The 46253-nt window shown below is 64.9% G+C and carries 40 protein-coding genes and 1 riboswitch; of the genes, 29 read left to right on the top strand and 11 right to left on the bottom strand.

Annotated elements, in window-relative coordinates; all coding sequences use genetic code 11:
* On the bottom strand, positions 1 to 194 hold a 194-nt coding region (locus DW178_RS11510; protein ID WP_286168514.1), incomplete at its 3' end, for a hypothetical protein.
* 198 nt (positions 195 to 392) lie between these two features.
* Between DW178_RS11510 and glmS the strand changes: the two genes are divergently transcribed.
* Together glmS and acpS are read left to right on the top strand one after the other, a co-directional pair.
* On the top strand, positions 393 to 2231 hold the full coding sequence (glmS, locus tag DW178_RS04435) for a glutamine--fructose-6-phosphate transaminase (isomerizing) (protein ID WP_118349871.1): 1839 nt from the start codon (positions 393 to 395) through the stop codon (positions 2229 to 2231).
* A gap of 73 nt (positions 2232 to 2304) precedes the next feature.
* Positions 2305 to 2946: a holo-ACP synthase gene (gene acpS / locus DW178_RS04430; RefSeq protein ID WP_286168512.1), complete on the top strand. Its 642-nt coding sequence runs from the start codon at positions 2305 to 2307 to the stop codon at positions 2944 to 2946.
* Between the two features lie 831 nt (positions 2947 to 3777).
* On the opposite strand, the gene DW178_RS04425 is transcribed toward acpS, so the two are convergent.
* On the bottom strand, positions 3778 to 4752 hold the full coding sequence (locus DW178_RS04425) for a putative endonuclease domain-containing protein (protein ID WP_158574052.1): 975 nt from the start codon (positions 4750 to 4752) through the stop codon (positions 3778 to 3780).
* Positions 4753 to 5951: 1199 nt separating this feature from the next.
* On the opposite strand from DW178_RS04425, the gene DW178_RS04420 reads away from it, so the two are divergent.
* Positions 5952 to 6965 carry an ADP-dependent NAD(P)H-hydrate dehydratase gene (locus tag DW178_RS04420; RefSeq protein ID WP_286168511.1) on the top strand — a complete coding sequence of 338 codons (1014 nt, stop codon included), beginning with the start codon at positions 5952 to 5954 and terminating at the stop codon, positions 6963 to 6965.
* Positions 6966 to 7000: 35 nt separating this feature from the next.
* Here the strand turns inward: DW178_RS04420 and DW178_RS11140 are convergent, their stop codons facing one another.
* Positions 7001 to 7435 carry a hypothetical protein gene (locus tag DW178_RS11140; RefSeq protein WP_147363807.1) on the bottom strand — a complete coding sequence of 145 codons (435 nt, stop codon included), beginning with the start codon at positions 7433 to 7435 and terminating at the stop codon, positions 7001 to 7003.
* Between DW178_RS11140 and DW178_RS04415 the strand changes: the two genes are divergently transcribed.
* The 12 genes from DW178_RS04415 (at position 7428) to DW178_RS04360 (ending at position 20280) form a co-directional block, all read left to right on the top strand.
* Positions 7428 to 8012 carry a hypothetical protein gene (locus tag DW178_RS04415; protein ID WP_147363806.1) on the top strand — a complete coding sequence of 195 codons (585 nt, stop codon included), beginning with the start codon at positions 7428 to 7430 and terminating at the stop codon, positions 8010 to 8012. The genes DW178_RS11140 and DW178_RS04415 overlap by 8 nt on opposite strands.
* Before the next feature lie 24 nt (positions 8013 to 8036).
* A complete protein-coding gene (locus tag DW178_RS04410; RefSeq protein ID WP_147363805.1) occupies positions 8037 to 9641 on the top strand; it encodes an ATP-binding SpoIIE family protein phosphatase in 1605 nt (534 codons plus the stop codon).
* Positions 9642 to 9671: 30 nt separating this feature from the next.
* Positions 9672 to 9974 carry an STAS domain-containing protein gene (locus tag DW178_RS04405; protein WP_114620192.1) on the top strand — a complete coding sequence of 101 codons (303 nt, stop codon included), beginning with the start codon at positions 9672 to 9674 and terminating at the stop codon, positions 9972 to 9974.
* A 9-nt stretch (positions 9975 to 9983) separates the two neighbouring features.
* Positions 9984 to 11012 (top strand): GH3 family acyl-acid amido synthetase, encoded by a 1029-nt coding sequence (locus DW178_RS04400; RefSeq protein ID WP_118349867.1) that lies wholly within the window; start codon positions 9984 to 9986, stop codon positions 11010 to 11012.
* Between the two features lie 27 nt (positions 11013 to 11039).
* Positions 11040 to 11954 (top strand): GH3 domain-containing protein, encoded by a 915-nt coding sequence (locus DW178_RS11705; protein WP_118349866.1) that lies wholly within the window; start codon positions 11040 to 11042, stop codon positions 11952 to 11954.
* Positions 11842 to 13641: an MATE family efflux transporter gene (locus DW178_RS04390; protein ID WP_502695382.1), complete on the top strand. Its 1800-nt coding sequence runs from the start codon at positions 11842 to 11844 to the stop codon at positions 13639 to 13641. Before DW178_RS11705 ends, DW178_RS04390 begins: the two co-directional genes overlap by 113 nt.
* 280 nt (positions 13642 to 13921) lie before the next feature.
* The gene (locus DW178_RS04385; RefSeq protein WP_118349864.1) at positions 13922 to 14839 is read left to right on the top strand and encodes a molybdate ABC transporter substrate-binding protein; all 918 of its coding nucleotides are present in this window, start codon (positions 13922 to 13924) and stop codon (positions 14837 to 14839) included.
* Between the two features lie 97 nt (positions 14840 to 14936).
* Entirely contained in the window at positions 14937 to 16379 is a 1443-nt protein-coding gene (modB, locus tag DW178_RS04380; RefSeq protein ID WP_118349863.1) for a molybdate ABC transporter permease subunit, read from the top strand.
* A gap of 3 nt (positions 16380 to 16382) precedes the next feature.
* Entirely contained in the window at positions 16383 to 17507 is a 1125-nt protein-coding gene (locus DW178_RS04375) for a sulfate/molybdate ABC transporter ATP-binding protein (protein WP_118349862.1), read from the top strand.
* A 221-nt stretch (positions 17508 to 17728) separates the two neighbouring features.
* Positions 17729 to 18745: a GTP 3',8-cyclase MoaA gene (moaA, locus tag DW178_RS04370; RefSeq protein ID WP_118349861.1), complete on the top strand. Its 1017-nt coding sequence runs from the start codon at positions 17729 to 17731 to the stop codon at positions 18743 to 18745.
* A gap of 115 nt (positions 18746 to 18860) precedes the next feature.
* A complete protein-coding gene (moaC, locus tag DW178_RS04365) occupies positions 18861 to 19376 on the top strand; it encodes a cyclic pyranopterin monophosphate synthase MoaC (protein WP_042432773.1) in 516 nt (171 codons plus the stop codon).
* Positions 19369 to 20280 carry a diacylglycerol/lipid kinase family protein gene (locus DW178_RS04360; protein ID WP_118349860.1) on the top strand — a complete coding sequence of 304 codons (912 nt, stop codon included), beginning with the start codon at positions 19369 to 19371 and terminating at the stop codon, positions 20278 to 20280. Before moaC ends, DW178_RS04360 begins: the two co-directional genes overlap by 8 nt.
* A gap of 194 nt (positions 20281 to 20474) precedes the next feature.
* Here DW178_RS04360 and DW178_RS04355 read toward each other — a convergent pair whose 3' ends face one another.
* The 6 genes from DW178_RS04355 to DW178_RS04330 all read right to left on the bottom strand — a co-directional run bounded on the left by DW178_RS04355 (position 20475) and on the right by DW178_RS04330 (position 26984).
* Positions 20475 to 21041: a VanZ family protein gene (locus DW178_RS04355; protein ID WP_118349859.1), complete on the bottom strand. Its 567-nt coding sequence runs from the start codon at positions 21039 to 21041 to the stop codon at positions 20475 to 20477.
* 243 nt (positions 21042 to 21284) lie between these two features.
* A complete protein-coding gene (gene ribH, locus DW178_RS04350; RefSeq protein ID WP_118349858.1) occupies positions 21285 to 21752 on the bottom strand; it encodes a 6,7-dimethyl-8-ribityllumazine synthase in 468 nt (155 codons plus the stop codon).
* Between the two features lie 57 nt (positions 21753 to 21809).
* Complete coding sequence (locus DW178_RS04345; RefSeq protein ID WP_118349857.1) at positions 21810 to 23015, bottom strand: bifunctional 3,4-dihydroxy-2-butanone-4-phosphate synthase/GTP cyclohydrolase II; 1206 nt, start codon at positions 23013 to 23015, stop codon at positions 21810 to 21812.
* Positions 23016 to 23070: 55 nt separating this feature from the next.
* Positions 23071 to 23751, bottom strand: coding sequence for a riboflavin synthase (locus DW178_RS04340; RefSeq protein ID WP_118349856.1), 681 nt, complete (start codon positions 23749 to 23751; stop codon positions 23071 to 23073).
* The gene (gene ribD / locus DW178_RS04335) at positions 23733 to 25100 is read right to left on the bottom strand and encodes a bifunctional diaminohydroxyphosphoribosylaminopyrimidine deaminase/5-amino-6-(5-phosphoribosylamino)uracil reductase RibD (RefSeq protein WP_118349855.1); all 1368 of its coding nucleotides are present in this window, start codon (positions 25098 to 25100) and stop codon (positions 23733 to 23735) included. The genes DW178_RS04340 and ribD overlap by 19 nt, the downstream gene beginning before the upstream one ends.
* A 180-nt stretch (positions 25101 to 25280) precedes the next feature.
* A riboswitch (FMN riboswitch) is annotated at positions 25281 to 25471 on the bottom strand.
* A 172-nt stretch (positions 25472 to 25643) separates the two neighbouring features.
* Entirely contained in the window at positions 25644 to 26984 is a 1341-nt protein-coding gene (locus DW178_RS04330) for a coproporphyrinogen III oxidase family protein (protein ID WP_118349854.1), read from the bottom strand.
* Positions 26985 to 27226: 242 nt separating this feature from the next.
* On the opposite strand from DW178_RS04330, the gene DW178_RS04325 reads away from it, so the two are divergent.
* Positions 27227 to 28738: an alanine/glycine:cation symporter family protein gene (locus tag DW178_RS04325; protein WP_118349853.1), complete on the top strand. Its 1512-nt coding sequence runs from the start codon at positions 27227 to 27229 to the stop codon at positions 28736 to 28738.
* Between the two features lie 159 nt (positions 28739 to 28897).
* On the opposite strand, the gene DW178_RS04320 is transcribed toward DW178_RS04325, so the two are convergent.
* Complete coding sequence (locus DW178_RS04320; RefSeq protein ID WP_118349852.1) at positions 28898 to 29821, bottom strand: DUF2797 domain-containing protein; 924 nt, start codon at positions 29819 to 29821, stop codon at positions 28898 to 28900.
* Between the two features lie 287 nt (positions 29822 to 30108).
* Here DW178_RS04320 and hisZ point away from each other — a divergent pair, with 287 nt between their 5' ends.
* The 13 genes from hisZ (at position 30109) to DW178_RS04255 (ending at position 45231) form a co-directional block, all read left to right on the top strand.
* Positions 30109 to 31818: an ATP phosphoribosyltransferase regulatory subunit gene (hisZ, locus tag DW178_RS04315; RefSeq protein WP_286168508.1), complete on the top strand. Its 1710-nt coding sequence runs from the start codon at positions 30109 to 30111 to the stop codon at positions 31816 to 31818.
* Between the two features lie 108 nt (positions 31819 to 31926).
* Positions 31927 to 33300: a histidinol dehydrogenase gene (gene hisD, locus DW178_RS04310; protein WP_286168507.1), complete on the top strand. Its 1374-nt coding sequence runs from the start codon at positions 31927 to 31929 to the stop codon at positions 33298 to 33300.
* Positions 33293 to 34357 (top strand): histidinol-phosphate transaminase, encoded by a 1065-nt coding sequence (gene hisC, locus DW178_RS04305; protein WP_118349905.1) that lies wholly within the window; start codon positions 33293 to 33295, stop codon positions 34355 to 34357. Before hisD ends, hisC begins: the two co-directional genes overlap by 8 nt.
* Before the next feature lie 74 nt (positions 34358 to 34431).
* Complete coding sequence (gene hisB, locus DW178_RS04300; protein WP_118349849.1) at positions 34432 to 35025, top strand: imidazoleglycerol-phosphate dehydratase HisB; 594 nt, start codon at positions 34432 to 34434, stop codon at positions 35023 to 35025.
* A 135-nt stretch (positions 35026 to 35160) separates the two neighbouring features.
* Complete coding sequence (gene hisH, locus DW178_RS04295) at positions 35161 to 35823, top strand: imidazole glycerol phosphate synthase subunit HisH (protein ID WP_118349848.1); 663 nt, start codon at positions 35161 to 35163, stop codon at positions 35821 to 35823.
* Between the two features lie 9 nt (positions 35824 to 35832).
* A complete protein-coding gene (gene hisA, locus DW178_RS04290; protein ID WP_118349847.1) occupies positions 35833 to 36576 on the top strand; it encodes a 1-(5-phosphoribosyl)-5-[(5-phosphoribosylamino)methylideneamino]imidazole-4-carboxamide isomerase in 744 nt (247 codons plus the stop codon).
* A 142-nt stretch (positions 36577 to 36718) separates the two neighbouring features.
* Entirely contained in the window at positions 36719 to 37483 is a 765-nt protein-coding gene (hisF, locus tag DW178_RS04285; protein ID WP_118349846.1) for an imidazole glycerol phosphate synthase subunit HisF, read from the top strand.
* A 12-nt stretch (positions 37484 to 37495) separates the two neighbouring features.
* Complete coding sequence (gene hisI / locus DW178_RS04280) at positions 37496 to 37828, top strand: phosphoribosyl-AMP cyclohydrolase (RefSeq protein ID WP_114620213.1); 333 nt, start codon at positions 37496 to 37498, stop codon at positions 37826 to 37828.
* 486 nt (positions 37829 to 38314) lie between these two features.
* A complete protein-coding gene (gene fsa / locus DW178_RS04275) occupies positions 38315 to 39001 on the top strand; it encodes a fructose-6-phosphate aldolase (RefSeq protein WP_118349845.1) in 687 nt (228 codons plus the stop codon).
* Complete coding sequence (gene rho / locus DW178_RS04270) at positions 38998 to 41184, top strand: transcription termination factor Rho (RefSeq protein WP_475619072.1); 2187 nt, start codon at positions 38998 to 39000, stop codon at positions 41182 to 41184. The genes fsa and rho overlap by 4 nt, the downstream gene beginning before the upstream one ends.
* 24 nt (positions 41185 to 41208) lie before the next feature.
* Positions 41209 to 43227 (top strand): methionine--tRNA ligase, encoded by a 2019-nt coding sequence (locus DW178_RS04265; RefSeq protein WP_502695381.1) that lies wholly within the window; start codon positions 41209 to 41211, stop codon positions 43225 to 43227.
* A gap of 90 nt (positions 43228 to 43317) precedes the next feature.
* A complete protein-coding gene (gene rnhA / locus DW178_RS04260) occupies positions 43318 to 43797 on the top strand; it encodes a ribonuclease HI (RefSeq protein WP_042432824.1) in 480 nt (159 codons plus the stop codon).
* 201 nt (positions 43798 to 43998) lie between these two features.
* Positions 43999 to 45231, top strand: coding sequence for a coiled-coil domain-containing protein (locus tag DW178_RS04255; protein ID WP_281624707.1), 1233 nt, complete (start codon positions 43999 to 44001; stop codon positions 45229 to 45231).
* Positions 45232 to 45491: 260 nt separating this feature from the next.
* On the opposite strand, the gene yihA is transcribed toward DW178_RS04255, so the two are convergent.
* On the bottom strand, positions 45492 to 46076 hold the full coding sequence (yihA, locus tag DW178_RS04250; protein WP_118349843.1) for a ribosome biogenesis GTP-binding protein YihA/YsxC: 585 nt from the start codon (positions 46074 to 46076) through the stop codon (positions 45492 to 45494).
* Positions 46077 to 46253: the final 177 nt, after the last annotated feature.

Below are 46253 nucleotides of genomic sequence, written 5' to 3'. Positions count from 1 at the left end.
CCCCCCCCGACGTTGCGGGCCGCTGCGGCACCCCGTTTTCGCACGAGCCTGAAGGCTTGCGTGCCAAGGCACGCGGCGCCTTTGCGCTCCCGAGGATTCGGGGCGCCGCAGCGGCTCTCGTTGACTTTGCCGCTACCCGCGAGCGAGGCGAAGCTGGCGCTTTCGGGGAGGGGTGACGCTGCGTTGCCGTGCATGTGCTTGCTTGCTGCGAGCGGCACCGTGCGCGGGGCGAACGGCGTGCGCGCTAGAGATTGTCTGCAGCCTTGGCGCGCGCGCCGGACGCTGCCCTACCATGTACGCGATGAAAAGCCCGATCAGGCAGCTCGGCTTTGAGCGTTCGCGCCCGCCGTGCGGTGTCCTCGGGCCGCAACCTACCTGTGAGGAGCAATCGCATGTGCGGAATCGTCGGTTTCACGGGCACGCGCCCGGCGCAGGGCGTCCTAATCGAGGGCCTGTCGCGCCTTGAGTATCGCGGCTACGATAGCGCCGGAGTGGCCATCTACCAGGATGGCAAGCTTGAGGTGGTGCACCGCAAGGGCAAGGTTTCCAGCTTGGCCCATACGCTGGGGCACTTCGACTTCGAGGGCACGTGCGGCATCGGCCACACGCGTTGGGCCACGCACGGCCGCCCGAGCGAGGCCAACGCCCATCCGCACACCAGCTGCGACGGCCGCGTCGCCGTGGTGCACAACGGCATCATCGAGAACTTCGCCGACCTGCGCGAGGAGCTGCAAGCCGCGGGGCATTCCTTCACCAGCGACACCGACACCGAAGTGGTGCCGCATCTGATCGAGCAGGCGTTGCGCGACGGCGCGCCCGACCTGCTGTCCGCCGTTCGTGCCGCATGCGAGCGTTTGGTGGGCGCCTATGCGCTGGCCGTCGTGTCCGCCGACGAGCCGGGCACCATCGTGGCCACGCGCAAGGACTCCCCGCTGGTGGTGGGCCAGGGCGTGGAAGGCGCCTATGTTGCCAGCGACATCATCGCCATGATCGACGCCACGCGCGACGTGGTGGTCATGAACGATGGCGAGCTGGCCAAGCTCACGCCCGAGGGCGTGACGTACTACACCGCCGCCGGCCAGGTCATCGAAGATCCCCGGGTCACGCACGTTGACTGGAACCTCGACGTGGCCGAGAAGGGCGGATACCCCGACTTCATGCTCAAGGAGATCCACGAGCAGCCGCGCGTCATCCGCGACACGCTGGCGGGCCGTCTGGTGGGCGGTGCTCTTTCCATCGATGAGCTGGACCTTTCCGTTGAAGAGCTCAACCTCATCGACCGTGTTTACATCATCGCGTGCGGCACCAGCTACCATGCCGGCCTTATCGCGAAGAACCTCATCGAGGGCTGGGCGCGCATCCCCTGCGAGTGCGAGGTCGCAAGCGAGTTCCGCTATCGCAACCCCATCATCACGCCCACCACGCTCGTGGTGGCGGTGTCCCAGTCCGGCGAAACGGCCGACACGCTGGCGGCCATCCGCGACGCCCGCGTGAAGGGCGCGCGCGTGTTCGGCATCACCAACGTGGTCGGAAGCCCCGTGGCGCGGGAGTCCGACGGCGTCATCTACACGAAGGCCAACAAGGAGATCGCCGTGGCCTCCACGAAGTCGTTCCTGGGCCAAGTGGTCTCGCTCACGTTGCTTGCCATGCTGTTGGCGCAGGTCAAGGGCAAGTTGAAGATGAACCAGATCCGTCTGCTGTTCCGCGAGCTCGCCGACACCGCCGAGCAGGTCGAGCGCATCCTGGCCGAGTGCGGCCCGGCGGTCGAGGAGGCGGCGCAGGCGTGCAAGGATGCCCGCAGCGCGCTGTTCGTGGGCCGCGGCATGGGCGCGGCGGTCAGCCGCGAAGGCGCCCTCAAGCTCAAGGAGATCAGCTACCTGCACGCCGAGTCCTACCCGGCCGGCGAGATGAAGCACGGCCCCATCGCGCTGATCGACGAGGGCTTCCCCGTCATCGCCGTGGCGACGAAGAGCCCCGTCTACGACAAGCTGGTGTCCAACCTGCAGGAGAGCAAGGCGCGCGGCGCCATGGTGGTGGCCATCGCCACCGAGGGCGATGAGGAGATCCGCAAGCATGCCGATCACGTCATCTACATCCCGAAGGTGCGCGACGCGTTCTCGGCCATCACGGCCAGCGTGCCGCTGCAGCTGCTCGCACGCGCCATCGCCGTGGCCCGTGGCTGCGATGTCGATCAGCCGCGCAATCTGGCGAAAAGCGTGACGGTGGAGTAGGTTCGCGTACAATAAGGGCAACGTTGGTGCGGGCGCCGTTCGGGCGCCCGCCTGCTTTACAGGGAGGTCGCTTGTGGTCGAGGACGCGAAAGTAGCGGGCGAGGGCCGGCAGGACAGCGCATCGTCGCAGGTGGAAGCTGCGTTCGGTGCCGTCGAGGGGGCCGTGGGCCTGGGCGTTGACATCGTGGAGATCGAGCGTATGCGCAAGATCCTCAAGCGGTCCCCCGCGTTCGCGCGCAAGGTGTTCAGCGCCGAGGAGTGCCGCTATTGCGACGCCACCGCGCAGCCGGCCGTCCATTACGCCACGCGCTTCGCGGCGAAGGAGGCGGTGCTCAAGGCGTTGGGCACGGGCTTCTCCCAGGGCATCGGCGTGCGCGATGTGGAGGTTCGCCGAACGTCGAAGGGCCGACCGTACGCTGTGCTCACCGGGCGCGCCAAGCAGGTGGCGCAGGCGCTCGGCGTGCGGGAGCTGCCGCTTTCGCTGTCGTACACGCATACCGATGCGGTGGCGTGCGCCATGGCCATCACCGAGGGGTCGGTGCGCGCGCAGCAGGAGCGGCGAGACCCCATGGAGGAGCTGGCGCGCCAGTTCAAGGAGGCGCGCACCATGCTCGACGACCTGGATGCGGCAGAGCCCGCGCCCGCGCAGCCCCAGGTGCCCGATGCGCAATCGGCCATGGGCATGGTGCGCGATGCGCAGGGGGAGGCCGATTAGCGGCCACTCGACCCCATGGAGGAGCTGGCGCATCAGGCTCGATGACCGCTTCGCACAAGTTGAACGCTGGCGCGAAGCGGGGCGTATGCTGGTCGCGGGGTATGATTTGCGAAGAATCGCTCGTTTTGGTCCCAGCGGGACATAACGAGCGATTCTTCGCGTTTTCCGAGGCGCGGGATGGACAATTTGGACGGTGTTTCGTGCGAATGGGGGGTGCGGCGCGAATAATCGTTTCTTTTGGCCTACTCAATGGCGAAGAACCGTTCATTTTGGCTGCCGAGGGACAAAATGAACGGTTCTTGTCTGGGCGAATCTGCGAATCCGTCGCCCCGGCGTGTTCGTTCGCTTGTTGAGCAGGGATCGCTTGCTGCGGCAGTTTCGTTTTCGCGCTTGTGACGTTACTGTCTGGCAAGGTTAGATGGCGCACAATCTAGGCGCTCGTTTACCTGGGGAAAGTACGTGCGCTTGATGGTCGCAGCACATGGATGCCCGTTGGGTACGGCAGCGTCCTTGCCTGTCGGCTATGGCAGTGTCCTCGCCCGCTGGGTACGGCGGCGCCCTTGGCTGATGGGTGCGGCAGAGCCCTCGCCTGTCGGATTCGCTGCATCGACAAACTAGTTTGTCGAAAAGCTCGCTGTAGGCGACCTACGCTGTGCCGCGCGCGTCGAATGCGAAAGCGGCGTATGCACTTCGGCGGAAAGCGGAAAACCTCTTATAGTTTGCTTGCCTGGACTTGCGCGGAACCTCGTTCATGTGGGTTCTTCAAATCGGCGCTGGCTCGGCGTCCTCGCCCGCGATGGCGCTGGCGCGGCGATCTTGCCCGCAGCGGCGCTACTCGCTATAACGGGCGCTTTCCCAAATCGGTTGGCTGCTCAGACGCTTGCGAAGCTCGATTTGCCGACGGTCGTAGTGTTCGCTCCTCGGCCTGATGCGCGTTCCGAGAAGCCGCGCGACAGTTGCGCCGACCCTTTTGAATTCCGACCTGTCGCGAAACGTTTGGTTTCCCACGGTGATGACCGTGATTCCCAGGCTGAGCAGCGCATTTCTTCGTGCGGCATCCGAGGCGATGCGCTCGGATCCGGAGTGTTCGGCATCGCTGTCGTACTCAATGGCGAGCTTTGCTTGCTCCCAATAGAGGTCGCAAAGGAAATAGCTTCTATTGAGCGCCTTTTGCTCTGCTGCGTTGAGCGGGATGAAGCGGTTTAGCGAAGGCTGAGGGAGTCCCATTCCGCCGATTTTGCAGGGGAGCGTAAGGGCGAGCGCAACTTTCGTCTCGGCAGGTGACGCTGATCGGTCGAGCACGTGATCGAGCGCCCATCGTGCGGTTTTGATTCCGTTTGCCCCCTGGTTTTCGCAAACGATCGCGCCGAGCTTTTCGCGCGTGGTGATGGCATTGCGCTGAAAGAACCCTCCGCGTGCCTGGCGGTCGATGGAATACGTTGCGCACAATTCGCACCCTAAACGCACGGTATCGATCTTGTCGAGCGCAGCCGCCGATTGGACGAAGGCGAGTTCGGGAGAGCAAACGTAAATGTCATCTGCGATTCTATAGAGCGCCCGTGCTACGGGCGGGGACCAAACGTGGCAGCGGAAGCGCGTGCTGTTATGGAGCGGTTTCGTGGCAGCGATATGCAACGGGATGCTGGCGCACTGTTTTAGAAGCTGCTCAGCGCGGCGGCGGTCGTCGATGGTGGGGCCCGCGGACGGGAGTTCGGTTGCTGCATGGGCAGACGTGGCCTTGGGCTTGAGCGATTCGTGCGCAAGCCAGTACTCGATTGCTGAAATATGTGAGATCACAATGGTCATGCAATCTAAGGTATCAGAGTATTTCCCCAGGTAGATTGAGAATTTTGTGGTGTAAGGAATGGGGAAGGTTTTGGTAGGGATCAGGGAAGGAATCGGCAAGGCTTGCGTAAGGAATCGGCAAGGTTTGCGCAAGATAGTTGTGATATGGGTATGCGGACGTTTCTTCGGACCGGTTATGCAGCCAGCCCCAAGCTCCTGCGGTGTCGCGTTGGGCTCGGCCGGCCCCAGGCTCCTGCGGTGCGGCATCGGGCTCGGTCAGCCCAGCTTCCCCTTCGGCCTCCGCTCATTGTAATGCCTGAGGTAGGCGTTGAGAATGCGGCAGTACTCGGGAATCGTCACGCCGGACCAGTCCGATGGTGGTAGAACCCGATTCCCATTATCGGCGTTCTTGAGCCTGGCGAAAAAGCCCTCCATCGCCGAGATTGGTGACGGGAGCGTTGCTTGTTGAGAATGGGGTTGGCTGTCGGTGGGGTGCGGGATGCGAAAAAACGTCTGTTTTGGTCGCTGGCGGTCAAAACAGACGGTTTTTCGCGGTCTCGGAAGTGAGAAATGGACGATTTTGCCGGTTGTTCGCGTATGGGCTTTCCGGTAGCGCAAATAATCGCGTGTTTTGGCCCTGAGTCTGCGAAGAATCGTTTCTTTTGACCACGGCTGGACAAAATTGGCGATTCTTCGCAGCGGGAGCTCGCTGCTTGGCCCGGCTAATGCTCTGGGAACTCGCTGCTCGACTCGATTAGCACCCCGAAGTCCGCTGCTTGGCCCGGCTAATGCTCCGGAGTCCGGTTTTCGTCCCGGTGCGCGCGGGGGCCTGGCGTGCGATAGGGGGGGTCGACTCACCAGAACATGGTCGGCAGCGAACCCACCAGGTTTTCGTCCCGGTGCGCGCTGGCGGTCCTGGCGCGCGCGGGGGTCCCGGCGCGCGCCGGGGGTTCTGGCATGCGCTGCGGAGGTCCTGGCGTGTGTTGGGGGCCCGGCGCGCGCTGGCGGGCTCTGGCGCGCTGGGGGCTCTGGCTTTCCCTGGCGATTGACGCGGTCGCGCTTGTGCTTGGGGCGGTGTTGCGGTTTGCGCGTTGTCGCCGGGCTTCCTGTTTGCGGGGCTGTTCGCGGTGGCGAACGCCATGCTTTACTTCGCTCTTACGTGGTTGGAGTACACTAGGTGCGAACATATGCGTGCGTAGCGCTTGGCGAATGGAGGACGGATGCAGCGAGCGAAGAAGTATACGTTGGAGCAGGTGGCGGCATTGCTTCCGTGGCCTGACGACCTGGCGAATAAGTATTCGCGCGGCAAGTTGACGTTGATCGCCGGTTGCGCCGATTATCCAGGCGCCGCATGTCTTGCGGCGGTTGCCTCGCAGCGCATGGGCGCGGGGTATACCGAAGTTGCCTGCTCGCCCGAATCCGTTGCGGCGGTGCGCGCGGCAAGCCCGTCGCTTGTGGTGCGCGCGTGGGACGAGCTGGCGGCGTACGCGCAGCTTGATCCTGATGAACGGGGGAGCATCGCTGGCAGCCCTGCCGCGGTTCAGGCTGCGCCCGCAAGCTCGGACGGGCGGGCGGGCGCGTATCGCGCATGCCGATCGGGCCGTCCGGTGCATGCGGCGCCGCGCCCGAAAGCGCTTGGTCCCGTGGCGCCCCGTCATCCGCTGGCGTTCCTCGTCGGCAGCGGCTTCGATGCCGCAGATCCTCTTTCTGCCCAGCTGACCTGCACCGTTCTCGAGGGCGCGGCCGCTGCGGTGCTTGTCGACGGCGGCGGTCTTGACGCGCTGACCTCTCCCGAAGGCCGCCTGCTGCTGCGCCGCCGCTTCATCGACGGCTTGCCCACGGTCATCACGCCGCACGCGGGAGAGGCTGCGCGCCTTGCCGCTCCGCTGGCCCTGCCTACCGACGACCCGGCGCAGTTGGCGTTGCTGCTTTCGCAAGCTTATGGCGTGACCGCCATGGTGAAAGGCCCCGTTACCTATATATCTGACGGTGAAACCATCGTGCGCATGTCGGATGGAACCTCTGCCTTGGCAAAGGCGGGAACGGGCGATGTGCTTGCCGGCATGGCCGCGGCGCTGCTTGCGCAGGGCTTGGCCCCGGTAGACGCGTGCGTGCTTGCCGCGGCGCTGCACGCGCGGGCGGCGCGGGCGGCGGCAAAGCGCCTGACCAGCATTTGCGTAACCGCTGAAGACGTGGTGGCCGCCATTCCTGAGGCGATCGCCTCGTTGTCGTAGCGCCCTGCTGCGACAGGTGGGCGGGCTTGCGGATGCTATTGCGATCCGGCGAAGATCGGGCGAATGTGATCGCGTATCTGCAGCGCGCCTGCGAAGGGCTGGACATCCTGCCAGCTGCCGGGGGCTGCGGCTCTCGTGTCCACCGCATCGGCGGGCGTAGGCGGCTTGCCTTTTCGCTCGCGGCGGCTTCTCGGGCATTTGACGTTCGTTTCGCGGATGCCGCCTTTTACGCTGCATCTCGGTTTGTCTTCTTCTGCGCCAGTGACATTCGTTATAGTAAGGGCGAACGAATCTGGATGGCGTTTTAGCGAACGGATGCGGGAGGTGCGACACCATGGAATCGGATCGACCGGAACATAATGAAATGCCCGCAACCGCTGTTCGCGATGTCGGGAGACGCCGGTAGTTTCCGTTGCGTCAGAAGCCCCGCAGGCGCCATTGCGGCCTGGCTGGAAGCGGTCGTTGGGCATGTTCGTCGCCTGCTTCGTCGCGTACCTGGCGGTCCTTGAAGGCTTTCTGGTGGTCCCGCAGTTCAACGATATCGTGCAAATCCGCCCGGCGTCGGCGTTGGGGCCGGTGCTCGGGCTGTTCTTCGGCTTGCCGGGCGTTTTCGGTTGCGCGACGGCCAACCTGGTCTCGGATATCCTGCACGAAGGCGCCACGCCGTCCATGCTGGCGGGCTACTTCATGATACAGATCATGTACAACGGCCTGCCGCGCTGGGTGTGGTACCTTGTGAACGCGAGGAGCCCGCGCCCGTACCCGCGATTCGATTCGGCGTCGAAGACGGCGCTGTACATGGCGCTTGTCCTGGTGGACAGCGCGTGCGTGAACCTGGCCGTCTATCTGTTCGTCGGCGTGCCGCCCGAGTCGGGCCCGTCGTTCGCCGCGCGCGGCTTGAATAACGTGTGGATGCTGCTCTACATCGGCCTGCCCCTGCTTTACGCGCTCGAGCGCAGCCCGCTTATGCCCAACCCGCCGCGTTGGATCCACGTCCCGTACCGCAACATCAAGAAGGCGAACCTCACGCAGCGCTTCGTCATCTAGTTCGTTATCGCGTCGGCGTTGCTGATGCTTCTCGTTTCGGTCTTGGTCATCGCCTTCGCCTCCGGCGACGAGGAGAGCTTCCAGACCGTTGTGCACACCATGCTCCACGAGGCCGCCATCCTCATAGTGCCCATCTTCCTGCCCATGTTCGCGTTCCTGCACATCTTGGAGCGCCGCTTCACGCGCCCCATCGAAGTGCTCGCCCTCGACCAGCAGACCTTCATTGAGCGCATGGAATCCGATGTCGAGCAGGGCAGGCGCGACATGCGCATCGCGGTCGATGAGCGCGGCACGAAGCCTCGCTATGAGATCGCCGAGCTGTACGAGTCCACCAACAAGATGCGCCGCGACATGGTCGGCTTCATCGAGCGCCTGTACAGCGTCACGGCCGAGCGCCAGCGCACGGCCACCGAGCTCGACGTGGCCAGACAGATCCAGATGAGCGCCGTGCCGCACGACTTCGATTCGCTCACGGAACGCTTCGCGCTCGATATCGCCGGCTTCATGCGCCCGGCACGTGAGGTGGGCGGCGACTTCTACGACGTGTTCGAGGTGGGCGAGCGCGGCGTGGCCTTCGTCATCGGCGACGTGTCGGGCAAGGGCGTTCCCGCGGCGCTGTTCATGATGCGCGCGCAAAGCCTGCTGCGCCAGTACCTGTTGGAAACCGACGATCTTGGCACGGCGTTCACCCTGGCCAACCGTCAGCTGTGTGAGCGCAACGACGCCATGCTGTTCGTTACCGCGTTCGCATGCGTGGTGGACACGGCAACCGGCGAGGTGCGCTTCGCCAACGCCGGCCACAACCCGCCGGTGCTCAAGCAAAACGGCAAGCTCGGCTATCTTGCGTGTCGCCCGGGGCTGGTGCCCGGCGCTATGGACGTGGTGAAGTACCGCGAGGGAAGCTTCATGTGCAGCCCGGGCGACGGCCTGCTTTTGTACACCGACGGCGTGTCGGAAGCGGCAAACGCGGCTGAAGAACTGTACGGCGAGGAGCGCTTGCTGGAAACGCTGGCGCGAATCAATGCGTCGGGTGGGGAAGGTGTCCCCGTGGGCTCGGACATGCAAGCGCCGGACGTTGCGGCGGCTGCGAGCGCGGCGGCCGCATCTTCGGCCCAAACCGCTGTAAACTCCCTGGCGGCAAGCGTGGACGCCTTCGCAGGCGCAGCGCCGCAGGCTGACGACATCACCATGCTCGCCTTCCGCTGGAACCTTCCCGTGCAGCGCCTTACGCTGCCGGCCGACGATGCCGAGCTTGATAGCCTGTTCGCCTTCCTGGAGCCTATCTGCGAGGGCGAGGACCGCACGCCGAAGATGATGGCGCAGATGATGCTCGTCTGCGAGGAAGTCTTCGTCAACATCTGCCACTACGGGTTCCCCGATGGCCAGCCGCGCCTGCCGGTGGACATCGAGGCCGCCGTCGACGAGCGCGCGGGCTGCTTGCACCTCGTGTTCAGCGACCAGGGGATCGCCTACGACCCGCTTTCGCACAACGCGAAGAAGGTCGACCCCGCCGATGAGCAGCGCAAAGGCGGGCTGGGCATCCTGCTCATGCGCAAGTACATGGACGACTTGCGCTACACTCGCGCCGACGGGCGCAACATCTTGCGTATGACGAAGCGATTCGTTTAAATACGGGAAGCGTTCGAGAAAGAACCGCATATGGAGATCAAGGCAACGAAAAACGGCGACGCGCTCGAGGTGGCCCTGTCTGGGCGTTTGGACACGAACACGTCCCCGGATCTGGAGGGCTACCTGCGCGAGAACCTGGAAGGCGTCGCCAGCCTGGCCATCGACCTGGCCGACACCCAGTACGTTTCGAGCGCCGGTCTGCGCGTGTTCTTGTTCGCGCACAAGGAGCTGGCGAAGGTGGGAAGTGGCCTTACGCTGCGCCATCCCAACGAGTACATCGCCGACGTGCTCGATGCCACGGGTTTCACGGAAATTCTGACCGTCGAACAGTAGGGGGCTGCTATGGCGCATGACGAAAAGATCTCGGAACTGACCGGCAACGACGCGCATCACGAGCAGCCCGCATCGGCGAGCGCGCCCGCGCAGATGCCCGATGTGGCAACCCTGCGCGCCATGATGCACGAACGCCGATACGCGGCAGGTAAGGCGCTCGAGCAGCAGCTTGAGGCCGACGTGCTGCATGCACGCGAGGTGCAGGAAGAACTGCTCTTCGAGATGATAGAGGCGAACAAGGACACGCCGTTCGGCCGCGATCACGGCTTTGCCGACATCAAGACGGTCGAGGACTTCAAGCGCACCGTTCCCTTCACCAGCTACGACGATTACGCCGGCTATATCTACGAGGTGATGGAGCGCGGCACGCGCGGTGTGGTGACCACCGAGGAAATCGTGCACTTCAATGAAACCTCGGGCGCCATGGGCAATCCCAAGGGCATCTCCTACACCAAGCGCATGGCGGAGATCCTCATGGGCTATTCGGGCGCGTACACGTATTACCGCAGCTACGTGGGCGCGGGCGAGGGCCTGGCCGGCGGTCGTATGCTCACGCTTATCGAAAGCCACTACAACACGCTGAAGAGCGGCATTTCATTCGGGTCGCTGTCGTGCAAGGCCATCGCCGACGCCCGCCCGTATCTTGCGGCGACCACTACCAGCCCCGACGAGGCCGTGTTCACTAAACCCGGCACCGACACGCGCTATCTGCATGCGCGCTTCGCCATCGAAGAGCGCGACATCCGCGACATATCATCGGTGTTCATCACCGGCGTGCTCGACCTTATGCGCTACGTCGAGGACAACTGGGAGCTGCTCGTGCGCGACATCGAGCAGGGAACTATCGACGCGTCCATCCAGATGCCGGCCGACGTGCGTGCCGGTTTGGGAGCGTGCATCGAGCCCAACCCCGAGCGCGCTGCCGAGCTGCGCGCCATCTTCGAGCGCGGCTTTGACGAGCCCATCACGCCGGCCATGTGGCCGAACCTGCTGGTCGTCCGCAGCGTTGCCGGCGGCGGTTTCGCGCCCTACACGTAGCGTCTGCGCCGCTTCATCGGCGACGACGTGCACATCCTCTACACCGGCTACAGCGCTTCGGAAGGCGCGTTCTCTGTGCCGTTTGAGCTGGACGACCCTTCGAGCGTGCTGCTGCCGCGCAGCGTGTACTTCGAGTTCGTGCCCGTCGACGACCCCGACTACGACCACACGCTCGGCGTTGAAGATCTGCAAGAGGGCCACGACTACGAGGTCATCATCACGAGCCGTTCGGGCTTCTACCGCTACAAGATGCGCGACGCCATCCGCTGCGTAGGCCACAAGGGAACCATGCCCACGATGGAGTTCCTGTTCCGCCTCGACCAGACGGTGAACATGCATGGCGAGAAGACCACGGAGCTTGTGCTGCGCAAGGTGGCCGACAAGGTGGCTGCGCGCGCAGGGCTCGACCTCGTGGATTTCAGCGTGCACCCCAACGTCGACCATCATCCGGCGCGTTATGAGTACCTGCTCGAGTTTTACCATGCCGATCATGCGGCCATCGACCTGGCGGAATTGTCGCGCATCGCATGGCACCTGGTTCGACGGAGACGGCACGTTCGCCCCGGCCACCGCGCGCGTGCTGCAGGACGAGACCAACCAGCTGTGGCGCGATATGCGCGTCATGCACGGCAAGGCCCCGAACCAGATCAAACCGGTGCACATCGTGGACACCGAGCAGAAGCGGCGCTTCTGCTTCGCGCTCATCGACGGGGAAATCGAAGGGTAGGGAGCCATGGGGGCGCAAACCGAGAACAGCGAGCTGATCAAGCGGACGTTCGGCAAGTATCTGGCCATGTCCATCCTCATCACCCTGTCGGCAACGCTCGGCATGATGATCGACAACGTGATCGCCGGCAACTTGCTGGGGTCGGGCGCGGTGGCGGCCATCGGCATGTCGCTTTCCGTGTTCATGCTGTTCTCGGGGTGCGCCGGCATCCTTGAAACGGGCGCGGTGGCCCTGTGCGCCCGGGCGCTGGGCAACCGCGACGCCGATAGGGTGAACGTGCTGTTCAGCGTGTCGCTTGCCGTGGCGCTTGCGGTGGGCGCGGCGCTGTCGGCGGGCGGCGTGGCCGGCGCCGACGTGTTGGCGACCATGCTCGGCGCCGCATCGGGCGAGCTGCACGCCGACACCGCGGCGTATTTGAGCGGCATCTGCTCCGGCGCGTTCGCCATCGTGCTGCTGCAGCTGCTCATGGGGTTCACGCGCCTGGACAACGCGCCTCAGCTGGGCATCGTGGCCATCGTCGGCATGAGCGCGTGCGACGTGGCATTCAATCTGGTGGCGGTTTGCGTGCTTGATCTGGGGCTTCGCGGTATGGGCCTGGCCACGGCGCTGGCGTATTGCGTGGCCGTGGGCATCTGCTGCACGCATTTTCCCAGCAAGCACAACACGCTGCATCTGGTGAACCCCGTGCCGCATGCGGGGCAGCTTGCCGGCGTGCTGAAGACGGGCTTGCCCGATTCGCTTACCCGCGCCACCGTCATGGTGCGCACGTTCACGTTCGACTGGCTGCTGCTGACGGTGGCGAGCGCCGGCGCGGTCGCGGCCTTGTCCATGCTGTCGTCGGTGAACTCGTTCGCGTCATCGGTGACCATCGGCGTGGGGCAGACGGCCACCCTTCTGTGCGGCATCTTCTTCGGCGAAGAGGACCGCGGCGCGCTGAAGGGGACGCTGCGAACGGGTATGCGCATGGGGCTGGTGCTGTCGTGCGCTTTGTGCGCGGCGGTGTTCGCGTTCGCGCCCCAGGTCGTGGGGCTGTTCGGCCTAGAGGGCGACGCCGAGGCGTTCGGCGTGGTCGCCGTGCGGGCGTTCATCCTGTGCGTGCCCATCGACCTGATCAACCAGCTGTTCGTGAACTACTACCAGGGCACGGGCAACGTGCGCGCCGCAAGCGCCATCGCCGTGGGGCAGTCGGGCCTGTTCGCCGTGCTGTTCGCGTTGGGGACGGTATGGTTCTGGGGTGCGACGGCGGTGTGGACGTCGTTTCTGGTGGGAGAGGTCGTCACGCTGGCGTTGCAGCTGGTCGTGGCCAGCGTGCTGTGGAGGCGCAGGGTGGCGAAGGGGGCTGCGGCGGGCGCGGCTGAGGTCGCTGCCAACGAGTCGGCTGCGCCCGCGATCGCCGGTGATCGCGACGGCATCGCGGCGGGCGGCGCCGTCGTCGACAAGGCGACCTTGCTCGACAAGATGATGTACCTGCCCGAAACCTTCCAGGCAGACTGGCGGGCGTTCGCCTCGTTCGCCTGCGCACCGATGTCCGAGGCGGTCGTGGCGTGCTCGCAACAGGTGGCGGCGTGGTGCGAAAGCCACGGCATGGACGGGCGGCGCAGCTACCTCGTGCCGCTTGCGGTCGAGGAAATGGCTGCCAACGCCGTTGAGCACGGGTTTGCGAAGACGAAGCACCCGGTCGTCGACGTGAAGCTCATCTTGAAGCGCGACGGCACGCTGGTGCTGCGCATGCGCGACAACGGCGCGGCGTTCAATCCGATGGACCTGGACCTTTCCGCTGCCGATCCCTGCTCGGCGGTGGGCATTCGGATGCTTCGCCAAGGCGTGCGAGAGGTGGAGTACCAGAACACGGTGGGGCTCAACAACGTAGTGGTGACGCTGCCGGCGCCTTCGGGAGCGTGACCTGGCCTTTTGCAAGCCTTATCGTGTGCGGCGCGCTTCCGATGAGTGCGAGGCCCCGTATCTGACATGCGGCTCCATCAATGCCGGCGTCCTACCGTGGGATGCCGGCATTTTTTTCGCAAATCACGTTTTGGAATGTTTCGAAAACGGAATAATTCACGAAAATGGATTATTGTCGATTGACTAACATACGAGGGTGAGAATAATATACCAATCAGCAACGAATTGTTCGCCGTTGCGTACAAAAAGGGGTAATCTCATCGCAAAGGAAAGGGAAGACATGAAGAAGCAACTTCGCATCGTGGTCGCGGCCGTATGCGCGTTCGCGATGGTGGGCGCCTTCGCTCTGACCGGCTGCTCGTCCAACGGCGGCTCCACCGAGCAGAAGAACGATTCTGCCGCCGAACAGTCCGCCGACAACAACAAGGAGCAGGTCGAGCTGCAGGTGTTCGCGGCAAACTCCCTGTCCAAGGCCATGGAAGAGGTCCAGGCCGCCTATATCGCCGACGGTCATGACAACGTCTCCTTCGCCGACACGCAGTACAAGGCCTCCGGCGAGCTCAACGAGATGCTGGGCGCCGGCTCCTACGCCGACCTGCTGATCAGCGCCTCGAAGGGCTCCATGGACACCGCCGTTGAGAAGGGCTATGTCGACTCCTCCACCCGCGTCGACATGTTCAAGAACGACCTGGTCATGGTCTCCAAGGAAGGTGCCGACATCAAGGACGTCACCCTTGACGACATCGCTGCCGGCAAGTACTCCATCTGCGTGGGCGACGACTCCGTGCCCGCCGGCAACTATGCCGCCCAGTCCCTGTCCACGGTAGGCGTGTACGCCCCCGCCGCTGCCGACGAGGGCAAGACCGGCAAGGACATCTCCGGCAAGGGCGGCAGCTACCAGGCCTTCGTCGATGCCGGCCACAAGGTGGTCACCGACACCTCCGTGGGCAACGTGTGCAAGCATGCCCAGTCCGGCGATGTCGACGTCGCCTTCGTGTACACCTCCGACGTGTACCGCTTCGGTGGCGTGCAGATCGTCGGCACCGTGCCTGCCAACACGCACAAGAACATCGTGTACCCCGGCGCCGTCACCTCCGAGAGCAAGAACGCTGCCGCTACCCAGGAGTTCCTGGATTGGTGTCTGAGCAGCGACAAGGCCCAGGAGATCTGGCAGAAGTGGGGCTTCGAGCTGGCGTAAGCGCCGCGCTTGGAACCGCATAGCAGATAAGCGAACCAAGCAAGGGGATGGGGACGATTCGACCCCCATCCCCTTACCGCGTCCAAGGACGGGATATATGACGAAACAGGGAAAACGTGCGAAAAGGCTTATCGCAAGCCTTGCTGTTACGGCGGCGCTGGCGCTGTGCGTGCCGGCCGCGGCGCTTGCCGACGACGCGCTGGGCGATGTCGATACGCCCGCGGTAACCGCGAAGCCGGCCGCCGCCTCTTCGGATGCCGATGCGCAAACCGCAGGCGATGTGGACACGTCGGCGGTGCAGGTGTCCAAGGAAGGCGACGCGGCAGCGCTTGAGGGCAGCAGTTTTGCGATAAGCGATTTCTCGCGCGCTCAGAAAGGCTCCAACCGCAGCATCGACGGCGAGTATCGCGGCTATGCGTACCTTATCGGCCAAGGGGTCGGGCAGGCGGCGCAGTTGATAGCGGTGAACGACCAGGTGGTGGCCTACATCCCGCCTGCCATGGCCCAGCAGCTTTCGCTCGACCTTGAGGATGCGCAGGCGCAAACGCAGCTCAAGCAGCTGTTTTGCGCGCTCGATGCGGGCCAGTCATCGGGTTCGGTGCCCCTAAGCGGCATCTCGGCCTGGCATTTCACTTCGCAGCAAACCTATGACCTGGGTGCCGTGCGCTTGATGTTCGACCAGGAGATCTCGGGCAAGGCATACGTGCTGGCCATCGGGGTGGACGGCAGCGACATCACCGACAGCGAGAACGCGGACTACGCCAAGCCCTCGTTCGCCGACTTCGGCGTTATCGCGCCCGCCGACCAGGTGAGCATCATCGCCAAGCCCACGGGCTTGGCCGCGGCGGGCGAGTTTTTGCAGAACCTGGATTGGAGCCCGCTGTGGGTGAGCCTGCGCACCACGGGCATCGCCATCGTGTTCATCGTCATCCTGGGCCTGTTGGCGGCGTACTTCTGCCTGAACCTCAGCTCGCGTGCGAAAAGCATCTTCGACGCCATCTTCACCATTCCCATGGTGCTGCCGCCTACCGTGTGCGGCTTCATCCTGTTGTTCGCGTGCGGCTCGAACACGGCGTTCGGCAGGTTCTGGATAGAAACGGGCTTCCCGTTCATCTTCAGCCCCGCGGCGTGCGTCATCGCTGCGGTGGTGGTTGCGTTCCCCCTTATGTACCGCAACGCGCTCGGCGCGTTCGAAAGCCTTGACCGCAATATGCTCGATGCCGCCCGCACGCTGGGATGGAGCAACGCGAAGATCTTCGTGCGCCTGATGCTGCCGCTGTCGTGGTCGAGCATCGCGGCCGGCATGGTGCTGGCGTTCGCGCGCGCCTTGGGCGAGTTCGGCGCCACGCTGTTCATGGCGGGCAACTACGTGGGCATCACGCGCACCATCCCCATCGCCATCTACTTCGAGTGGATGAACGGCAACAGCGACGTCGCCTGGTTCTGGACGGGCGTCATCATCGTGTTCTCCCTGGTGGTTATCGTGTTCATCAACCTATGGAGCGGGCACACCACCAAGTATCGCAAGCGTTCGGAGTAAACCATGAGCCTTGAAGTAGACATCGAGAAGAAGTTCAAAGGGTTCCAGCTGCGGGCACGGTTCTCGGCAGGGGACGAGACGCTGGGGCTGTTGGGCGCGTCGGGGTGCGGCAAAAGCCTGACCATGCGCTCCATCGCCGGCATCGAGCGTCCGGATTCGGGCAAGATCGTGGTCAACGGCAAGATGTTCTTCGACCGCGCGCCTGGCAAGAAGGCGCGCGTGGACCTTACGCCGCAGCAGCGCAAAACCGCCCTGCTGTTCCAGAACTACATGCTGTTCCCCAACCTGACCGTGGCGCAGAACGTGGCGGCCGGCATCGCCAAGGACGTGTCGCCGGCCGATCGCGACGCCATGGTGCAGGCCGAGCTCAAGCGCTTCGGCCTGTCGGGCTTCGAGAAGCGCTATCCCGTGCAGCTCTCCGGCGGCCAGCAGCAGCGCGTGGCGCTCGCGCGCATGCTCGCGGCGCGTCCGGGCATCCTCATGCTCGACGAGCCGTTCTCCGCGCTCGACGCGCACCTGAAAAGCGTGCTCGAGCAGAACCTGGTCAGCCTGTTCGATGCGTTCCGCGGCACCATCCTGTACGTGTCGCACGACATCGACGAGGCGCTGCGCTTCTGCGATCGCATCGCCGTGGTGGAATCGGGCCACATCATGGAGATGGGCACGGGGGATGATTTGGTGAACCGCCCGCAAAGCCAGGCCGGCATCAAGCTGTCGGGCTGCAAGAACGCCACGCAGGCGCAGCGCCGCGGGCCGCGCACGGTGTGGCTGCCGAAGTGGGGCGTGCAGGTGGAGACGGCCTCCGAGGTGCCCGAGGGCGTGAAGTGCCTGGGTGTGCGCGCATTTTACCTGGAACGCGTCGATGGCCCGGGCCGCAACTGCTTCCGTATGCGCGTGGACCGCGTGAGCGACTCGCGATTCGAGCGCACGGCGTTGCTGGGCTTTCTGGACCGCAGCCCCGAGGCGGCGCCTGCGGTGGAGCGCACCGAGGACGAGATGAAGTACCTGCATCAGCACCTGTTCTGGCGCGTCGACAAGCTGAAGACGGACGCCTCGCTTCTGCCGCATGAGGGCGAGGAGCTGTGGATCCGCATCCCTGATGACAAGCTGTACCTGGTGCAACGCTAATTCCGGCGTGCTTGGCTGCGGTCGGGCGCGTTTCGGTTCGGGGCAACGCCGCGGGCGCTTCGGCTTGAAGACGTCGCCAAGCCCGGCGTTGGCAGCCGCCGCCGCGATGCAAGAAGTATCCGGCGAACGGGTTTGCTGGTTCGGTGGGGCAATTGCTACCGAGCCGGATGCATTCGCCTCGCCCGTGGTACACTGGGGATTCTGAAACGAGAGGGGACCTCATGAAGGACGGACACGGCCGCACCATCGATTACCTGCGTATATCGTTGACGGACCGTTGCAACTACCGTTGCATCTACTGCATGCCGGAAGAGGGCGTGCAGTCCATGTGCCATACCGACATCCTGCGCATCGAGGAGATCGCGCACGTGGTTCGCGTGTTCTCGAACCTGGGCATCAAAAGCGTGCGCTTGACCGGCGGCGAGCCGCTGGTGCGCAAGGGCGTGGTCGACCTGGTGCGCGATATCAACGACATGCCCGGTATCAATAACATCTCGCTCACCACCAACGGCATGCTGCTGCCGCGCATGGCCGACCAGTTGCGCCAGGCGGGGCTTTCCCGCGTGAACATCTCGCTCGACACGCTCGACGCCGAGCAGTTCCATGCCATCACGCGCCGCGGGTACCTGCAGGAGGCCCTCGACGGCATCGATGCCGCGCTGGCAGCCGGGTTCAACCCCGTGAAGATCAACGCGGTCGCGGTGCGCCAGCTGCATCAGGATTACCTGGCCTTCGCGAAGCTTTCCATCGACCGCCCGCTGCATGTCCGCTTCATCGAGTACATGCCCGTGGGCGAAAGCTCGGGGTCCAACGGCTGCGGCTGGGGCCCCGACGATGTGATCAGCTGCGAGGAGCTGTTCGAGAACATCAACCGCCAGGGCCGTGCCGAAGGCCTGCCCGAGTTGGTGCCCGCAGGCAAGCACCAGCCGCTCGGCTGGGGGCCCGCGCGCTACTTCGAGTTCCCCGGTGCGAAGGGCACTGTCGGCTTCATCAGCCCTATGAGCAGGCATTTCTGCGGCGAATGCAATCGCATGCGCCTTACGGCCGACGGAAAGCTGCGCCCGTGCCTGTTCAGCGACCGAGAATACGACATCCGCGGCATCTTGCGCAGCGGCAAGCCCGAAGAGCAGGTCGACCGGGATTTGGCGGACGTGTTCCGCACCGCCATCGGCGCGAAGCCCGACGATCACGACGACATCACCGGCACCGAACGCCGCATGTCCCAAATAGGCGGCTAATCGGTTTCGTTTGCCTGTCGGCAAACGAATTTACTCGACGTTGCGGCTGGCTTTGGTGGGGTCCCGGAGGTTTTAAAATCTCTTTCGAGAGGTTTCATTTTTAAGGAGAGCGAATATGACTGAGCAGCAGCATTTGACGCATATCGATGAGAAGGGCGATGTGCGCATGGTCGATGTGTCCGAGAAGGACATCACCAAGCGCGTGGCCGTGGCGGAGGGTTTCATCAGCATGCACCCCGACACGCTGGCGCTTATCGTGGAGGGCAAGGCGGCGAAGGGCGACGTGCTGGCATGCGCGCGCGTGGCGGGCGTCATGGCCGCAAAGCAGACGAGCACGCTCATCCCCATGTGCCATCCGCTCAACATCACGAAGGCGAAGGTGGAGTGCGAGCCGGTGCATGCAGGCGAGCGCGAAGACGGCCGCGTGGGCATCCATGTGACCACCACCACGGGCGTCACGGGCAAGACCGGCATCGAGATGGAGGCGCTCACCGCCGCAAGCGTGGCGTGCCTGACCATCTACGACATGTGCAAGGCGGTCGATCGCGGCATGGAGATCATGGACGTGCGCCTGCTGTTGAAGGACGGCGGCAAGACCGGCCTGTGGACCCGCGAGGAGCAGGGTGAATAGCTCCCTCGGGCATATTCTTTTGGTTGCGAACCCGGCTGCTCAGAGCGGAGCGGGGGCCGCTGCCGCCGATAAGGCGGCGGCGAACCTGCGCGCGGCGCTTGGCGAGGATGCGGTCACCGTGGTGCGCACGGCGGGTCCCCGCCATGCGTGCGCCATCGCCGAGGGCGCGCAGGGCGCGCGGACGGTGGTGGCCCTCGGCGGCGACGGCCTTATCCATGAGGTGGTGAACGGCCTCATGGCGCGCCCGGCTGGCGATCGCCCGCAGCTCGGCGTCATCCCCGTGGGTTCCGGCAACGATTACGCGCGAACGCTGGGAGTGCCGGCGAAGGTCGATCGCGCATGCGATCTGCTGCTGTCGGCAAGCTCTCAGCCTGCCGACATCGGCTGCGTGAACGGGAGCTTCTTCGCCGAAACGCTGTCGTTCGGCTTGGATGCCGCCATCGCGCTCGACACCATGGAGCGCCGCAAGCGCACGGGCAGGCATGGTGCGGCGCTGTACATGGCAAGCGGTTTCGATCAGCTGTTCCATCACCTTGACCAGCGCGAATACCGTCTGCAGCTTGACGACGGCCCTGTGATGGAGGGCAAGTCCATCACGTTCGCGGTGCAGATGGGCCCCTATTACGGCGGCGGGTTCCGCATCTGCCCCGGCGCCCGGCTTGACGATGGGCTGCTCGATGTGTGCATCAGCCATCCGCCCATCACGCCTGCAGGTGCGGCGGCCATCTTTCTGATGGTCAAGGGCGGCAACCACACGCGCCTTGGGTGCATGGAGCTGCATCAGGCGCGCAAGGTCCACGTGGAGTTCGACGAGCCGCCCGCGGCGCAGGTCGACGGCGAGCGCATCGAAGCTCGAACGTTCGATGCAGAGGCGTTACCCGCGGCTTTGCAGGTGCTGCGCTAGTTCTCGTCATGGCGGCGTTCGCCTTCAGATGCGAAGTCGCGAGGTCATGCGGTTTGCGGTTGCACGGTGGTCGGTAGTTGCGCTCCGTCTTGGAGCGGGCGGCGCAGGTCCCGTGAATCGTAGCTGCGCATTGATTTCAACCCTGAATGCACGACGACCCGGAATCGTTCGATCCCGGGTCGTTTCGTTTCGCATTACCTTCTTGCCCGCAGCGCCTTGAGCACCAGGTAGCAGATGAGCGCGCCAAGGGCGGCGGCTATGGTGTCCACAAGCCAATCCATGGGGTCGCAGCTGCGGCCGGGGGTGAATATCTGGTGGAACTCATCGGTGACGCCGTACAGGCTTGACAGTGCTGCGGCGACGATGGGCGCCCACTTCGACAGCGCGTCGATGGGTTTGGCAACCAGTAGCGCGCCGGCGGGTCCTTGCGGCTTCAAGTGGAAGCGCAGCGCGTTGCACAGCGCTGCGCCGAGCATCAGGTATTCGCTGAAGTGCCCGACGGGGCTTACATCCACTTCGTGCCCGAACAGGGCGGCGGCTTGCGCGGACAGCCATTGCTTGATCGCGGAGAAGATACCGGTGTTGTTATCGATGTCGATACCGCTGCGGCTGGACATGAAGAAGATGAGCGCTAGCATGGCGACAACGGCGATCCAGGAGATAATGCACGCGGTGCTGCGCTGGATTTTGCCAGTGACCTGCGGATTGTTAGGAGTCGAAGCGTTGTTTGCCGTGATTTGGGAAGCGTTTTCGTTAGTCATAATGCATCTCAGTCTAGCAAAAACGTCCCCGCGCGCCGGGGGCGTGCGGGGACGTTCACGAAAGGTGCGGGGGCCAAGGCGCCGCTTTCGCAGGTTTCGCTAGACAGCCGTTTCGTGAGCACGGTTCAAACGCAATCAAAGCTATGCTCACATACAAAAGAGACAATGGATATGCAGCGCACCCCTGGTAAGAGCGGAAGGGGGGCGTTGGCGCCAGGCGCACCGATGCCCCCTGGCTCCTGACTACAGCTGACGCAGGACGTTGACCATCTCGATGGCGCCGACGCCGCACTCGAAGCCCTTGTTGCCGGCTTTGGTGCCTGCACGCTCGATGGCCTGCTCGATGGTGTCGACGGTCAGCACGCCCATCATCACCGGCGTGCCCGTTGCCAGCTGCACCTGCGCGATGCCCTTCGACACCTCGTTGCACACCACGTCGTAGTGCGAGGTGGCGCCGCGGATGACCGCGCCCAGGCAGATGACGGCGTCGAACTTGTCGCTTTGCGCCATGCGCTGGGCCACCACGGGGATCTCGAACGCGCCGGGAACCCAGGCCACGGTGACGTCCTCTTCCGGTACGTCGTGGCGGCGCAGCGCGTCAAGCGCGCCGCCGAGCAGCTTCGACGTGATGAACTCGTTGAAGCGGGCGCACACGATGCCCACCTTCATGCCCTCGTTGATTACCTTGCCTTCGATGATGTTGACGGCCATGATGGCTCCTCTCTGTTGTTGTACGAACTTAGTCCAACGCTGAACGGTACGAATCGGTTAGTCTTCCACGTGCTCGAGCAGGTGCCCCATGCGGTGCGCCTTGGTCTGCAGGTAGCGGCGGTCGTGCTCCTGGGGCTCCATCTCGATGGCGACGCGCTCGGAGATCTCCAGGTTGAAGCCGGAAAGGCCGTACACCTTATCGGGGTTGTTGGTGAGCAGGTGCAGCGACTTGCAGCCCAGGTTGCGCAGGATCTGCGCGCCGCTCCAGTATTCGCGCAGGTCGGGAGCGAACCCCAAGGCCTCGTTGGCCTCCACGGTGTCCATACCCTGCTCCTGGAGCTCATAGGCGCGCAGCTTGTTCATCAGCCCGATGCCGCGGCCTTCCTGGCGCATGTACAGCAGCACGCCGCGGCCCTCGGCCTCGATGGCGGCAAGGGCGGCATGCAGCTGCTCGCCGCAGTCGCAGCGCTTCGAGCCGAACACGTCGCCGGTCAGGCACTCGGAGTGCACGCGGCACAGCACGTCGCGTCCGTCGCCCAGGTCGCCCTTCACCAGGGCCACGTGCTCTTCGCCCGTGATGTCGTTCACGAAGCCGTGCGCCTGGAACGTGCCGTACTCGCAGGGCAGCTGCACGCAAGCCTGCTCGTGCATGTGGTTGTCATGCGTGCGGCACCAGTCCTGCAGCTGTTTGATGGAGACGATGACCAGGTTGTGCTCGCGCGCCAGCTCGAGCAGCTCGCTCGTGCGCATCATGGTGCCGTCCTCGCGCATGATCTCGCAGCACAGGCCGCACTGCTTCATGCCGGCATGGCGCATGAGGTCGACGGTTGCCTCGGTGTGGCCGTTGCGCTCGAGCACGCCGCCGGGCTTTGCCACCAGCGGGAACATGTGGCCGGGGCGGCGGAAGTCGCCGGGCTTGGCATCGTCGTCCACGCACTTGAGCGCGGTGATGGAGCGCTCCGCCGCCGAGATGCCCGTGGTGGTGCTCACGTGGTCGATGCTGACGGTGAAGGCGGTCTCGTGGTTGTCGGTGTTCTCGGAGACCATCTGCTCAAGGTTGAGCTTGCGCGCCAGGTCGCGGCTCATCGGCATGCAGATGAGGCCCTTGGCCACGCTGGCCATCAGGTTGACGTTGGCTTGGGTGGCGAACTCGGCGGCGCAGATCATGTCGCCCTCGTTTTCGCGGTCGGGGTCGTCCACCACGATGATGATGTGGCCGGCGCGCAGCTCGTCGAGCGCTTCGGGGATGGTGTTCATGCTCATAGGAGGGTCCTTTCGGTTAGGGTTGCGGGATAGGGAAGGGGTTTGTGCTGCTGTGCTAGAAGCCGTTCGCGGCAAGGTATTCCAAGGTCAGGGGCGGGGAAGCGGGTTTATCCGCGCGTTCGGCTTCGGGCGTCCCGGTGTTCCGGTTCTTGTTGTACAGCAACCGTTGCACGTACTTGCCCACCACATCGTTCTCCAGGTTCACCGTGCTGCCGGGGCGGTGCGACCCGAGCGTGGTCTCGGCAGCCGTATGCGGGATGACCGACACCTCGAACGCGTCGTCGTAAAGGTCCGCTACCGTCAGGCTGATGCCGTCGACGGTGATGGAGCCTTGCGCCACGATGAGCGCCATGATGCCGGCGGAGGCGCCGATGGTGAAGCGGACGGCGTTCTGGTCGCGGCGCACGCGGCGCACGGTGCCGGTCCCGTCGATGTGCCCAGAGACGATGTGCCCGCCGAACCGGCCGTCGGCCGCCATGGCCCGCTCCAGGTTCACGGGGCTGCCGGCGCGCAGCGCACCCAGGTTGGAGTGCGAGAGCGTCTGCGGCATCACGTCGGCGGCGAAGCCGTCGGGTAGGAGCTCGGTGGCGGTGAGGCACACGCCGTTGACGGCGATGCTGTCGCCGATGCGCGTGCCCTCGAGCACGCGGGACGCCTTGATGGCCAGCCGGCCCGCGCGTCCGGGCGCGGGAACGCTCGTCACGCGCCCCGTCTCCTCTACGATGCCGGTGAACATAGGTCGCCTCCTTGCATTGCGGGGGTCGTTGCGCCGAGCGCGTCACGCGAAGCGGGGGTGTGATCGGCCACGCGGGCGGCGCCCGTCGGCGCGAACGTGATCTTCAGGTCGTCGCCGAGCGCGTGCGCCCTCGGGCGACCCAGCACCGCGGCCTCGGTCATCCGCGCGGCGCCTGCGCCTGCAACGGGGCCCGGCGCATCGGCACCGCCGACCACCTTCGGGGCAAGGTAGACCACGGCCTCGTCCACCGCACCCTCGTCGAAGAAGGCGCCGTGGATCCCCGACCCGCCTTCGACGAGCAGCGAGTCGATGCCTTTCTCGCCCAGCGCGTGCAAAAGCGGTCGGATGGCGACGCGGCCTGCGTCGTCTTGCGGGACGCGCAGCACCTCCACGCCCAGCGCGTGCAGGCGTTGCGCCTTCGCGCCGGCGTCGGTCGCGGGGTCGTCCACGCTGGCGCAGGTGGCCACCGCAAGCGGGTCCTCGCCTTGCGCGCACGAGCGTACGAGCGCGCAATCCTCGGGGATGCGCAGGCGCGAATCGAGCACCACGCGCAGCGGCTGGTTGCCGGGCTCGCCCTCGCGACGGCAGGTGAGCAGCGGGTCGTCGGCGATCACTGTGTTGATGCCCACGGTGATGGCGGCCAGGCGATGGCGCAGCTCGTGGGTGTCGCGGCGCGATTCGGGGCCGCTCACCCAGCGGGCGTCGCCGGAAGCGCAGGCGATCTTGCCGTCGGCGCTCATGGCCCATTTCGCCACCACGTATGGGGCTTTGCGGCTGATGAAGCGGAAGAAGATGGGGTTGAGCTCGTCGCATTCGCCGCGCAGCGCGTCCTCGTCCACGCGGATGCCGGCTTCGCGCAGCCAAGCCGACCCTTTGCCCGCCACCAGCGGGTTCGGGTCGCGGCTGCCCACCACCACGCGGGCGACGCCGGCGGCGATGAGCGCCTCGGTGCACGGGGGCTGCTTGCCGGTGTGGCAGCACGGCTCCAGCGTCACGTAGGCCGTCGCCCCGCGCGCATGGCCACGGGCCGGGTCGCCTGCCGGCGCGTCGTCGGCGCGTTCCGCCTCCGCAGCGTCATCGGCGGCTCGGCGCGCGCAGTCGGCAAGCGCGTTGCGTTCGGCGTGCGCCTGCCCGCACTTCTCGTGCCAGCCCTCGCCGATGATGCGGCCGTCGCGCACGAGCACGCAGCCCACCAGCGGGTTCGGGTTCGTCCAGCCCCAACCGCGCCAGGCCAGCTCGATGGCGCGGCGCATGAAGCGGGCATCGTCGGCGCCGAGCGCCGCCGGTGCGGCCCCCTGCGCTCCGGCGTCCACGTTCGCCTCGCATCGTTGTTCGGGTATGCCTGCCATAGGGTGCCCTTTCTCTTGCGGCCGCCCTGCGGGGTCCAGGCATGAAAAAACGCCCGCAGGGAATCTGCGGGCGTTGATAAGCGACGAATAGGGACGCGCGACAGGCGCCGAAGCGCTGCCATGCATCCTTGGTGCTGCGGAATGCCGCAGCAGGCACCGGCCGGGGCCGTGTGCTTTCGTGCTCCTGTTCTTCCATCCGGACTGTAACCGTTGGTCCTGGATTCTCACCAGATCAGCCTGACGGGTTGCGACGCTGCGGCCACGGGGCCGCCTGCTTGCAACCTGCCAGGGTCGCGGACTTTGCCCTACTGCTTCGTGCAGCGTGGGACGTCACCGCCAGTGAGGGATTTCACCTCGCCCTGAACAGATATCTTGGTTTGGGAGTATAGGAGCGCTTTCCGCGCGCCGCAAGGGGACACTTTCCACGATTTGGTGCATTTCCCAGGTGGGCCGCAAGGAATTCGCCGCAAAACCGGCGCTTCAGCGCGAAAAAAGGCGGCATCTTGCGCGATGCCGCCCATTAAAAACGTTGCGAAGCCCAGGCTATTCCAGGCAGGCGCTGCAGTTCGTCTCGTCGCCGAACAGCAGGTTGTGCTCCTCGCCGTCAAGCGCATCGCGTGCCTGGTCGCGCAGGTTGTTCATGCCCGAGAGGAACTGACGGTACAGGATGAGCGTCAGATAGCGCCCCATGGTGGTCAGTGTCAGCTCGTCGCGGTTGTCGGTGGCGAACGCGCGATGCGCGCGGTAGAACGCCATCTCCGCCGGCAGCAGGCGTTCGATGCTGCAGCCGAACTGCTTCTTGAAGTCGTTCTTGTCCAAGCGCAGCTGGTAGAGGTGCAGAAGGAAATAGTAACGGGCCAGGTCGCGCTTGCTCATGACGCACTTGCCCATGATGGACATGTGCCCGGCTTCAATGGCCTCGTTGTACTCCTTCAGGCTGAACGTGTTCACGTACAGCGCGCCGTTGAGGTGCGTGATCGAGCCGCTGCCGATGCCGGGGTACTCGTTGTAGGCAACCTGCAGCTCCTCGGCGTACAGGTTATGGTCGTGGGCGCCCTGCTGGTTCAAGCGGTTGAACGTCCAGATGGTGTCGCGGCTGAAGAAGGGATGCTCGCCGCCGCACAGCACCTCGTCGAGGATCTGGTAGTAGCGGAACTCGCGGTTGTAGTCCATCTTGCCCAGCGACTTCTCCATCTTGCGCGTGGTGGCGTTTGAGACGTACAGCGGGCTGAACGTGGTTTGACGCGCCCCGCAGGCCACGATCTTCTCAAGGTCGTCCAGCAGGATGTCCTCCGTTTGGCTGGGGAAGTTGAAGATCATGTCCACGTTCACGCTGTCGAAGTAGGGTGCGGCCTGCCCGATGCGCTCGAAGATCTCCTCGCCGCTGCCGTACTTCTTGTAGCGGTCCATCTGCTTGAGCAGGTCGTTGTTGAAGCTCTGCACGCCCACGGACAGGCGCTGCACGCGGCCCTTCATCTCGGAAAGCCACGGCTCGGCAAGGTGGTTCGGGTTCGTTTCCACGCCCACTTCCTTGATGTGGAAGTTGTCGCGGGCAAGGTCGATGGTCTCGCACAGCTCATCGAGCAGGATGGTGGGGGTGCCGCCGCCGAAGTACAGCGTCTCAAAATCCCAGCCGCGCTCCTTGAGCATCATCATCTCGCGGCGCAGGTTCTTGAAGTACGTGCGTGCGATGTCCTCATGGAACACGTAGCGGTTGAAGCTGCAATACGGGCACAGGACCTGGCAAAACGGCACGTGCAGGTACAACATGTACTTGGTGTCGGGCTTTGGGTCGGGAAAGAAGTGCTCGTCGGTAGGCTGAAGGTCGAGATGGCGTTTGGTCATCCCCTTGACAAGATTCGTGAGAAATCGTTCTGAAAGCATGTGCGCCCCTTACGCATCGTTGCCCAGTATTCGGTAAGTGACCATGATAGCCTTTTGAGCGGTCGTAAGCCGGACAAGGTGAAAAAGCACAACGAGGAACACAAACGCCAGGGAATAGGCATGGGAACCGCGCTTGTTACCAATTTGTTTCAAAATAAGGTATAGTGACGTTTCCGTGAATTCTTGTGCGTTTGCACAAATCCAGGGAATCAGTTTCGTATCGAGGAAAGGGGAAAGCCATCATGGATTTCAACGCATGGCTTGTCGATGTCACAGGTGAGATCGACGGCTTCATGTACACGTACATCCTGCTCATCCTGCTGGTCGCAGTGGGCGTGTACTTCACCATCCGCACCAAGGGCGTGCAGATCCGCTTCATCAAGGACATGTTCAAGCAGCTGACCGAGAAGAAGCACGTGCAGGGCGAGCGCTCCATCTCGTCGTTCCAGGCTCTCATGGTCTCCACCGCAAGCCGCGTGGGCACGGGCAACATCGCCGGCGTGGCAACGGCCATCGCCGCGGGCGGCCCGGGCGCCGTGTTCTGGATGTGGCTCATGGCTCTGGTGGGCGCCGCGTCGGCCTTCGTCGAGTCCACGCTCGCCCAGATCTGGAAGGTGCGCGGCACCGACGGCGAGTTCCGCGGCGGCCCGGCTTACTATATCCATCAGGCGCTCGGCAGCCGCAAGCTCGGCGTGCTGTTCAGCGTGCTGCTCATCCTGTGCTTCGCGTTCGGCTTCAACGGCCTGCAGGCGTTCAACGCATGCAGCGCGCTTGAGTACTACATCCCCGACTACGCCACCAACGGCGTGGCCGTGGCAGCGGGTCTGGGCCTGGTGGTGTTTACCGCCGGCGTCATCTTCGGCGGCTCGAAGCGCATCAGCGTGATCACGTCCATCATCGTGCCGGTCATGGCCATCGCCTACATCGCCATCGCGCTGTGGACCACCATCGCCAACATCACCTGGCTGCCCGCCGTGTTCGGCCTGATGTTCGAAAGCGCCTTCGACTTCCAGTCCATCTTCGGCGGCTTCGCCGGCTCGGTGGTCATGCTCGGCATCAAGCGCGGCCTGTACTCCAACGAGGCGGGCATGGGCTCGGCTCCTAACGCCGCCGCCACCGCCAGCGTTTCCCACCCGGTCAAGCAGGGCCTCGTGCAAAGCCTGTCGGTCTACATCGACACGCTCGTCATCTGCACCTGCTCGGCCATGATGGTACTGGTGTTCTACGTGCAGGATCCCGCTGCGGCCGAGGGCCTCAACGGCATGCCTCTCGTGCAGATGGCCGTGAACAACTCCGTGGGCCCCATGGGCATCCACTTCATCACGTTCGCTATCTTCATGTTCGCCTACTCCAGCCTCATCGGCAACTACTTCTACGCCGAGAGCAACTTCCGCTTCATCAAGAACGACTCCAAGGCGGCGCTGATCATCTTCCGTCTGGCGTGCCTGGCGGTCATCTTCTACGGTGCGGTGAACAGCTTCGATCTGGCTTGGAACCTGGCCGACATCTTCATGGGCCTTATGGCCATGATGAACCTCATCGCCATCCTGCTTCTGGGCAAGTGGGCGCTTGCGGCGCTGAAGGACTACTCCGAGCAGCGCGCCGCCGGCAAGGACCCGGTGTTCGTGGCGGACAACGTCCCGGGCATGCCCCAGACCGACTGCTGGCACCTCGACGAGGTGAAGGACTTCGGCGCCGGCCCTGTGAAGGAGTACTTCGAAGAGGCTGTGGACGCCGACGTCAACAAGGCGTAACCGCCGTCGGTCGCAGCTGCGTTGCGTGGTTGCGAGTGGATTGCGTGCGAAAACCGCTGCACGCGAAGGTGCATTTCGCATGACATAGGTTCGCAAACGAAGCGCCGCCCGGAAATCCGGGCGGCGCTTCTTGCGTTTGCCGGGCGCCGGCGCGGTGCGCTAGAACAGCGAGATCTGCTGGGGCTCGCTGGCGTATTCGCAGGCGATCTCGTCGTCCAAAAACTCGATCTCGTGGGATTCCCAATCCTTGATCGGCACGATGAAGTTCGTCCCGTCCTGCCAAAACACCAGGTTTGCGCCGACCATGCCCGCGCACACGCCGCCGCACACGTCCGCGAAGCCTTCGCCTTCGGGCAGCTGCATGGTGTGCGCGTCGGGGGACGGCCCGCCGAAGTAGTACGGCGAAAGGTCGAGCGCGTCCTCGGGCGAGAAACCGGCCTGCGCCACCGCGTCGACGTCTTCGAGCCTGTCGGCCGCCGTGCGCAGCTCGTGGCAAGCCTCCTCGAAGCTGTATGGCGCGTCGGCCAGCAGCTTCGCCTTGAGCGATGCGCGCATGGTCTCGGCTACGCCGTCCTGCGAGCACAGCGCCGCCTCAAGCGCGCGAGCGTCATCGGCGCAGGTGAAGCGCCCGACCACGCGCGCCGCGCGGGCGCCTTGCTCGAGCAGGCGCTCGATGCCGCGCGTTTCGCTCGAGATACCCGCCTTCACATAGCTCGGCGCGAAGTACGCCAGGTACACGTAATGCGGCGTTTGGTTGTACTCACGTTGTTGCGGCGAGATGTAGCTGCTGAAGTAAAACGAGGGGTTGAAGCCGGTCGCCTCGATGCATGCCGGGCACATGTCCTCCTTGCCGTCGGGCAGCAGCTCCGCGTTCAGCGGGCACGTGCTCCGCTCGTGTGTTCGAAGGTCGATGCGGCCGATGCAGCGCCGGCGCGGCAGCTGGCGCAGCGAGAACGTGCGCCCGAGCACGGGCACGTAGCCGACCGTGCCCTCGTCCAGGTCGTTGATCGTAAGGTAGGGCCCGTCGGCGCTGAAGCCGTAGCCGGCAAGGACGACGGTATGGTCTGAGAACAGGTTCGGCATAGCGGCGCTTTCTGTGAAGACATTCTTGCTTGCTTCGCCCGCGGCGTGCTTATCCCGCGTTGCGAATAGGGACGATTATGACGTTTTGCGCCCGAAAAGGGGAGTTCTCCGGATCTTTCGCCCGCTTCTGCAAAAAATCGGTCAAGTTTCTTGCTTTATCACTCTACTGTGCTAAAGTATCGGACGGCATTTGGGAATGATGCTGCAGAAGCGCCCCGCGCTCGCGCCCGTTCCCTCATCTGCAAACGACACGGGCCGATGCCCGCAACCGCACGATGAAAGGCAGGATGAATCAGATGAACTCCGTGACGCCTTCGGGTTTCCGCGACGTGCTCACCGATGAGGCGGTGCTGCGCGAGCAGGCGGCCCAAGCGGTGCAGGCCAACATGGCGGCCAAGGGCTATCTTCCGGTGGAAACGCCCACACTCGAGGTGATGGACGTGCTGCAGGCCGGCGGCAGGCTGCCGGGTACCCCGTTCAAGCTCTTCGACGCGCGCGGCGATTTGCTTGCCATGCGTCCCGACGTCACGCTGCAGATCGCACGCATGTGCGCCACGCGCCTGGCGGGCCAGCCCGGGCCGTTCCGCTTCCGCTACATGCAGCGGGTATTCCGCGAGGCCGAGGGCCAGACACGCGCCGAGCCGCGCGAGACCACGCAGATGGGCGTCGAGCTCATCGGCCAGGCGGGCGCGGCGGCCGACGCCGAGGTGGTGGGCCTGCTGGCCGAATCGCTCAAGCTCGCCGGCGTGGCCGACTTCAAGATCGCGCTCGCATCGGTGTCGGTGCTGCGCGCGCTGCTCGCAAGCTGCGGTGCTGCGCCGCAGTGGCGCCAGGCGGTGCTCGATGCGTACCACACGTCGAACTTCGTCACGCTCGACGAGCTGACCTCAGGCGACGGCGCGCAGGGCGTTCCGCCGGTGTTCGCCCAGGCCATCGGCAAGCTCGCCCGCATCCGCGGCGGGCGCGCCGCCATCGCCGAGGTGCGCGCGCTGGTGGCCCCGCTGGGCTGCGAGACGGGCCTTGACGGCCTGGAGCAGGCGTTCGACCTGCTGGAGGCTGCGGGCCTGGCGGACAGCATCCAGGTCGACTTCTCCGTCATGAGCAGCTTCGATTACTACACCGGCATCGTGTTCGAAGCCTACGCGCCGGGGTTGGGAAGCCCGCTGGGCAGCGGCGGCCGCTACGACAACACCATCGGGGCATACGGCGAAAGCCGCCCCGCCGCCGGTTTCGCGTTCTTCCTCGAGCGCGCCATGGCTGCCGCCGCGGCCGCCGACGAGCGCTTCGCGTCGGGCACCGGTCAACGCCCGCTGCGCATCGCCGTGCCGAAGGGCTCGCTCAACGTCGATTCCATCGCGTGCCTGGCGGCATGCGGCTTGGATGTCACGGGGCTGGACAACCCCGGTCGTCAGCTCATCATCCGCAACCCGGGCGTGGAGTACATCATCGTGCGCCCCTCCGACGCCCCGGCGTTCGTGGAGCTCGGCGCGGCCGATTGCGGCATCTGCGGCGAGGACTCGCTGCTCGAGGCGCAGCCTGAGGTGGTTGAGCTTGCCGACCTGAAGTTCGGCTCCTGCCGCTTCGTGGTGGCCGAGCCCGCCGGCGCCGCCGAGCAGACCGCCGAGCACTATCGTCGCCTCGGCTCCATCCGCATCGCTACGAAGTATCCCAACATCACGCGCGCCCATTACGCGAAAACCGGCACCCAAGTCGAGATCGTGAAACTGCACGGAAACATTGAGCTGGCACCATTGACTGGATTGGCCGAGCGCATCGTTGACATCACGGCCACGGGCACCACGTTGCGCGAGAACAACCTGGTCATCGTAGAGGACGTGCTGTCATCGACGGCCCGCTTCTTCGCCAACGGCACCTCGCTGCGCACCGATGCGCGCATCGTGGAGCTGGCCGATGCCATGCGCGCCGGCGCCGCGGCGGGCAAGTGGGAGGCGACGGTCATCGCCGGCGGCGTGCAGTCGCCCGAGCCGGCGACCTAATAACAGCTGGTCAGGGCTTCGCGCCCGCAGGCGCCCAGGGGTCGGACGCTGCAACGTCAAGGCCGGGGAGGCGTCTGCTCGCTGGCGCGGCCCCGACAAGGTATCATCGTGGAAGAGGCCGGAGGGGTCATCCGGCGTGTATATGGAAAGAAGGACAACATGCGTCGCGTCATCCTGAACAAAGGCGAGCAATTCTCCAACAAGCACCTCAAGCGCACGGGCGCGTTCAACGCCCGCGCCATGGAGGCGGCAACGAACATCATCGAGCAGGTTCGCGAACAGGGCGATGCGGCCCTGCGCGAGCTGACCGAGCGCTTCGACGGCGTTGCCATCGAGGACTTCCGCGTGCCGGCCGAGGCCATCGAGGCCGCCGCGGCGAAGGTCGATCCCAAAACCGAGGGGGCGCTCAAGAAGGCCGCCAAGCAGATCCGCGAGTTCCACGAGCGCCAGGTCAAGCAGAGCTGGTTCTCCGTGCGCGAGGACGGCGCCCTGGTCGGTGCGAAGGTCACCCCGCTTGAAAGCGTTGGCATCTACGTGCCCGGCGGCCGTGCGCTGTACCCGTCCACGGTGCTCATGAACGCCCTGCCCGCCGCGGTCGCCGGCGTCGAGCGCATCGTGTGCGTTACGCCGCCCACCAAGGACGGCAGCATCGACCCGGTGGTGCTCGAGGCCTGCCGCCTGGCCGGCGTCACCGAGATCTACACGGTGGGCGGCGCCCAGGCCGTGGCGGCGCTGGCCTACGGCACCGAGACCATCGAGCCGGTCTGCAAGATCACAGGCCCTGGCAACGCGTTCGTGGCGGCTGCGAAGAAGATCGTCTCCGGCGACGTGGGAATCGATATGATCGCCGGCCCCTCCGAGGTGTGCGTCGTGGCCGATGAGACCGCCGACCCTGCCATGGTGGCCATCGACCTCATGGCCCAGGCCGAGCACGACCCGCTGGCAAGCTGCTACCTGGTCACGTTCGACGAGGGCTACGCCGATAAGGTCGAAGCCGCCATCGAGGGCCACATGAAGGCTTCCACGCGCGCCGAGATCACCACCGCCTCGCTGGCTGATCAGGGCCTTGTGGTCATCTGTGACTCCATGGAGCAGGCCATCCAGTCCGTCAACGTCATCGCCCCCGAGCACCTGGAGCTGCACTTCGACGGCGCGTTCGAGCAACTCGGCGCCATCCGCAACGCCGGCGCCATCTTCGTGGGCGAGTGGACCCCCGAGGCCGTGGGCGACTACGTTGCCGGCCCCAACCACACGCTTCCCACCGGCGGCACCGCGCGCTATGCCTCGCCGCTTTCCACTGACGAGTTCGTCAAGCACTCCAGCGTCATCCAGTATTCCGCGAAGTCGCTGGCAAACGACGCAGACGCCGTCATCGCCATCGCCCGTCACGAGGGCCTGTGGGCGCATGCCCGCAGCGTCGAGCTGCGTAAGGCTCTGGTGGAGACCGGCGACATCTATGGTTTGGACGGTGCCGATGAATAGCGTCCGAGCATCCGCCCCGCAGCTTGCCGACATCACGCCCTACGACCCGAAGTACCTCCCGGCGCGCGCGTACCTGTCGGCCAACGAGAACCCTTGCGACGTGGAGACCGAGGTCCGCAACGAGATCAAGCGCGAAATCAACAAGGTGGCCTTCAACCGCTATCCCGACCCCTTGGCCAACGAGCTGCGCGACATGATCGCCGAGGCCAACGGCCTTGACCGCGATTGCGTGCTCGTGGGCAACGGAGGCGACGAGCTGCTGTTCGATATGGCGCTTGCCTGGGGCGGGCCGGGGCGCAAGTTCCTCAACATGCCGCCCACGTTCTCGGTGTATCAGAACAACGCCGAGCTCACCAACACCGAGGTGGTCGACATCCCGCGCCGCGCCGATTACACCATCGACGAGGAGGAGGTGCTGTCCCGCGTGGCGCGCGGCGACATCGACTACGTCATCGTCACCAGCCCGAACAACCCCACGGGCGACCTGGCCGACGAGCGTTTCATCCTGCGCCTGCTCGATGCCACCGACGCGCTTGTCATGGTCGACGAGGCGTACTTCGAGTTCTCGCGCGGCACGGTGCGCCCCTACCTGGCGCAGCACAAGAACCTGGTCATCCTGCGCACGTTCTCCAAAGCGTTCTCGCTTGCCGGCGTGCGCGTGGGCTACCTGCTGGGAAACCCCGAGGTCATCCGCGAGTTCTTGAAGGTGCGCCAGCCGTACTCGGTGGATGCGGTGTCGCAAGCCATCGCGCGCGTGGTCTTCCGCAACCGCGCGAAGTTCGAGCACGGCATCATGCAGATCGTCTCGGAGCGCGGGCGCGTGTTCCGCGAGCTCTCGCAGATGCCGGGCATCACGGCGTACCCCTCGAACGCCAACTACATCCTGTTCCGCACAGAGGGCGCGGGGGAGGTTTGGCAGCAGCTCTACGACCGCGGCATCCTCGTGCGCGACTTCAGCCGTGCGCCCATGCTGCAGGATTGCCTGCGCGTCTCCATCGGCAGCCCCGAGGAGAACGACGAGTTCCTGACCGCGCTGCGGGAGATCCTGTCGAAGTAAGGCCGGGGGCTTCGGGGACGTAGCGGCAACTGTCCGGAATCGATGCGCACACGACGAAAGAAAGGTGAACGGCAATGAGCGAACGCGTTGCGCACATCGCGCGAACCACGAAGGAGACCGACATCGACCTGTCCGTCGACCTTGACGGCACGGGCGCCACGGACGTGGAGACGGGCATCGGGTTTTTCGATCACATGCTCACCGCGTTCGGGCGCCACGGCCTGTTCGACCTGCAGGTGTGCTGCAAGGGCGACCTTGAGGTGGACGGCCATCACTCGGTGGAGGACACGGGCATCGTCATGGGGCAGGCGTTCGCGCAGGCGCTCGGCGACAAGCGCGGCATCCGCCGCTTCGGCGACATCGCCATGCCCATGGACGAGGCGCTCATCATGGCGGCCGTTGACATCTCGGGGCGCGGCCAGCTGTACTGGGACGCCGAAGTTCTCGCGGTGATGGTGGGCGCCTTCGACGCCACGCTGGCGAAGGAGTTCTTCATCGCCTTCGCCGCCAACGCCGGCGTCACGTTGCACATCCGCCAGCTGGCAGGCGAGAACACGCACCACGTCATCGAGGGCATGTTCAAGGCCGTGGCGCGCGCCATGCGTCAGGCCTGCGAGCCCGACCCCCGCATGGGCGACGCGCTGCCGTCCACGAAGGGGATGCTGTAAGCCTGGCAGCGCCGCCTGACGGCAGCCGGGTCGCTCGATGTCGCGGGCGGCTGCGGTGAGCCACTGCTCAAGCTTCGTTTGGGGCGCACCGCCCTCACTGACTTTTATTGGATCTGCGAGATGTAAGAGACGCCTATGATCGCTGTTGTTGACTACAAGAAGGGCAATCTGCTTTCCGTCGAGCGCGGTTTGCGCGCCGCCGGAGCCGATGCCCGCATCACCGACGACGCCGCTGAGATAGCCGCCGCCGACGCCATCGTCTTGCCGGGCGTGGGCGCGTTCGCCGACGCGGCGGCAACCATGGACGAGCTCGGCCAGACCGAGGTCATTCGTCGCCGCATCGCGGAAGAGGTGCCGTTTCTGGGCATATGCCTGGGTGAGCACCTGCTGTTCGAGGAGGGCGTGGAAGGCGCCGGCGCCGACGGCAACCCGCGCGGCCTGGGCGTGCTGCCCGGATGCGTGGGGCGCATGCCGCGCCAGGACGCCGAGGGCCGTGCGTACAAGGTCCCGCACGTGGGCTGGAACACCGTCGATTTCCCCGCTGGCGCGGCGGAGAGCCCGCTGTTCGCAGGCATTCCCTCGGGCACGTACTTCTACTTCACCCACAGCTACATCGCGCCTGACGGGCCGTTCGCCATCGCACACACCACGCACAGCGTGACGTTCCCGTGCGCCGTTCAGAAGGGCAACGCGTTCGGCGTTCAGTTCCATCCCGAGAAAAGCTCGGACGCCGGCGCGGCCGTGCTGCGCAACTTCGTCGAGATCGCCAAGGCGGCATCGCCCGCCTTGCAAGGCTAGGAGGCTGCCATGTACCTGCTCCCCGCAATCGATATCCTGGGCGGCAAGGCCGTTCGCTTGGCGAAAGGCGATTACAACCAGGTGACCGTGTACAACGACGACCCCGTGGCGCAGGCGCGCGTCTTCGAGCAGGCCGGTGCCCAATGGGTGCACGTGGTCGACCTGGACGGCGCGCGCAGCGGCGTCCCGGAGAACATCGCCATCGTTGAGCGCATCGTGCGCGAGACGTCGCTTTCCGTCGAGATCGGCGGCGGCATCCGCAGCCTGGAGACGCTGAAGCGCCTGGCCGATGCCGGTGCGGCGCGCATGGTGCTGGGCACCGCGCTCGTGAACGACCCCGAGCTCGCGCACGCAGCCATAGCCGCGGTGGGCGGCGACCGCCTGACCGCCGGCATCGACGCGAAGGGCGGGGAAGTGGCCGTTTCGGGTTGGATCGAGGGCTCGGGCGTGGCCGCCGCCGACTTGGCGCGCGCGATGGGCGCCGCCGGGTTCAAGCACATCGTCTACACCGACATCGCGCGCGACGGCATGCAGACCGGCATCGACGTGCAGGCCTACGTCGACATGGCGAACGCGTTCGGCAACCCCGTCATCGCCAGCGGCGGCGTGGCAAGCCTCGCCGACATCGAGCGCCTGGCGCCGGTGGCGGAAAGCATCGAGGGCGTTATCACCGGCCGCGCCGTGTACGAGGGCACGCTCGACGTGGCCGCCGGCGTCGCCCTTTGCGCCGAGTTGACCGCTTCGCGATCTTAACGACGCAAGAGCGTCTGCCGTTTGCTTCGCGGCGAAGCCGGGCGCTGTGCGCACCTGTGCGCGACGTTTCCCGGTCCCGCAACGAGGCTGCCGGCGCCTTCCCGCCGATTTCCCTTTCCCCGAGCCGTTGAGGAGCAAATATATGTTGGCAAAACGCGTGATCCCCTGCATGGACGTGAAGGACGGCCGTGTGGTGAAGGGGGTCAACTTCGTGAACCTGCGCGATGCGGGCGACCCCATCGAGCTGGCGCAGCGCTACGACGAGCAGCGCGCCGACGAGGTGATCTTCCTTGATATCACCGCCACCAGCGACAAGCGCGAGACCACGGTGGACCTTGCAAGCCGCGCCAGCGCGCAGCTGCATCTGCCGTACTGCGTGGGCGGCGGGTTCCGTAGCGTCGCCGACATCCGCCGCATGATCGCCGCCGGCGCCGACAAGGTGTCGGTCAACAGCGCGGCGGTGGACAACCCGCAGCTCATCTCCGACGCCGCCGCGGCGTTCGGCACGCAGGCCATCCTGTGCGCCATCGATGCGAAGCAGATGGCCGGCAACCCCAACAAGTGGGAGGTCTACGTGCACGGCGGCCGCACCGCAACCGGCATCGACGCCGTGGAATGGGCGGTCGAGGCGGCGCGTCGCGGCGCGGGCGAGATCTTGCTGACCAGCATGGACCGCGACGGCAGCAAGGACGGCTTCGACTGCGCGCTCACTCGCGCGGTGGCGCGGGCGGTGGACATCCCCGTCATCGCCAGCGGCGGCGTGGGCAAGCTCGAGCACTTCGCCGAGGGCATCATCGACGGCGAGGCCGACGCGGTGCTGGCCGCCAGCGTCTTCCACTTCGGCGAGTTCACGGTAACCCAGGTCAAGGAGTACATGCGCAGCCAGGGCATCCCCGTGCGCCTGTAGAAAGGATTATCCATGCAAACCGAGCTTCCCGAGCTGAAATACAACGCCGACGGGCTGATCCCGTGCATCGTGCAGGACGTGGAAACGCGCGAGGTACTCATGATGGCGTGGATGAACGCCGAGAGCCTGGCGCTGACGCTCGAGCGCGGCGAGACGGTGTTTTGGAGCCGCAGCCGCCAGGAGCTGTGGCACAAGGGCGCCACTAGCGGCAACACGCAGAAGGTCGTCGAGCTTCGTTATGATTGTGATGCCGATACGCTTCTAGCCCTCGTGCATCCGGCGGGCCCCGCATGCCACACCGGCGCCACCAGCTGTTTCTTTCGCACGCTGGCCAAGTTCGAGTAGCTGCTTCGCCGTCATCCGCTATGCTGACGAATGACGTCTGGTCGCACCCAACCGAGGCGGTGGAGAACGCGCGGCGCCGAAATAAACGCAATGAAAGGATATGGGCGTTGGCCATGGCAGTGCAGCCATGGCGGTTGAATAGATAACCTGAAAAAACGAATGAGCGCCGTTATGCTAGTAGCAACACCGGCGAAGCTCGCTCCATAGGCTGTCAAACTTCTGGAGTGGCGGGCGGCGCAGTGTTATCGAATCAATAGCCGGGTGCCAGCCCGGCTATTCTATTGCTTCTGCTCTATCGTGCCCGGTCATGCGCTTCGGGTGGTTATCCGCGGTGACTTGCTTGCGCGCGCCCGGCGCCTGCGCTATTCTGCCCCTAGCTTTATTTTCTCGAAGGAAACCCTTCCCATCATCAAGTTCCCGCTTCTCATCAACGCTCTTTCTATGCGCAAAGCGGGTAACAACCCATATATATAAGGAGGAATAAGGGTGAAGTTCTTTCTGGACACGGCAGATCTAGCCGAAATCGAAGAGGCTGCTAGCTGGGGTGCGCTGGCAGGCGTCACCACCAACCCGTCGCTGTACGCCAAGATCGGCGGCAAGTTGGATGACTTCCATAACCACATGAAGCGCATCTGCGACATCGTCGGCCCGGACTGCCCGGTTTCCGCCGAGTCCGTCGCCATGACGCGCGACGAGATCGTCGCCGACGGCCGCAAGCTGGCCGAGATCGCCCCGAACATCGTGGTGAAGATCCCCACCATGGTCGAGGGCCTGGCCGCCACGCACACGCTGGCCGCCGAGGGCATCCCGGTGAACATGACGCTGTGCTTCAGCGTGCCGCAGGCGCTGCTGGCCGCACGCGCCGGCGCCCGCTACATCAGCCCGTTCATCGGCCGTTTCGATGACATCTCCGAGGACGGCCTCGAGCAGGTCGGCAACATCGTCACCGCCATCAACAACTACGACTTCACGGCCAACACCGCCAACGGCGAGCAGATCGAGATCATCGCCGCCTCCGTGCGCAGCGCCAACCATGTCACGCAGTGCGCGCTCATGGGCGCCGACATCGCCACCGTCCCGTTCGGCGTGCTGAAGAAGATGGTGCAGCATCCGCTCACCGACCGCGGCTTGGACTCCTTCATGAAGGACTGGGAGAAGGTAGCTAACGCATGAGCGACGAGCAGAATGTAGCGGAGGCACCGCAGCAGGGCGCCCCCGCGGCCGATGCGGCGCCGGCTGCTCCCAAGCGCCGCCCGGGCCGTCCGCGCAAAAGCGCCGCCTCGTCGGGCAAGGCCTCTTCCGAGGCTTCCTCCGACGCCGCATCCGACGCTCCGGTCGATGGGGCCGATAGCATCCCGAAAACGCCGGCCAAGCGCCGTCCGGGTCGTCCTCGTAAGAAGGCCGCGCCCGCTCAGAAGGCCGAATCCGCCCCTGCTGCGAAGGCAGATGCCGCCGCAAAGGCCGAATCTGTCGCGAAGCCCACATCCGCGGCGAAGGCGAAAAAGGCGAAGGAGGCTCCTGCCGAGCCCGAGGCCGCCGCATCCAAGGCGCAGGCCGCCGAGGCCGCCCATCCCGCCGAGACGGTAACCGGCACGCCGGCAAGGCGCCGTCCGGGCCGTTCGCACAAGAAGATCGCCACTGCGCCCGTCGCCGCTCAGGCGGTCCCCGCGCAGGACGCATCCGGCAAGCAGCAGGCCCCCGAAGCCGCGGAAACCGTCGAAGCCGTGCAGGCTCCCGCCGAAGCAGCCGGCTCCGACCAGCAGGCACCCGTGAAGGATATGGCCCCGGGCCGTGCGACACGCGCCGCGCGCACCCCGCGCAAATCGGTGCGCGCCCAGGGCGCCAACCGCGAGGGCCGCTCCGAACAGCATGAGGGCCGCGGCAAATCCGATACCCGCGAAGGCGCCGAGCGCGCCGAGGGCCGCAGCTCCGGCAACGCTGGTGCCGACCGCCACCAGCGCAACGACCGCGGCGATCGCAACGGCCGCAAGAACGGCAACGACCGCAACGACCGCAACGACCGTCACCAGCGTCATCAACGCAATAACAACCGCGAAGTGGTCCCCAGCGTCAACAAGGACGACCTTGCCAAGCTCAAGGTGGCCGAGCTGCGCGCGAAAGCCGCCGAGCTCGACGTCGACGTGGCGGGCCTGAAGAAGGCCGAGCTCATCGACGCCGTATACGACGCGTCCCTGAAGGCGGAGGGCTTCGTGGAGGTCGAGGGCATCCTCGACATCATGCAGGACGGCTACGGCTTCCTGCGCACCAACGGCTATCTGCCCAGCGAGCAGGACTGCTACGTGGGGCTTTCCACCATCCGCCGCAACGGCCTGCGCAAGGGCGACAAGCTCACCGGCACCACGCGCCCGGCGCGCCCCAACGAGAAGTACGCTGCCGTGCAGAAGGTGGCCACCGTCAACGGCAAGCCCGTCGAGGAGCTGGGCCGTCGCGTGCGCTTCGGCGACCTCACGCCGGTCTATCCCGACGAGTGCCTGACCATGGAGCATGGCCAGACCACCATCACGGCTCGCGTCATCGACCTGGTCAGCCCCATCGGCAAGGGCCAGCGCGGCCTGATCGTCAGCCCGCCGAAGGCCGGCAAGACCACCATCCTGAAGGACATCGCCGCGGCCATCAGCGCCAACAACCCCGAGGTGCACCTCATGTGCCTTCTGGTCGACGAGCGCCCCGAGGAAGTCACGGACATGCAGCGCTCCATCAAGGGCGAGGTCATCTCCTCCACCTTCGATATGCCCACGGAAAACCACATCCAGGTTTCCGAGCTGGTCATCGAGCGCGCAAAGCGCCTGGTGGAGGATGGCAAGGACGTCGTGGTGCTGCTCGACAGCCTCACGCGCCTGGCGCGCGCCTACAACCTTGCGCAGCCCGCATCCGGTCGCATCCTGTCCGGCGGCGTGGATTCCACGGCCCTGTATCCGCCGAAGAAGTTCCTGGGCGCGGCCCGAAACATCGAGGGCGGCGGCAGCCTGACCATCCTCGCTTCGGCTCTGGTGGAAACAGGCTCGAAGATGGACGAGGTCATCTTCGAGGAGTTCAAGGGCACGGGCAACATGGAGCTCAAGCTCGACCGTAACCTGGCAGATCGCCGCATCTTCCCGGCCATCGACCCGGTGGCGTCGGGAACGCGCAAGGAGGACCTGCTGCTCGACCCGCAGAAGGCCCCGCTCATCTGGGCGGTTCGCCGCATCCTTGCGAACACGAACAACACCGAGCGCGCCATGGACATGCTCATCAAGTCCTTGAAGCGCACCGACGACAACGACGAGTTCCTCATGCGCACGGCGAAAAAGGCTCAGCACAACAACGGGAACGCAAACGCAAACCTGGAGTTCTAGGGGAGACATATATAGATGGCGACAATGCATGACAATAACGAAACGGTTGTCTGGCCCAAGCGCGCGGTGGTCACGGCCGGCATGCCCTACGGCAACAAGCCGCTGCATTTCGGGCATATCGCCGGCGTGTTCGTGCCCGCCGACTGCTTCGCGCGCTTCCTGCGTGACCGCATCGGCGCGGAGAACGTCCGCTTCATCAGCGGCACGGACTGCTTCGGCTCGCCCATCAACGAGGGCTACCGCAAGCTGGTGGAGGCCGGGCAGTTCGACGGCACCATCGAGGATTACGTGCTGCGCAACCACAACCGTCAAAAGGACACGCTGGATTCCTATGACATCAGCCTTGATATCTACGAAGGCTCCAACATCGGGCATTCCGGCGAGGTCCACCAGCTCATCAGCGAGGCCTTCATCAAGAAGCTGCATGAGAACGGCTGGCTGCAGAAGCGCGCGACGCTGCAGTTCTACGACCCCGAGGCGGGCACGTTCCTGAACGGCCGCCAGGTACAGGGCCACTGCCCCGTGCAGGGCTGCAAGTCCGAGCACGCCTACGCCGACGAGTGCGACCTGGGCCACAGCTACGCGCCTGAGGACCTTATCGCACCGAAGTCCTCGCTCACCGGCGTCACGCCCGAGATGCGCCCGGTGGAGAACTGGTACTTCGACCTGCCGGCGTTCAATGGCTTCCTGAAAAAGCACGTGGAGGCCCTTGAGGCCGACCCCGAGGTGCGCCCCATCGTGCCGCAGACCATCAAGGAGTTCTTAGCCCCGCCGGTGGTCTACATCAAAAACGAGCTGTACGACCAGTACCTGGAAATCGCCGACAAGCTCGCGCATCACCAGTACCATGAAGCCGAGAAGGGCAAGCAGTCCTTCGAGATCGAGTTCGATACCATCGACGACCGCGATGCGGCGCGCGATGTGCTTGCCACGGCGGGCATCCGCTTCCGCACGGGCAAGGCGCTCGTCCCCTTCCGCATCACCGGCAACATCGAGTGGGGCGTGAAGGCCCCGGTCATCGACGGGCTCGAGGGCCTGACGGTGTGGTGCTGGCCCGAAAGCCTGTGGGCTCCCATGAGCTTCACCATGGCCGTCAACGACAAGATGGGCCTGCCGCGCGGCAGCTGGCGCGACTTCTGGTGCTCGGAGGACGCGCAGGTCTACCAGTTCATCGGCCAGGACAACCTGTACTTCTACGGCGTTGCCCAGCCGGCGCTCATCGAGGCGCTGCGCCCGGGCGATATCCTCACGCCTGGCGAGACGGACACGCCCCTGCGCCAGACCAGCCTCATCGCCAACCATCACATTCTGCTCGGGAACAAGAAGGCCTCGTCGTCGGGCTCGGTCAAGCCGCCGACGGCCGATGAGCTACTGGAGCACTACACCGTCGAGCAGCTGCGCGCGCACTTCCTGGCCCTTGGCCTGGACCAGAAGTCCGTGGGCTTCAAGCCCAAGCCCTTCGATCCCGACGAGGCGAAGCGCAACGACCCGCGCGTGGCAGACCCGGTTCTCAAGGAGGGCACGCTGCTCACCAACGTGTTCAACCGCCTTGCCCGCAGCTGCTTCTATGAGGCGCAGAAGAACTTCGAGGGCTGGATGCCGCTCGGCGAGGTGTCGCCTGAGGTGCGTGAGCGTGTGCACGCCTGCATGAACGAGTACGACAAGACCATGCACAAGGCGGAGCTGCACACGGTCATGTCCATTATGGACACGTTCATCCGCTGGGCGAACAAGTACTGGACGGACAACATCCGCACCGCCGAGAAGGAAGGCGACGAGCAGCTGCGCCGTCAGGTGCTCGTGGACTGCTTCTACCTGCTTCGCGTATCCACGCTGCTCATGCACCCCGTGGTGCCGAAGGGTTGCGAGAAGATCGCCGATTACCTCAGCTTCGAGTTCGACGACTTCTTCAGCTGGAACTTCGATTTCGAGGGCATGGACGAGCTGTGCCACGGCGCCGAGCTCGAGGACGGACGCCATCGCATCCGCGAGCTTCCCCCGCGCTTCGACTTCTTCTCGAAGCATCCCTCGCAATTCAAGTAGGGTTTCAAAGCACGGCATCCCATCAGGCTGGCCAGCTGCGGCAACGCGGCTGGCCGGTCTTTTCATGGGTGCGGAAAGATTGGTTTGCATATGCACGTTGATTTGTATTCCGACGGCGCCTCGCGGGGCAACCCCGGGCCGGGCGGGTATGGCAGCATCCTGCGTTTCATCGACAGCAAGGGCGGGGTGCACGAGCGGGAGTTCTCTCAGGGGTATCGCTGCACCACGAACAACCGCATGGAACTGCTCGGCGCCATCGTGGCCCTCGAGGCCCTCAAACGCCCGTGCCACGTGACGCTGTACTCCGATTCCCAATATCTGGTGAACGCGTTCAACCAACACTGGGTGGACGGCTGGCTCAAGCGCGGGTGGAAGAACTCGCAGAAGCAGCCGGTGAAGAACTCCGATCTGTGGAAGCGCATGCTCAAGGCCAAGGAGCCTCATGACGTGGAGTTCGTCTGGGTCAAGGGCCACGCCGGCCATGCCGAGAACGAGCGCTGCGATGCGCTGGCAACCTCCGCGGCCGACGACCCGTCGCGCCATAAGGAGGACGCGGGCTTCCGCGGCTAGGGGACGGCGCAAGGCGCCGCGAGGAACGGGTGGCTGGAGCGGGCCGGGGCGGAAACCCCGGTTTCGCCCCACCTGTCCGTTCTCCATGTATGCAGGTAGCCTCACTTGGGCGTATGCCCGTTCAGTGCAAAAGGTACCGCGCTTGTTGCCAGGGTGATACAGTGGCGTAAGCGATTTTGCAACCGAGAAGGAGGTTCGTGCATGCAACAGGAAATGAAGCTGCGCCGCCGCATCGCCGGTGGAGCGATGGCTTGCGTCCTATCCTGCGGCCTTATGGTCCCGCAGCTGGCATTCGCCACCCCTGATTCATCTTCCAAGCAGGCCGAGGCCCAGGCGGTCCTGGCCTCGCTCAACTCCATGCAGCACCAGCTCGATCAGGCATCGGCCGACTACGGCCAGGCGCTCGAGGAGCAGGCTCAGGCCCAGCAGTCCGCCGATCAGGCTCAGGAGCGCATCGACCAGATCAACGTCGAGATCGCCGATGTGCAGTCCCGTTTGGGCGATCGCGCGCAAAGCATGTACCGCACGGGCGCCAGCTCGTTTTTGGACTTGCTGCTCGGCTCCACCTCGTTCAGCGAGTTCGCCACGAACTGGGACCTGCTGAACAAGGTCAACGATAACGATGCCGAGCTCGTGCAGCGCAACAAGGATTTGCGCACCGAGGCGCAAGAGCAGAAGGCCACGTTCGACGAGCAGTCCCGCACCGCTGCTGCCAAGGCATCCGAGGCCAAGCAGATCCAGGACGAGGCTCAGGCCACCGTTAACTCCATGCAGCAGACCTATGACGGCCTTTCGGCCGAGGTAGCAACGCTGGTGGAGGAAGAGCGTGCCGCACAGGCCGCTGCCGCTGCCGCAACCGCTCAGCAGACCGTCGACCAGTCCGCCGCCCAGGCTACCCAGCGTATGGGCATCGCCGGTGCCACGAACAACAACGCCAATGCCGGCGGTAACGGCGGTAACGGCGGCGCTGCCGATAACGGTGGCGGCAACACGTGGACCGACGATTCCGGTGACGCCGGCAACACCGGTTGGACCGATAACGGCAATTCGGGTAATACCGACAACTCGGGCGGTTCCAGCAGCTCCAGCAGCTGGGCTCCGTCTTACAACGCCTCTACGGGCAATGCCATCGTCGACCGTGCATACAGCTGCATCGGCGCGCCGTACGAGTGGGGCGGCGTCGGCCCTGACAGCTTCGACTGCTCCGGTCTTGTCAGCTATGCGCTGACCGGCAGCTATTCGCGCTACGGCACCACGTACACGTTCATGGGCATGTCCCAGGTGTCCGACCCGCAACCTGGCGACATCTGCACCAGCTGGTCGCATTGCGGCATCTATATCGGCGGCGGGCAGATGATCCATGCACCAACCTTCGGTCAAACGGTATGCGTCAGCTCCGTGCAGTCCGACATGATCATCGTTCGCCCCTGGTAGCGCTTCACGCTTTAGCGGCACATCGACCAGCATGTAAGCCGGCGGCGCCGAAATACTTGCAGCAAACAACGAGCCCCAAGCTGTTCCACCAGCTTGGGGCTCGTTCGCGTTTGCGGGGGTGCTGGCTCGGCAGGAATGGCTGCTTGGAGCCGGGGCTGGCGAAAGGGCGCCGACCCGATCATGCCCAGGGGTATTCGGCCTCATGGGCAGCGGGGCATGCAACCCCGATCGGCGCGCGCTCGCGCTTTCGCGATACCGCGTTAGCCCTCGCAGGCCTGTGTGATGAGCTTGCGCAAGGCGTCGAATCCCTCGCGCTTCTCGCTGGACGTCACCAGCATGGGCACGTCGTCGGGCAGGGCAAGCTGGCGGCGTAGCACGGCAACCTGCTTGTTCTGCTGGTTACGGGAGAGCTTATCAGCCTTCGTGAGCACCACGGCGAACGGAAGCCCCGCCTCCATGAGGAAGTTGATCATGTTCAAGTCGAGCTGCTGGGCCTCGTGGCGGATGTCCACCAGGCTGACCACCAGCGCGAAGTTGCGGTCCTGGTTGAAATAGCCCTCGATCAGCTCCGCCCAGCGGCCCTTCTCGGATTTCGCCACGCGCGCGTAGCCGTAGCCGGGCAAGTCGACGAAGCGGGCGCCTTCGGTGGCGAAGAAGTTGATGGTGGACGTCTTGCCGGGCTTCTGCGAGACCTTCGCCAGGCTCTTGCGGCCGAATAGGGCGTTGAGCATGGACGACTTGCCCACGTTCGAACGGCCGGCGAACGCCACTTCCGGAAGCGTCGAGGGCGGCAGCTGCGACGAGATGCCGAACGAGCGCTCGAAGGTTACGTTGTTGAAGTTCATATGATGCTCCAAATGGTTCGAAGTTGTGCTTGCACCATGATAGCGTGCTTCTCCGTGCGGCTATGCCCACGTCATTTGCCATCCGCAATAACCTCGCATGGCGGAAAGCGATGATTTCGCAGAAAGAGTTCACGGCGTAACGTTTCTGGGGGTGCGGTGTAAGCCGCGTCGGCGATG

This window comes from Eggerthella sp. AM16-19, from assembly GCF_003474385.1.
Taxonomy (GTDB): domain Bacteria; phylum Actinomycetota; class Coriobacteriia; order Coriobacteriales; family Eggerthellaceae; genus Senegalimassilia.
The sequence above is the reverse complement of the archived record's forward strand: the minus strand, read 5'-3'. Positions and strand labels throughout refer to the sequence as shown.

Coding starts and splice junctions, on each gene's coding strand:
- glmS (WP_118349871.1), top strand. CDS start 393: ATGTGCGGAATCGTCGGTTTCACGGGCACGCGCCCGGCGCAGGGCGTC.
- DW178_RS04425 (WP_158574052.1), bottom strand. CDS start 4,752: ATGACCATTGTGATCTCACATATTTCAGCAATCGAGTACTGGCTTGCG.
- DW178_RS04420 (WP_286168511.1), top strand. CDS start 5,952: ATGCAGCGAGCGAAGAAGTATACGTTGGAGCAGGTGGCGGCATTGCTT.
- DW178_RS11140 (WP_147363807.1), bottom strand. CDS start 7,435: ATGCCCAACGACCGCTTCCAGCCAGGCCGCAATGGCGCCTGCGGGGCT.
- DW178_RS04410 (WP_147363805.1), top strand. CDS start 8,037: ATGCTTCTCGTTTCGGTCTTGGTCATCGCCTTCGCCTCCGGCGACGAG.
- DW178_RS04405 (WP_114620192.1), top strand. CDS start 9,672: ATGGAGATCAAGGCAACGAAAAACGGCGACGCGCTCGAGGTGGCCCTG.
- DW178_RS04400 (WP_118349867.1), top strand. CDS start 9,984: ATGGCGCATGACGAAAAGATCTCGGAACTGACCGGCAACGACGCGCAT.
- DW178_RS04390 (WP_502695382.1), top strand. CDS start 11,842: ATGATGATCGACAACGTGATCGCCGGCAACTTGCTGGGGTCGGGCGCG.
- DW178_RS04385 (WP_118349864.1), top strand. CDS start 13,922: ATGAAGAAGCAACTTCGCATCGTGGTCGCGGCCGTATGCGCGTTCGCG.
- modB (WP_118349863.1), top strand. CDS start 14,937: ATGACGAAACAGGGAAAACGTGCGAAAAGGCTTATCGCAAGCCTTGCT.
- DW178_RS04375 (WP_118349862.1), top strand. CDS start 16,383: ATGAGCCTTGAAGTAGACATCGAGAAGAAGTTCAAAGGGTTCCAGCTG.
- moaA (WP_118349861.1), top strand. CDS start 17,729: ATGAAGGACGGACACGGCCGCACCATCGATTACCTGCGTATATCGTTG.
- moaC (WP_042432773.1), top strand. CDS start 18,861: ATGACTGAGCAGCAGCATTTGACGCATATCGATGAGAAGGGCGATGTG.
- DW178_RS04355 (WP_118349859.1), bottom strand. CDS start 21,041: ATGACTAACGAAAACGCTTCCCAAATCACGGCAAACAACGCTTCGACT.
- ribH (WP_118349858.1), bottom strand. CDS start 21,752: ATGGCCGTCAACATCATCGAAGGCAAGGTAATCAACGAGGGCATGAAG.
- DW178_RS04345 (WP_118349857.1), bottom strand. CDS start 23,015: ATGAGCATGAACACCATCCCCGAAGCGCTCGACGAGCTGCGCGCCGGC.
- DW178_RS04340 (WP_118349856.1), bottom strand. CDS start 23,751: ATGTTCACCGGCATCGTAGAGGAGACGGGGCGCGTGACGAGCGTTCCC.
- ribD (WP_118349855.1), bottom strand. CDS start 25,100: ATGGCAGGCATACCCGAACAACGATGCGAGGCGAACGTGGACGCCGGA.
- DW178_RS04330 (WP_118349854.1), bottom strand. CDS start 26,984: ATGCTTTCAGAACGATTTCTCACGAATCTTGTCAAGGGGATGACCAAA.
- DW178_RS04325 (WP_118349853.1), top strand. CDS start 27,227: ATGGATTTCAACGCATGGCTTGTCGATGTCACAGGTGAGATCGACGGC.
- DW178_RS04320 (WP_118349852.1), bottom strand. CDS start 29,821: ATGCCGAACCTGTTCTCAGACCATACCGTCGTCCTTGCCGGCTACGGC.
- hisZ (WP_286168508.1), top strand. CDS start 30,109: ATGAATCAGATGAACTCCGTGACGCCTTCGGGTTTCCGCGACGTGCTC.
- hisC (WP_118349905.1), top strand. CDS start 33,293: ATGAATAGCGTCCGAGCATCCGCCCCGCAGCTTGCCGACATCACGCCC.
- hisB (WP_118349849.1), top strand. CDS start 34,432: ATGAGCGAACGCGTTGCGCACATCGCGCGAACCACGAAGGAGACCGAC.
- hisH (WP_118349848.1), top strand. CDS start 35,161: ATGATCGCTGTTGTTGACTACAAGAAGGGCAATCTGCTTTCCGTCGAG.
- hisA (WP_118349847.1), top strand. CDS start 35,833: ATGTACCTGCTCCCCGCAATCGATATCCTGGGCGGCAAGGCCGTTCGC.
- hisF (WP_118349846.1), top strand. CDS start 36,719: ATGTTGGCAAAACGCGTGATCCCCTGCATGGACGTGAAGGACGGCCGT.
- hisI (WP_114620213.1), top strand. CDS start 37,496: ATGCAAACCGAGCTTCCCGAGCTGAAATACAACGCCGACGGGCTGATC.
- rho (WP_475619072.1), top strand. CDS start 38,998: ATGAGCGACGAGCAGAATGTAGCGGAGGCACCGCAGCAGGGCGCCCCC.
- DW178_RS04265 (WP_502695381.1), top strand. CDS start 41,209: ATGCATGACAATAACGAAACGGTTGTCTGGCCCAAGCGCGCGGTGGTC.
- rnhA (WP_042432824.1), top strand. CDS start 43,318: ATGCACGTTGATTTGTATTCCGACGGCGCCTCGCGGGGCAACCCCGGG.
- DW178_RS04255 (WP_281624707.1), top strand. CDS start 43,999: ATGCAACAGGAAATGAAGCTGCGCCGCCGCATCGCCGGTGGAGCGATG.
- yihA (WP_118349843.1), bottom strand. CDS start 46,076: ATGAACTTCAACAACGTAACCTTCGAGCGCTCGTTCGGCATCTCGTCG.